The 53,426-nt window shown below is 44.7% G+C and carries 51 protein-coding genes, 4 tRNA genes, 1 other RNA gene and 1 pseudogene; 36 read left to right on the forward strand and 21 right to left on the reverse strand.

From position 1 onward, the window contains the following. Positions 1-126 precede the first annotated feature (126 nt). Positions 127-438, reverse strand: a pseudogene (locus BO225_RS03705) (transposase); the annotation flags it as partial. Between the two features lie 124 nt (positions 439-562). On the opposite strand from BO225_RS03705, the gene BO225_RS03710 reads away from it, so the two are divergent. Then, positions 563-1,468, forward strand: a complete 906-nt coding sequence (locus tag BO225_RS03710) for an ATP-binding cassette domain-containing protein (protein ID WP_083632070.1) — start codon at positions 563-565, stop codon at positions 1,466-1,468. A 279-nt stretch (positions 1,469-1,747) separates the two neighbouring features. On the opposite strand, the gene BO225_RS03715 is transcribed toward BO225_RS03710, so the two are convergent. Genes BO225_RS03715 through BO225_RS03735 form a run of 5 tightly spaced genes read right to left on the reverse strand, consistent with a single transcriptional unit; the run spans position 1,748 to position 9,364 of the window. Next, a complete protein-coding gene (locus BO225_RS03715; RefSeq protein WP_076340932.1) occupies positions 1,748-2,404 on the reverse strand; it encodes a response regulator transcription factor in 657 nt (218 codons plus the stop codon). Continuing rightward, positions 2,379-5,000, reverse strand: coding sequence for a sensor histidine kinase (locus tag BO225_RS03720; protein ID WP_076340933.1), 2,622 nt, complete (start codon positions 4,998-5,000; stop codon positions 2,379-2,381). The genes BO225_RS03715 and BO225_RS03720 overlap by 26 nt, the downstream gene beginning before the upstream one ends. Before the next feature lie 37 nt (positions 5,001-5,037). After that, complete coding sequence (locus BO225_RS03725) at positions 5,038-5,631, reverse strand: potassium-transporting ATPase subunit C (protein WP_076340934.1); 594 nt, start codon at positions 5,629-5,631, stop codon at positions 5,038-5,040. Between the two features lie 13 nt (positions 5,632-5,644). Then, entirely contained in the window at positions 5,645-7,678 is a 2,034-nt protein-coding gene (kdpB, locus tag BO225_RS03730) for a potassium-transporting ATPase subunit KdpB (protein ID WP_198936094.1), read from the reverse strand. A 9-nt stretch (positions 7,679-7,687) separates the two neighbouring features. After that, the gene (locus BO225_RS03735) at positions 7,688-9,364 is read right to left on the reverse strand and encodes a potassium-transporting ATPase subunit KdpA (RefSeq protein ID WP_076340936.1); all 1,677 of its coding nucleotides are present in this window, start codon (positions 9,362-9,364) and stop codon (positions 7,688-7,690) included. Between the two features lie 127 nt (positions 9,365-9,491). On the opposite strand from BO225_RS03735, the gene brnQ reads away from it, so the two are divergent. The 7 genes from brnQ (at position 9,492) to BO225_RS03770 (ending at position 16,592) form a co-directional block, all read left to right on the forward strand. Next, positions 9,492-10,556, forward strand: a complete 1,065-nt coding sequence (gene brnQ / locus BO225_RS03740; RefSeq protein ID WP_158023783.1) for a branched-chain amino acid transport system II carrier protein — start codon at positions 9,492-9,494, stop codon at positions 10,554-10,556. A gap of 35 nt (positions 10,557-10,591) precedes the next feature. Continuing rightward, on the forward strand, positions 10,592-11,245 hold the full coding sequence (locus BO225_RS03745; RefSeq protein ID WP_076340937.1) for a M15 family metallopeptidase: 654 nt from the start codon (positions 10,592-10,594) through the stop codon (positions 11,243-11,245). A gap of 96 nt (positions 11,246-11,341) precedes the next feature. Then, entirely contained in the window at positions 11,342-11,587 is a 246-nt protein-coding gene (locus tag BO225_RS03750; protein ID WP_143356760.1) for a hypothetical protein, read from the forward strand. Between the two features lie 11 nt (positions 11,588-11,598). Next, the gene (gene cysK / locus BO225_RS03755; RefSeq protein ID WP_083632072.1) at positions 11,599-12,528 is read left to right on the forward strand and encodes a cysteine synthase A; all 930 of its coding nucleotides are present in this window, start codon (positions 11,599-11,601) and stop codon (positions 12,526-12,528) included. A 134-nt stretch (positions 12,529-12,662) separates the two neighbouring features. Beyond that, positions 12,663-15,008: a glycyl radical protein gene (locus tag BO225_RS03760; protein ID WP_083632073.1), complete on the forward strand. Its 2,346-nt coding sequence runs from the start codon at positions 12,663-12,665 to the stop codon at positions 15,006-15,008. Continuing rightward, positions 14,971-15,897 (forward strand): glycyl-radical enzyme activating protein, encoded by a 927-nt coding sequence (locus tag BO225_RS03765; protein WP_076340940.1) that lies wholly within the window; start codon positions 14,971-14,973, stop codon positions 15,895-15,897. The genes BO225_RS03760 and BO225_RS03765 overlap by 38 nt, the downstream gene beginning before the upstream one ends. Positions 15,898-15,908: 11 nt before the next feature. Next, positions 15,909-16,592, forward strand: coding sequence for a fructose-6-phosphate aldolase (locus BO225_RS03770; protein ID WP_076340941.1), 684 nt, complete (start codon positions 15,909-15,911; stop codon positions 16,590-16,592). Between the two features lie 30 nt (positions 16,593-16,622). Here the strand turns inward: BO225_RS03770 and BO225_RS03775 are convergent, their stop codons facing one another. Together BO225_RS03775 and BO225_RS03780 are read right to left on the reverse strand one after the other, a co-directional pair. Continuing rightward, positions 16,623-17,060 (reverse strand): RrF2 family transcriptional regulator, encoded by a 438-nt coding sequence (locus BO225_RS03775; RefSeq protein ID WP_076340942.1) that lies wholly within the window; start codon positions 17,058-17,060, stop codon positions 16,623-16,625. 10 nt (positions 17,061-17,070) lie between these two features. Continuing rightward, positions 17,071-17,604, reverse strand: coding sequence for an HdeD family acid-resistance protein (locus BO225_RS03780; protein ID WP_076340943.1), 534 nt, complete (start codon positions 17,602-17,604; stop codon positions 17,071-17,073). A gap of 134 nt (positions 17,605-17,738) precedes the next feature. Between BO225_RS03780 and BO225_RS03785 the strand changes: the two genes are divergently transcribed. The 3 genes from BO225_RS03785 to BO225_RS03795 are packed head-to-tail and all read left to right on the forward strand — an operon-like array spanning position 17,739 to position 20,786. Continuing rightward, positions 17,739-18,287: a DJ-1/PfpI family protein gene (locus tag BO225_RS03785; protein WP_076340944.1), complete on the forward strand. Its 549-nt coding sequence runs from the start codon at positions 17,739-17,741 to the stop codon at positions 18,285-18,287. Then, a complete protein-coding gene (locus BO225_RS03790; RefSeq protein WP_076340945.1) occupies positions 18,271-19,479 on the forward strand; it encodes a glutamate-cysteine ligase family protein in 1,209 nt (402 codons plus the stop codon). The genes BO225_RS03785 and BO225_RS03790 overlap by 17 nt, the downstream gene beginning before the upstream one ends. Beyond that, on the forward strand, positions 19,476-20,786 hold the full coding sequence (locus tag BO225_RS03795) for an ATP-grasp domain-containing protein (RefSeq protein ID WP_076340946.1): 1,311 nt from the start codon (positions 19,476-19,478) through the stop codon (positions 20,784-20,786). The genes BO225_RS03790 and BO225_RS03795 overlap by 4 nt, the downstream gene beginning before the upstream one ends. Before the next feature lie 30 nt (positions 20,787-20,816). Here the strand turns inward: BO225_RS03795 and uraA are convergent, their stop codons facing one another. Then, a complete protein-coding gene (gene uraA / locus BO225_RS03800) occupies positions 20,817-22,091 on the reverse strand; it encodes a uracil permease (RefSeq protein ID WP_076340947.1) in 1,275 nt (424 codons plus the stop codon). Between the two features lie 106 nt (positions 22,092-22,197). Between uraA and BO225_RS03805 the strand changes: the two genes are divergently transcribed. Beyond that, positions 22,198-22,274, forward strand: a tRNA-Arg gene (locus BO225_RS03805). A gap of 41 nt (positions 22,275-22,315) precedes the next feature. Here the strand turns inward: BO225_RS03805 and BO225_RS03810 are convergent. Beyond that, positions 22,316-23,254: a DUF5688 family protein gene (locus tag BO225_RS03810; RefSeq protein ID WP_076340948.1), complete on the reverse strand. Its 939-nt coding sequence runs from the start codon at positions 23,252-23,254 to the stop codon at positions 22,316-22,318. A gap of 188 nt (positions 23,255-23,442) precedes the next feature. On the opposite strand from BO225_RS03810, the gene BO225_RS03815 reads away from it, so the two are divergent. The 9 genes from BO225_RS03815 to BO225_RS03855 all read left to right on the forward strand — a co-directional run bounded on the left by BO225_RS03815 (position 23,443) and on the right by BO225_RS03855 (position 31,125). After that, a complete protein-coding gene (locus BO225_RS03815) occupies positions 23,443-24,099 on the forward strand; it encodes an HAD family hydrolase (protein ID WP_076340949.1) in 657 nt (218 codons plus the stop codon). 27 nt (positions 24,100-24,126) lie between these two features. Next, positions 24,127-25,587: a C69 family dipeptidase gene (locus BO225_RS03820; RefSeq protein WP_076340950.1), complete on the forward strand. Its 1,461-nt coding sequence runs from the start codon at positions 24,127-24,129 to the stop codon at positions 25,585-25,587. 67 nt (positions 25,588-25,654) lie between these two features. Next, positions 25,655-25,731, forward strand: a tRNA-Arg gene (locus tag BO225_RS03825). Positions 25,732-25,856: 125 nt separating this feature from the next. Then, positions 25,857-26,297: a LytTR family DNA-binding domain-containing protein gene (locus BO225_RS03830; RefSeq protein ID WP_198936095.1), complete on the forward strand. Its 441-nt coding sequence runs from the start codon at positions 25,857-25,859 to the stop codon at positions 26,295-26,297. Continuing rightward, positions 26,294-26,983 (forward strand): LiaF transmembrane domain-containing protein, encoded by a 690-nt coding sequence (locus BO225_RS03835; RefSeq protein ID WP_076340952.1) that lies wholly within the window; start codon positions 26,294-26,296, stop codon positions 26,981-26,983. Before BO225_RS03830 ends, BO225_RS03835 begins: the two co-directional genes overlap by 4 nt. Then, the gene (locus BO225_RS03840; RefSeq protein ID WP_143356761.1) at positions 26,955-27,926 is read left to right on the forward strand and encodes a Gfo/Idh/MocA family protein; all 972 of its coding nucleotides are present in this window, start codon (positions 26,955-26,957) and stop codon (positions 27,924-27,926) included. Before BO225_RS03835 ends, BO225_RS03840 begins: the two co-directional genes overlap by 29 nt. A gap of 85 nt (positions 27,927-28,011) precedes the next feature. After that, positions 28,012-28,920, forward strand: coding sequence for an ROK family protein (locus BO225_RS03845; protein WP_076340954.1), 909 nt, complete (start codon positions 28,012-28,014; stop codon positions 28,918-28,920). Between the two features lie 186 nt (positions 28,921-29,106). Next, positions 29,107-29,427, forward strand: coding sequence for a PTS lactose/cellobiose transporter subunit IIA (locus BO225_RS03850; protein ID WP_076340955.1), 321 nt, complete (start codon positions 29,107-29,109; stop codon positions 29,425-29,427). Positions 29,428-29,649: 222 nt separating this feature from the next. Then, positions 29,650-31,125: a glycoside hydrolase family 1 protein gene (locus BO225_RS03855; RefSeq protein ID WP_076340956.1), complete on the forward strand. Its 1,476-nt coding sequence runs from the start codon at positions 29,650-29,652 to the stop codon at positions 31,123-31,125. A 26-nt stretch (positions 31,126-31,151) separates the two neighbouring features. Here BO225_RS03855 and BO225_RS03860 read toward each other — a convergent pair whose 3' ends face one another. Then, positions 31,152-31,820: a DsbA family oxidoreductase gene (locus BO225_RS03860; RefSeq protein ID WP_076340957.1), complete on the reverse strand. Its 669-nt coding sequence runs from the start codon at positions 31,818-31,820 to the stop codon at positions 31,152-31,154. Between the two features lie 103 nt (positions 31,821-31,923). Between BO225_RS03860 and BO225_RS03865 the strand changes: the two genes are divergently transcribed. Both BO225_RS03865 and BO225_RS03870 read left to right on the forward strand, forming a co-directional pair. Then, entirely contained in the window at positions 31,924-32,853 is a 930-nt protein-coding gene (locus BO225_RS03865) for an alpha/beta fold hydrolase (RefSeq protein ID WP_076340958.1), read from the forward strand. A gap of 66 nt (positions 32,854-32,919) precedes the next feature. Further along, on the forward strand, positions 32,920-33,402 hold the full coding sequence (locus BO225_RS03870) for a hypothetical protein (RefSeq protein ID WP_076340959.1): 483 nt from the start codon (positions 32,920-32,922) through the stop codon (positions 33,400-33,402). 22 nt (positions 33,403-33,424) lie between these two features. On the opposite strand, the gene BO225_RS03875 is transcribed toward BO225_RS03870, so the two are convergent. Then, positions 33,425-33,682: a hypothetical protein gene (locus BO225_RS03875; protein WP_076340960.1), complete on the reverse strand. Its 258-nt coding sequence runs from the start codon at positions 33,680-33,682 to the stop codon at positions 33,425-33,427. Positions 33,683-33,818: 136 nt separating this feature from the next. Here BO225_RS03875 and BO225_RS03880 point away from each other — a divergent pair, with 136 nt between their 5' ends. Beyond that, positions 33,819-35,186, forward strand: a complete 1,368-nt coding sequence (locus BO225_RS03880; protein ID WP_076340961.1) for an MATE family efflux transporter — start codon at positions 33,819-33,821, stop codon at positions 35,184-35,186. After that, positions 35,183-36,010, forward strand: coding sequence for an HAD family hydrolase (locus tag BO225_RS03885; RefSeq protein WP_076340962.1), 828 nt, complete (start codon positions 35,183-35,185; stop codon positions 36,008-36,010). The genes BO225_RS03880 and BO225_RS03885 overlap by 4 nt, the downstream gene beginning before the upstream one ends. A 22-nt stretch (positions 36,011-36,032) precedes the next feature. On the opposite strand, the gene BO225_RS03890 is transcribed toward BO225_RS03885, so the two are convergent. Both BO225_RS03890 and BO225_RS03895 read right to left on the reverse strand, forming a co-directional pair. After that, entirely contained in the window at positions 36,033-37,157 is a 1,125-nt protein-coding gene (locus tag BO225_RS03890) for an MGDG synthase family glycosyltransferase (RefSeq protein ID WP_076340963.1), read from the reverse strand. Then, on the reverse strand, positions 37,145-37,762 hold the full coding sequence (locus BO225_RS03895) for a glycerol-3-phosphate acyltransferase (protein WP_076340964.1): 618 nt from the start codon (positions 37,760-37,762) through the stop codon (positions 37,145-37,147). Before BO225_RS03895 ends, BO225_RS03890 begins: the two co-directional genes overlap by 13 nt. Before the next feature lie 159 nt (positions 37,763-37,921). On the opposite strand from BO225_RS03895, the gene BO225_RS12310 reads away from it, so the two are divergent. Together BO225_RS12310 and BO225_RS03905 are read left to right on the forward strand one after the other, a co-directional pair. Further along, on the forward strand, positions 37,922-38,104 hold the full coding sequence (locus tag BO225_RS12310; RefSeq protein ID WP_076340965.1) for a hypothetical protein: 183 nt from the start codon (positions 37,922-37,924) through the stop codon (positions 38,102-38,104). Between the two features lie 22 nt (positions 38,105-38,126). Beyond that, entirely contained in the window at positions 38,127-38,375 is a 249-nt protein-coding gene (locus BO225_RS03905) for a hypothetical protein (RefSeq protein WP_076340966.1), read from the forward strand. Between the two features lie 40 nt (positions 38,376-38,415). Here the strand turns inward: BO225_RS03905 and pcp are convergent, their stop codons facing one another. From pcp to BO225_RS03930, 5 genes are all read right to left on the reverse strand, one after another. Next, complete coding sequence (pcp, locus tag BO225_RS03910) at positions 38,416-39,060, reverse strand: pyroglutamyl-peptidase I (RefSeq protein WP_076340967.1); 645 nt, start codon at positions 39,058-39,060, stop codon at positions 38,416-38,418. A gap of 18 nt (positions 39,061-39,078) precedes the next feature. Continuing rightward, the gene (locus BO225_RS03915) at positions 39,079-40,032 is read right to left on the reverse strand and encodes a DUF979 domain-containing protein (protein WP_076340968.1); all 954 of its coding nucleotides are present in this window, start codon (positions 40,030-40,032) and stop codon (positions 39,079-39,081) included. Further along, positions 40,029-40,727 carry a DUF969 domain-containing protein gene (locus BO225_RS03920; RefSeq protein WP_076340969.1) on the reverse strand — a complete coding sequence of 233 codons (699 nt, stop codon included), beginning with the start codon at positions 40,725-40,727 and terminating at the stop codon, positions 40,029-40,031. Before BO225_RS03920 ends, BO225_RS03915 begins: the two co-directional genes overlap by 4 nt. A gap of 108 nt (positions 40,728-40,835) precedes the next feature. Then, positions 40,836-41,762: a calcium/sodium antiporter gene (locus BO225_RS03925; RefSeq protein WP_076340970.1), complete on the reverse strand. Its 927-nt coding sequence runs from the start codon at positions 41,760-41,762 to the stop codon at positions 40,836-40,838. An 11-nt stretch (positions 41,763-41,773) separates the two neighbouring features. After that, on the reverse strand, positions 41,774-42,658 hold the full coding sequence (locus BO225_RS03930; protein ID WP_076340971.1) for a Cof-type HAD-IIB family hydrolase: 885 nt from the start codon (positions 42,656-42,658) through the stop codon (positions 41,774-41,776). A gap of 115 nt (positions 42,659-42,773) precedes the next feature. Here BO225_RS03930 and BO225_RS03935 point away from each other — a divergent pair. The 5 genes from BO225_RS03935 (at position 42,774) to pflA (ending at position 47,392) form a co-directional block, all read left to right on the forward strand. Continuing rightward, positions 42,774-42,849: transfer RNA gene (locus tag BO225_RS03935), tRNA-Asn, on the forward strand. Positions 42,850-42,964: 115 nt separating this feature from the next. Further along, positions 42,965-43,040: transfer RNA gene (locus BO225_RS03940), tRNA-Asn, on the forward strand. Between the two features lie 136 nt (positions 43,041-43,176). Next, complete coding sequence (locus BO225_RS03945; protein ID WP_076340972.1) at positions 43,177-44,343, forward strand: MalY/PatB family protein; 1,167 nt, start codon at positions 43,177-43,179, stop codon at positions 44,341-44,343. Positions 44,344-44,408: 65 nt separating this feature from the next. Then, a complete protein-coding gene (gene pflB, locus BO225_RS03950) occupies positions 44,409-46,655 on the forward strand; it encodes a formate C-acetyltransferase (RefSeq protein ID WP_076340973.1) in 2,247 nt (748 codons plus the stop codon). Continuing rightward, positions 46,655-47,392 (forward strand): pyruvate formate-lyase-activating protein, encoded by a 738-nt coding sequence (gene pflA / locus BO225_RS03955; protein ID WP_076340974.1) that lies wholly within the window; start codon positions 46,655-46,657, stop codon positions 47,390-47,392. Before pflB ends, pflA begins: the two co-directional genes overlap by 1 nt. Positions 47,393-47,448: 56 nt before the next feature. Here the strand turns inward: pflA and BO225_RS03960 are convergent, their stop codons facing one another. Then, a complete protein-coding gene (locus BO225_RS03960) occupies positions 47,449-50,004 on the reverse strand; it encodes a transglycosylase domain-containing protein (protein WP_076340975.1) in 2,556 nt (851 codons plus the stop codon). Further along, entirely contained in the window at positions 50,004-50,591 is a 588-nt protein-coding gene (recU, locus tag BO225_RS03965) for a Holliday junction resolvase RecU (RefSeq protein ID WP_076340976.1), read from the reverse strand. Before recU ends, BO225_RS03960 begins: the two co-directional genes overlap by 1 nt. A 124-nt stretch (positions 50,592-50,715) precedes the next feature. Here recU and BO225_RS03970 point away from each other — a divergent pair, with 124 nt between their 5' ends. The 4 genes from BO225_RS03970 to BO225_RS03985 all read left to right on the forward strand — a co-directional run. Beyond that, positions 50,716-51,048, forward strand: coding sequence for a DivIVA domain-containing protein (locus BO225_RS03970; protein WP_076340977.1), 333 nt, complete (start codon positions 50,716-50,718; stop codon positions 51,046-51,048). 13 nt (positions 51,049-51,061) lie between these two features. Beyond that, an RNA gene (gene rnpB / locus BO225_RS03975) (RNase P RNA component class B) lies at positions 51,062-51,405 on the forward strand. A 168-nt stretch (positions 51,406-51,573) separates the two neighbouring features. After that, the gene (locus tag BO225_RS03980) at positions 51,574-52,542 is read left to right on the forward strand and encodes a magnesium transporter CorA family protein (protein WP_076340978.1); all 969 of its coding nucleotides are present in this window, start codon (positions 51,574-51,576) and stop codon (positions 52,540-52,542) included. Positions 52,543-52,590: 48 nt separating this feature from the next. Beyond that, the coding region (locus BO225_RS03985; protein ID WP_076340979.1) for a sugar phosphate isomerase/epimerase family protein at positions 52,591-53,426 on the forward strand (836 nt) is incomplete at its 3' end.

Below are 53,426 nucleotides of genomic sequence, written 5' to 3' on the forward strand. Positions count from 1 at the left end.
TAGCGCTCAACAACAGATAATTTAAAATCTATAGTGTATTTTGATTTTCTTCCCATATAAAAAGCCCCCTAATAGGACCTCCAAATTTAGTTGTTTGGCGTGTCTACTATTAGGGGAGCTTATCAATTCGTCCCTTCTTTTATATTTAGGTAGAAAAGAAGTATAGAATTCGCCCAGCCGGTCTCTTGGGATCTTTACAGTGATCGATCCGAATTTCGTATCGATCTTTCTGGAATAGCTTCCGTTTCGGCAGTTGGCATTATCCGAACGGGCATACTTTTCATAATCGAGAAAAGCCGTCAGTTCATAAGCCATAATGTCATTGACCGTATTTTCAAGAGAAGAGCGGAAGTATTCCAGCATGAACTGCTCTAAAGCAGGCAAATTATTTTCATTTACGAATAGAGTTTTGACGATATCTGTAGTAATATCAAACATGGGAAATGTCCTTTCTAGTATTTGTTTGGTCGAACTAATCTTACTAAGGATATTTCCTTTTTTCTATTCTATTTAGGAAACAAATCTACCTATTTACACAAAATATTTTACACTCTCAGGGATCATGATGATAATTAGTGTATTAACACAAGTTTTTATATTTTATATTGGAGGATTACTTATTTTAAATAAGAAATTATCTATAGGAATATTGATTATTATATTGAATTATTATTCATCCTTATTAGATAGTATTCAAATTTTAATAGAATTTGGAAAAGAATACCTAAGTGCAGAAGCAAGTTATGATAGATTGAAGAAAAGTGTAAAGGATAGTTTTTTAAGAAAAAAGATAACAAAAAAAAGTGTAAAAAAGATAGAATTTCAAAATGTTTCTTTTGAATATGAGAAAAACCATAAATTGTTTGACATATCAATGACATTAGAAAAAAATAGAATATACCAGCTAAGTGGAAATAATGGAAAAGGAAAATCAACATTTATATTTTTGATGTGTGGATTATTTAAAGATGAATACCATGGTGTAATATTATATGATTCGTTAGAACAAAAAGAATTGAATATAGAGAAGATGAATGAATATATGATCTCAATATGTGAACAAGATCCTTATTTGTTTGATGGAACGATTAATGAAAACTTGTGTTGTAAAACAAAAAAAGAAAAAAGAGCTGACTTGAGAAGATTATTAATAGATTTCGGGTTATTTGACAAAATAAATTCATTAGATAATAAATTTGAAACTCAAATTTCATCATTAAATACCATTCTTTCTGGTGGAGAAAAACAAAAAATAGCGATTATCAGAACATTAATATCTGATGGGGATGTATTGATTTTTGATGAACCATTATCTGCTTTAGATAAAAAAAGTAAAATTGTATTTCAAGAGGAAATAAGTAAAATAAAGGATAAAATAGTAATAATTATAAGTCATGAAGAATTAAAGAAAATTAAAAAGAATATAGTCTTGATTAAGTTGGCACCTAAAGAAGAAAATGAAATTTAAAAACATTAAATTATCTTAAAAAATGTATTTTCTTGGATTTTTGTTCTGGCAGTTTGGGACGCTCGCCCTTGGATTTTGTTCCTCTATGATTTCCAACGATGCTCGTTTGGTAATTCTCGAACTTGAAATGCAGAGCAGGTATCCTGTGCAATTGCTTGCTTTGTGCGAATGATTGCCAATCTGATCCTGAATCTCGTAATCGTTGCGGTACTGGTCATTGTGTTTTTTTTCATTCTCAAAAATCAATAAAATTGCGGTTGAAATCGCCTTGAACGGGCATCAACCGCAATTTTCCTCTCGAACCATTTTATAACCAACCCCAAAATTCGTCTCAATGAAACGATGATCCAGCTTCTTGCGAAGCATCGTCATATACACCCGAAGATTGCTCATATCCGATTCAAAGGTGCTATTCCAGATCTGTTTGGTGATGTAGTTGCGCGTGAGCACCTTGCCTGGATTTTTAGAAAACAAAACGATCAACCGATACTCCAAAGGCGTTAAATGCAGACGCTTATGATCTAAATACACTTCTTGTTCTTCATAGTGGATCTCCAGTCCCCCATTGACAAATATGGTTTGGGCCGGAATCACTCCGCTCTGCTCCATCCTTCGAGAAATGACCCGGATCCTAGCCAACAATTCCTCCACCGAAAACGGCTTGGTTAAATAATCGTCAGCGCCAAGATCAAGCGCTTCGATCTTATCTGTATCTTCGCTGCGCGCAGAAAGAACAAGAATCGGCGTCTGTGCGAACTCGCGAATCTTACGAATGATCTCTTTTCCATCAAGATCCGGCTTTTCACTCAAAAAAAGACGGAGCGCTTCCTTTCCATTTCTTGCTTGGATCATCGGATATTCCGAAATCTCAAAAAGCGTTTTTAAAAGACTCGCCATCTGCGCGTCATCTTCAATACTTAAAATCAGAGGTTTCATATTCTTCTCCTACAGCAGGCAATTCAATATGGAAGCAGGTGCCTGGATCCCTGTTGAGGCATGTGATCGTCCCATGATGCGCTTCCACGATACTTTTCACTAAAGAAAGACCAAGACCCATGCTTCGGCTTCCATCCGCGAATACACTCGATTTTTGAGCGAAAGGCTCGAACAAACACACCCTTTGCTTATCATCGATTCCAGGACCTTCATCGATCACATCCACGACAACCCTTTCTTCTTTCTTCATTCCTTGGATCTGGATCGGCGTGCCCTCAGGCGTATGCAAGATCGCGTTGTTGATCAAGTTCATCATCACCTGCACCATGAGCCGCCCATCCAAAAAACCAACACAATCCGGACCGATCTCGATTTGAAGCGGATGCTTCTTCACATTCAAATTGACATGCGCCAAAGCCTGATGGACGACCTCATCAAGATCGACCATCTCTTTGTCCAACCGAACCTCATCATGATCCAATCGGCTCAGCAACAACAAATTCTCCACCGTATCCTTCAGCCAGCTCGCCTCTTCAGAAATACTCTTCGCCAATCTGCTTTGTTGAACTTGAGAAAGTTCGCAACAAGAAAGAAGATCCGCGCTCGCCTTGATCGTTGTCAAAGGCGTTCGCAAATCATGACTGATCGAACGAAGCAAGCTCGCTTTGAGCTGCTGCTGATGCGCCAGCCAAGCCGCCTCTTCCTTTTCTTTGGCGATCTCGATGTTTTCAAACGCCAAAGCCGCCTGATTCAACAAAGAAAGGAGCACAATATTTTGATTTGGCGACAAAGGGCCATTTTTCATATCGATCCCGAGCACACCAAAGATCTTTTTCTCGCGCCGGATCGCCAAATAAAGACCCCGCGCCCCCGAAAGCGTATCCGTTCCCGCGCCCGCGCGCCGATTGTTTTTCAGAGTCCATAAAGCGACCGCTTGCTCCTTCGTATTCAAGAAAGGACCTGGGTCCTTCGAAAAGACAGGCTTGGCCAGCGAGTCCTGCGCATTCGGATACAAAACGACAGGCCGATCCATAAAATCGCCAATCTCTTGAACAAGATAATTTTCTATAGCGCTTCTCGTAACCAAACTCTGCAGCTTCTGGGACGCTTGATATAATAGCGCATTTTGCAAGGCCGCCTCTTCAGAAATGCTCGCCTGTGCCCGCAAACGGATCGAAAGCTTAGAAACAAGAAGCGAAAGAATGAGCATGACCCCAAAAACAACTAAATAGCCTCGATCGAACATGATCAAAGAAGAAACAGGATGCGCGAAACGATACCCAAAAATAAAGACACACAAACCCCACGAAAAAAGGGCCTGCAACCAATGACGAGCAAACAAAGCACAAAGAAAATCTGCCAAAATAAAGATTGCCAACAAATTGGCCTGCGAAAAACCAAAAGCCTCGAGAACGATCGCGATCGCTACCGCACAAACCAGCACCCCCAACAACAAGCCGATTCCATCCAAAAACGGATTCGTATGACCTTTGTTTGAACGAGTGAGCGAATACGATGGAGACACGTCGGGATCGGGCAAAATAAAGATCTGCGCCTGCGGAGCGCTCGCCGCCAACTTTTCCGCAAACGAGCGACGACCAAACGCGCTTTTTCTCCCTTGCCTTCCGATCACGATCTTGCTTACGCGCATCGAATTGGCAAACGAACCAATCTCTTTCGCAATATCTTCCCCATATACAGATTCAACGCTAGCACCCAGCCGATCCGCCAATCGAATGTTCTCCTGAAGTCTGGCCTTATCTTCGTCGCTCATCTCTAAATGCTCTGGACCTTGAATATACAAAGCTAAAAAATTCGCGTCAAAAGCGCGCGCCATCTCGCTAGCCGAGCGGATGATCCTCGCATTGGAAGGAGAAGGAGAAAGACAAACAAGCACTTGTTCTTGCACATCCGGCACGCTCTTTTTTAACGCCAGCCGGCTCGCGCATCTTCGCAATGCGATCTCGCGCAAAGCCATCAAATGATCAAACGTGAAGAAATTTTCGCTCGCCAAACGCGCCTGCTCTTTCGCGTAGATCTTTCCTTCATGGAGCCGTTCGAGAAGATCGCTGATCTCCAAATCGATCAACTCGATCTGATCGGCTAGATCGAAGACATCATCGGGAATCCTTTCTTGAACGAGGATTCCCGTAATCGAAGCCACCTTATCGTGCAGACTTTCCAAATGCTGCACATTCAAAGTCGTATACACATCAATACCATGCACCAACAATTCGCGAATGTCTTTATATCGCTTTGCGTGGCGGCTTCCTTTCGCATTGGTATGCGCCAACTCATCTACCAACACAAGCTGGGGCGCGCGATGTAAGATCGCGTCAAGATCCATCTCTTTTTGCTCGATCCCTTTATATTCGATCGTTCGCGTGCTAACGGTTTCTAGACCTTTCGCCTTGTTCATCGTCTCCGGCCGATCGTGCGGTTCAAGATAACCGATCACGACATCGACTCCTTTTTTTTGAGCGCTTTGTCCTGCATCAAGCATGGCCCACGTTTTCCCGGTCCCAGCCGCGTAGCCAAAAAAGATCTTCAATTTTCCGCGATGACTCAACGCATCGCCGCTTGTCGTTTGGTTCATTGACGTATCCTCTTCCTAACAGCATGGAAAGCCGCGCTTATTGGAGCGCAGCTTTTTGTTGGTCAAGAGCTAGATTCACTTCTATGACGTTCACTGTTTTTTCTTCCAAAAGGGAAGGATTGATGTTGTTTTCGATGATCTGCTTCACTTTTTCTTCGCTCAACCTAGAAGCTTTTGCGATCCGAGGCGCTTGCCATAAAGCGGCCGATAAAGAAAGATCCGGATCATAGCCTGAAGCGCTAAATGTGACAAGCTCTTGAGGGATCTCTTTCGACGCGTCCGGATTCGAAAGCTCTATATACTTTGTCCAAGCCTCTTTTTCTTTTAAATACTCTGGATCGGCAGGATCGTTGTTGGCAGGAACTCCGATAAGAGTCCAAGAGCCATCGGTTTGCTGGATCGCTTGTTTCTTTTGCCGTCTTCCCCATAAGTGGCTTGGATCCTTGTAGTTTTCTCCAGCCAATAGGCTCGTCTTGCCATTTTGTGTAGCTACAAAGGAGCCAGCCGCTTTATCTGGAAAGAAAAGCTGGCTGATCCCCCATAAAGAAAACGAATAAAGAAAGCCTAAGACAAGAGTCGAGGCAATGAGCACCTTCAAAGAAGGAATGAATGCTTTGATATATGTTTTCATAAATGAATATTCCTTATCCTATAAATAGAGTGATGATCATGTCAATTAACTTGATTCCAATAAATGGCGTGATGATCCCGCCAAGCCCATATACGAGCAAATTTTGCGCTAATAGCTTGTTGGCAGGCAGCTCTCGATATTTGACTCCTTTTAAAGCGAGCGGTATAAGAGCGACGATGATCAACGCGTTAAAGAGTACAGCCGATAAGATCGCCGACTCGGAAGAGTGTAGATGCATGATATTCAAGACCTCGAGTCCTGGATAGATCGTTGTAAAAAGCGCAGGAATGATCGCGAAATACTTAGCCGCATCATTGGCAATCGAAAAGGTCGTTAAAGCGCCTCGCGTCATGAGCAGCTGCTTGCCGATCTTGACGATCTGGATCAGCTTTGTTGGAGAAGAATCGAGATCGACCATATTTCCAGCCTCTTTGGCGGCTTGTGTTCCAGTATTCATCGCCACCGCGACATCGGCTTGCGCAAGGGCTGGCGCATCGTTTGTCCCATCGCCCGTCATCGCGACAAGATGGCCTTTCTTTTGATAGTCTTTGATCATCGCAAGCTTTCCTTCCGGTGTGGCTTGGGCTAGAAAATCATCGACACCCGCTTCAGCGGCGATCGCAGCCGCCGTCAAAGGATTGTCGCCTGTGATCATGATCGTTTTGATTCCCATCTTTCGCATGTCCTCGAATTTTTCTTGGACCCCTTCTTTGATAATATCTTTAAGATGGATCACGCCTAGCACTCGTTCGTTTTCGAGCACGACAAGAGGCGTTCCCCCCGAGCGCGCGATCTTCTCCACGAGTTTATCGGTTTCCTTTGGCCAGGCGATCTTATTTTTTTGAACAAACGCTTTGACAGAATCAGCCGCCCCTTTGCGAATTTGATAGGAACCGAATAAAACACCGCTCATCCGCGTCATCGCGCTGAATGGAATAAATTCCATCGCAGCATCTTTTTCACGCTCGATCTGATATCGTTCTTTGGCCAGCTGCAGCACGCTTCTTCCTTCTGGGGTATCATCGGCAAGCGAAGAAAGCGTGGCCGCTAAAGCGAGCTCTCTTTCCTCCACACCTTCCACTGGAAGAAAAGCGACCGCTTGCCGATTGCCAAGCGTGATCGTTCCCGTTTTATCTAAAAGCAAAACGTCGACATCGCCTGCCGCTTCGATCGCTCTTCCGCTCATCGCCAAGACATTTTCTTGATTGAGGCGGCTCATTCCCGCGATCCCGATAGCCGAAAGAAGCGCGCCGATCGTCGTGGGAGCCAAGCATACCAAAAGGGCGATCAAAGTCGTGATGCTCGTAGGATTCGGGATCCCTTGTTCTTGGGCCGCAAATTCCGAAAACCCATACATGGCTAAAACCACAAGAATAAAAATCAAAGTCAAAGCGAGCAGGAAGATCTGAAGAGCGATCTCGTTGGGCGTCTTTTTTCGAGAGGCGCCTTCGACCATCGCGATCATCTTATCTAGAAAGCCTTCCCCCGCTTCCTGGCTGATTTGAACGACGATCGAATCGGAAAGGACCCTCGTTCCTCCGCTTACAGCGCTTCGATCGCCGCCCGCTTCGCGAATGACAGGCGCCGATTCGCCTGTAATCGCGCTTTCATCGATGGAAGCCGCCCCTTCGATCACATCGCCATCGGCAGGAATGAGCATTCCAGCCTCAACAAGGACTAGATCGCCTTTATGCAGCTGAGTCGAATTGACTTTTGTGATGGTCTCTTTCGTTTCGATCGATTCGATCCGAAACGCTTCGATATCTTTTTTCGCTTTCCGTAAAGAATCGGCTTGCGCTTTTCCTCGCCCTTCCGCGATCGCTTCCGCAAAATTGGCAAACAAGCACGTGAACCACAACAAAAGGGCGATCGTCAACGTATACATCGAGTGGGTATTGGCAAAGCCTAACCAGCCAGCCAAGTAGATCAGTGTGACCGCGATCGCGGAAAGATAGACTAAAAACATCACTGGATTTTGGATCTGGGTCCTTGGATCCAGTTTTTTAAACGAGTCGAAGACCGCTCGTTTGATCATTGTCGAATTCATATGCATCACCTATCCTAAAAATTGAGCGATCGGACCGAGCGCCAGGGCCGGAAAGAAGCTCAAAGCTCCAATAAGAAGCACGACTACGATCAATAAGAACACAAAAAGAGAAGAATCTGTTTTTAAGACACCAGCGCTTAGAGCCACCTTTTTTTTCATCCCTAAACTTCCAGCCATCGCAAGCGTGGCAAAGATCGGCACATAACGGGCTAGAAGCATGATCACGCCGCCTACGCCATTAAAGAGCGCTTCACTCATTACGAATCCGCCCATCGCGCTTCCATTGTTGGCGCCTTGCGAAGTAAAGGCGTAAAGGATCTGTGAAAACCCGTGGGCGCCTTGTTCGATTCCGGCTGGCGGACAGAGAGAAAAGAGGGCGGAGCCAAGCAAAATACAAACTGGGGTGGCCAAACAAAGGATAAGCGCCCGCTTCATTTCATAGGGTTCGATTTTTTTCTGTAAAAACTCGGGCGTCCGTCCGACCATTAGTCCGGCAATGAACACGCTCAATACGATAAAGGCGATCATTCCATAGAGTCCAGAACCGACTCCGCCAAAAACCACTTCGCCCACTTGCATCAAGATCATGCAGATCATCGAACTCATAGGGGTCATTGAATTCAAGGCGCTATTGACAGAACCATTGGAGGCGGCTGTCGTGCTGATCGACCAGAAGGCGCTTTGCGCGATCCCCAAGCGCGCTTCTTTGCCTTCCATGTTCATGGCTTGCATTTCTGGGATCATGCCAAAAAGCAAGGCGAGCACAAATAAGATCAGCATGGCCGCAAAGATCGCCCATCCTTGCTTGTTGTTTTTGATCATAAAACCAAACGAGAAACAGAGCGCCATAGGCAAAAGCAGGATCAAGACGTTTTCGACAATGTTTGTCAATGGAGTCGGGTTTTCATACGGATTGGCGGCGTTTGCGGCGCTTATCCCCCCTCCATTCGTTCCGCTTTGTTTGATGGCGATTTGAGAAGCCGCCAAGCCGGAAGGAATGTTTTGTTGGGTAAGGATGGTGGCGTCCTTGACTTCTTGCCCATCAAGATAGACGATGTCCTCTTGGATCGTGGCGTCTTCTAAAAGCTGGCCGGAAGAATCGATCGCGACTGCCTCTAGCAGTGCGGAGGATGCCTGATTTTCTAGATTCATCGGCACGCCTTGCGCGCCAAGAATGAGCGCGGCCACCAAGTTGAGCGGCAATAAAATATAAACGAGACATCCGATCAAATCTTGCCAAAAGTTGCCTAAAGCGCTCGTTTCTTTGTTGATCAAGCCGCGGATCAAAACGAAGACGACGCAGATGCCGATGGCGGCGGAAATAAAGTTTTGAACGCTCATTCCGGCCGCTTGCGTGATCCAGTTCAAAGAAGTTTGGGGATCATACGATTGCCAGTTCGTGTTGGTGATAAACGAACACGTGGTATTGAAGGCCATCCAAGCTTCCATCCCATTGGCAAGAAGGATGAGGAACAAGACGATAAACGAGAGGAGCGAGAAAACCAAGATCGAAGCGAAGTATTGCTTCCAATTCATTTCTCTTGAAGAAATGTGCAGGAACTTTAAGATCTTATGTTCGCTTTTTTGAATGAAGGGGATCTCTTGGTTCATGACCTTCTTGCACCATTCGCCCATCGGAATGGCTAAAAGGATCGCTGAAAGTAAAATGACGATACAAGACAACATATCTTATTCTCCTTAACTACAGGAATAGTTATATAAAAAATGGTATAAAACGGGTGTTAAAGTTTTGGGGGGAAGTGTTAAAAAAGTGTTAAAAAAAGTGTATATTGAATCTATGCGAAATTTTAGAATGAAAACTTTATGGATCACCCTGACTTTATTTTCGATGTTTTTTGGCGCGGGCAACTTGATCTTCGCCCCCTTTTTAGGCAAAGAGGCGGGAAGTCAAAGCGCGCTTGCTTTGCTTGGCTTTTTGTGCACGGCTGTTCTCATGCCGATCATCACGATCTTAGTGCTTTCTAAGTTCAAGGATGGCTATTCTATGCTTGCGAGGATCTCGAAGCCGTTCGCGCTCTTTTTTATTGGCTTGATCTATTTGCTGATCGGGCCATGCATCGCCATCCCAAGGACCGCGACGACAAGCTACGAGATGCTTGGCTGGCTCCTTCCTGCCAATATCTGGAGCCAGCTCTTGTATTCGGCTATCTTTTTTATGGGAGCTTACTTTGTGGCCTTGCATCCGAGCCATTTGAAGGATGTGCTTGGAAAATGGCTCTCTCCGATCTTGCTTGTTCTTGTGGTCGTTTTATGCGCCTCAGCCTTGTTCTCTCCTTCTCAGATCGCTTCGCCTTCTTTAGAGTATTTGAATCATTCCTTTGCTAAAGGGATCAAAGAAGGGTATCAAACGATGGATATTTTGGCGGCGTATTGTTTTGGGAATGTGATCTTGCTCAATATTCAAAGCGAAGGAATCGTAAAAAAACAAGAAGTGCGAAAGACGCTGCTCTTTGCTTCCGTTGGAGCGGGCGTGCTGCTGGCTGGCTTGTATTCTTTGTTGGCGATGAGCGGAATGCTTCACTCCTACGATTTGCGCGCCTGTACGAATGGGGCGCAGATCTTGACTGAGCTAGCGGGGCGATCGTTTGGATTGTTTGGCAATGTGCTCGTGAGTTTGATTTTCTTGATCGCTTGCTTCAATGTGTGTTCTGGACTATTGAGCTGTGTTTCTAGCTATTTTGCCCAACGGATCCCATCTTGCTCTTACCGGGCATGGTTGATTCTTTTCACGTTGTTCAGCGCGGCGCTTTCGATCTTTGGTTTAGACTCGATCCTTGCGATTTCCGCTCCGATCTTAAATGTGCTATGTCCGATCGCGATCTTTTTTGTGCTTTATGGAATCGTTCAAAAACCTTGACCACGGATGTGGTCCTTTTTTGTATAATGAGAAGTATGAAGAAACCACTCATTTTAGCGTTGCTGTCCTTGCTTATAGCAAGATGCTCCTTCCAAAAAGAAACGAAAATCATCGTCGAGAAAAGAGAGCGAGAACCAAAAGCGGAAATAAAGGAAGAAATTATAGAAGAAGCAAAGGAAGAAATAAAAGAAGAAGATCTATCTTCGATCTTGCTCGTTAATAAAGAGCACGGTCTTGCCCCCTCCTATGCGCCAGGAGAAGATCCGATCGCCAAAGAGGCGCTGCTCGCTTTGCTTTCTCAAATGCAAAACGAAGGATTGAATGTGTCCGATCGATACAGCGGCTTTCGCTCCTACGAATATCAAAGCGAATTGTACGCGGATTATGTAATGCAATATGGCCAGGAGGAGGCGGATCGGTTTTCCGCTAGACCGGGTTTTTCGGAACATCAAACTGGGTTGGCTTTTGATTTGATGCATGAAGACGGCACGCTTTTGACAAATCCTTTGGAAGCTAGCTGGCTCGAAGAGCATGCGGCGGAATATGGCTTTATCGTGCGCTATCCAGAAGGGAAAGAAGAGATCACAGGCTATATGGCGGAGCCTTGGCATATTCGATACATTGGAGAGGAAGCGATCCAGATCCGAGATTCCGGGTTGACGTTGGAAGAATATATCAATCTACCATGATATATTTTTATCAATTCCTAGTAAACCTATAAAATTTATAGGAAAAAGTTGGGTATTGTTCTTTTCTTTCGATTTTCGATTCGCTATACTAAGGGCATGAATCAGAAAAGTGACAAAGAACGGCTGAAAACGCTGTACGATCAAGTGGATGATTATTTCATCAAAACGTATATGGATCTAGAAAATGAGGAAAAACTAGAACAAAAGATCCGCGTTTTAGAGCAGCTGATCGCAGGCAAAAAGCCCCCTGAAATTGAAGAGTACGACGATGTGCTCGATGCGTATCCAAAAGAAGAAAGTTTTGTATTGGAATCACTTGATGATGTTTTAAAAAATCTATAGGAGGAAGGATCATGAAAGTCTATCACAACATTCTAGAACTTGTAGGAAACACCCCTTTAGTCGAACTTTCCAAGCTAGACAAAGAAGAAGGCGCGAAAGCGACCGTATACGCGAAAATCGAAGCGTTCAACCCGGCAGGCAGCGCTAAAGATCGGATCGCTCTCAATATGATCGAGACTGCCGAAAAAGAAGGAAAGATCAAACCGGGCGCTACGATCATTGAACCAACAAGCGGAAATACAGGAATTGGACTCGCGCTCGTATGCGCGCAAAAAGGCTATCATTTGATCTTGACGATGCCAGAAACGATGAGCGTCGAGCGAAGAAATTTGATCAAAGCGTATGGCGCGAAAGTCGAATTGACAGAAGGCTCTAAAGGAATGAAGGGCGCGATCGCGAAAGCCGAAGAGCTTGCCAAAGAAATTCCAGGATCCTTTATTCCTAGCCAATTTAGCAATCCGGCCAATCCACAAAAGCATTATGAAACGACAGGACCAGAAATCTGGAACGACACGGATGGCAAAGTGGATATTTTTGTGGCTGGCGTAGGAACTGGCGGAACCTTGAGCGGAGTCGGAAAGTATTTGAAAGAGAAAAATCCAAATGTTGAAGTCGTTGCGGTAGAGCCTGAAGAATCGCCGCTGCTTTCCAAAGGCCATGCTGGTCCGCATAAGATCCAAGGAATCGCGGCTGGTTTTGTTCCAGAAACACTAGATACTTCTATTTATAATAAAGTCATGACGGTTTCAAGTCAGCAAGCTTTTGAAATGGGAAGAAAGCTTGCGCGAGAAGAAGGCCTTTTAGTCGGGATCTCTTCGGGAGCGGCAGCTTACGCCGCTCTAGAGCTTGCCAAAGAGCCACAGAACGCAGGAAAGATCATCGTTGTTTTGCTTCCAGACACAGGCGAGAGATATTTATCGACCCAAATGTTCAGTGAATAGATTTAGATCGGAAAAGGAGGAGATTTGCGAATCTCTTCCTTTTTTTTGGTAAAAAACAATAAAAAACAATATTAATACTGTTGAAATCAATAATAAATCATGTATAATGAAGGTGTAAAGAAAAGGAGAACAATATGTTGAACGATCGCGAAATCAGTATTCGTATTCAAACATTAAAAGATAAAATGCTCTCATCGCCACGATACGCATCGATCGAGCAAGCTCGGATCATCACACGCGTCTATCAAGAAAATGAAGAGCTATCTGTTCCTTTAAAGCGGGCATTGTCTTTAAAGGCGGCTTTAGAAGAAATTGAAATTGGCTTCGAACCAGAAGAGCTCATCGTCGGAAACCGCACGAAGGGTGTCCGGTATGGTGTCGTTTTTCCTGAATCGGGCTGTTCGTGGATCGATCGTGAATTCGAAACGCTCCCGACACGTCCGCAAGACCGCTTCCAAGTGCATCCTGAAGATATCCAAGAGTTTCGAGAAACGATCTATCCATACTGGAAAGGAAGAAGCATGGAAGATATCATCCGGGCCAAAGATGGAAAGCATATTGACGCGATCGCCAAAGTCGTCAAGATCAACCAAAAAGATCATGCGCAAGGCCACATTTGTCCCGACACGAAGCTCTGGCTAGAGCTAGGTCCACAAGGCTTGAAAGAAAAAGCCGAACAAATGCTGCAAAAAGAAGGTCTTTCCAACGATCAAAAAGAATTCTATCAAAGCGTGATCCTCGTCATGGAAGGCGCAAAGACATTCATGAATCGGTATGGAGAGATGATCATGGCAAGCGATCGAGATCCAAAATTAACGCAAGTCGCTGAAAACTGCTTCGCGTTGGCTAAACGCCCGGCGCAAAGCTTCCATGAAGCTGTCCAATCGGTTTGGTTCTTGTTCACGATTTTGCATATGGAATCCAACGCGTCTTCATTTTCGCCAGGAAGAATGGATCAATACTTATATCCGTACTATAAAAAGGATATAGAATCCGGTGCTCTTACCCAAGAAGAAGCGCTCGAGATCATTGAAGCGCTTTGGCTCAAGTTCAATCAAATCGTTTATTTAAGAAACGCGCATTCCGCTAAATACTTCGCCGGCTTCCCGATCGGATTCAATATCGCGATTGGCGGAGTCGATCCAGAGGGCAATGACACATTCAACGACTTGTCGTTCTTGTTTTTACAGGCACAATATGATCTAGGATTGCCACAGCCAAACTTAAGTGTCCGTCTCAATAAGCATTCCTCTTCCGCCTTGATGCAAGCCGCGATCGATGTGGTCGCTAAAGGGTCGGGAATGCCTCAATTCTTTAATGACGAAGCGATCATTGAACCGATGCATCACGATCTTGGGATTGATTTAAAAGATGCGCGCGATTATGCGATCGTTGGCTGCGTGGAACTGACGACTCATGGAAACAATTTAGGCTGGTCGGACGCGGCCATGTTCAACTTGAACAAAGCGCTCGAGCTGACCTTGAATCATGGCGTTTGTTTATTGACGGGCGAGAAGATCGGCTTGGATCTAGGTGGCTTGGACACGTACGCTTCCTATGAAGAATTAGAAGACGCCTTCCAAAAACAAATCGATTATTTTATTGACGAAATGATGAAAGCCGAAGTCGTTGTGGAGCAAGCGCATCAAGATTGTCTGCCGACCGCTTTCTTGTCGAGTGTAATCGATGATTGCCTAGTCGCAGGAAAAGATGTGACCAAAGGCGGAGCGAAATATAATTTGTCCGGTATCCAAATGATCCAAGTCGCCAATTTGGCTGACTCTTTGGCCGCTGTGAAACAACTTGTATATGAAGAGAAAAAAGTCGATCCTAACGATCTGCTTAGAGCGCTTCGCAACGATTTCGAAGGCGATCTTGTCTTGCAGACGATGCTTTTGAGAAAAGTGCCAAAATATGGCAACGATGTCGAGTGGGTGGATGAGATCGGCGCCAAGTGGGCAGGTTATTTCCGCGAAAAGATGAAGGAATATACAAATTATCGAGGAGGGCCGTTCCATACTGGCATGTATACCGTCTCGGCCCACGTTCCGATGGGAGAAAACGTAGGGGCCTCGTGCGATGGTCGAAAAGCAGGAACTCCGCTTGCCGATGGAGGCATGTCGCCTGTCTATGGACGCGACTTGAAAGGGCCGACAGCTGTCTTGAAATCAGTATCCCGGATGAAAGATTCGTATACGACCAATGGAGGTTTATTGAACATGAAGTTTCTTCCTTCGTTCTTTGAAACAGCGGAAGGAAAAAAGAAATTTGAAACGTTCCTGCGCGCTTTCGTGGATCTAGAGATCCCGCACATCCAGTTCAATGTAGTTAATCGGGATGAGCTTCTCGACGCCAAGATCCATCCAGAAAAGCATGCGTCTTTGACGATCCGGGTGGCTGGATATACTGCTTATTTTGTCGAGTTGGCTGGTGAATTACAGGATGAGATCATCGAGCGGACGAGCTATGCAGGCATCTAAAGGACTTGTTTTTGATATCAAGCGCTTCGCGATGCATGATGGAGCTGGCATTCGAACGACTCTCTTTTTGAAAGGCTGTCCGCTACGGTGCAGGTGGTGTCAAAATCCGGAAGGACTTGATCCCAAGCAAGAGCTGATCTATTTTAAAAGACATTGTATCCATTGTGGAGCGTGCGCGAAAGAGGATAGGGGAATCGTTTTTCAAGGAGGCTGTCCACATGTCCTCGATCGAAAATCAAATCATGATCGAGCTCTCGAAGCTTGTCCTGCCCAAGCGCTTCAATACGATGCTCGATATTATACGGTGGAAGAAGTTTTGAAAGAAGTCAAAAAAGATGAAGTGTTTTTTCAACAAGAGGGCGGTTTGACGATCTCTGGTGGAGAACCCTTCATGCAAGTCGATTTTTTAGAAGAATTGTTGAAGAGATGTCAACAAGAAGGGATCCATACGACGATCGAATCGAGCTTCTATACATCGAAAGACAACATGAAGCGAGTGCTCCCTTATTTAGATGCGATCTATTGTGATTTAAAGATCCTGGATCCAAAGCTGCATCAAGAAGCGACTGGGGTCGACAATCGCATCATTTTAGAAAATATTCAGCTTCTTTTAGAGAGCCAAAAGGCGGTTACGATTCGGACGCCTTTGATCCCGGGATGGAGCGGAACGGACGAGAATATCGCCAAGATCGCCCAGTTTTTAAGCGGAATTTCAAGCGATGTGAAGTATGAGCTTCTCAACTACAATCCGCTGGCGTCTTCTAAATATCATTTATATGAACGAAACTATGGGATCGATCCAAACGCGAAGGCGTATACAAAAGAAGAAATGGATCATTTTCGAACTATCGCTAAAGAAAATGGAATTAAAAATCTCGTGATCGAGTAGAGGAGGATATTATGGAATTCATTATTGATACGATCGATTTAGAGGAAATCAAGGACGCGATCGAACATATGCCCATCGTTGGCGTGACAAGCAATCCAAGCATCGTCAAAAACACGCATCCGCAAAAGTTTTATGATCACATGCGCGAAATCCGCAACATTATTGGCCAAGATCGTTCGCTCCATATTCAAGTCACTGCGAAAAAAGCGGAAGATATGGTCAAAGAAGCGCATAAGATCCACGAAGAGATCGATGATGCTGTCTATATCAAGGTGCCCGTTTCTTATGAAGGCTTAAAAGCGATCAAAATGCTGAAGAAGGAAGGGTGTCCGATCACAGCGACAGCGATCTATGATGAGATGCAAGCGATGATGGCTCTAGCTGCCGGAGCGGATTATTTGGCTCCTTATGTCAACCGTATCGGAAATCTAGGCAATGATCCGTATCAATTGATCGCCAACGTATCCACTCGGATCGATCATGATCAATATCCGACCAAGATCGTGGCGGCAAGCTTTAAAGGCGTGCAGCAGATCAGAGACGCACTTGACGCGGGCGCGCAAGCCGTTACGGCGCCTGTGGCGATCTTGAAGCAGATCTTCAAAAATCCAAGCATCGATAAAGCGGTGGATGATTTCAACGCAGATTGGTATTCGATGTATGGAGAAGGCAACAGCTTGCTCGAAGTCGAATAAATCAAAAAGCTCGGAGAGATCCGAGCTTTTTTAAATGATGTAGTTGTCGATATTAGATTCAAATTCACGATCGAGAAGATCTTGGATCGTGATCGATTTCAAATACTCCTGAACGACTTTGTTCAAGCCCTCCCAGACCCAGAGCGTCGAACATTCGCTTCTTCGAGGGCATGGATTCTCCTTTTGATTCAAACATGCCACAGGACTCATGCACTCTTCTGTCGCTTCTAGGATCTGCCAAACCGTAATCTCTTTGGCTGGCTTATTCAATTGATAGCCGCCTTGAAAACCGCGATTGGATTTTAAAAATTTGGCTTGGTTCAAAGCGATCACGATTTGCTCGAGATATTTTTTAGAGATCCCTTGTCGCTTGGCGATATCTTTTAAGGTAATGTAGCCTTGACTTTGATGTTCCGCTAGATCTAACAACATTCGTAACGCGTATCGACCTTTGGTCGAAATTTTCATGATATCACTCCTAGTCTAGGTATTTATTTATTTCGTGTTGGTTTACTAATATGATCACGCCCTCCACCATGAGGCAGATCCCAACGAGCTGCAAGATAAACTTCATCGTTTGGATCGGACGTAGCAATAGAATTATACCACCAATCAGTATTACGAGCGAAATAATAAATGCATAGATCCAGTTATCATAGCCATGCGAACGGAGCGTGAATGATTTTTGCATCTGCATGGCGGAGTTCAAGATCAAGATCACTCCACACAATACGGGAAGGATCGCGATCAAGGATTGCGGGGAGATCAAAAAGAATAAGCCAAACAGCGCGCTCAAGACCCCGAAAATAAGGGTCGAAGTGCTGGCGAACTGCTTTTTGGCAAAATACAAATACAATTGATAGGCTCCATACAATAAAAGAACGCCGCCAATGATCCGAGTCGCTGTAAATAAGATCGATTTATTAAAAAAGCAAAGAATGAATCCGAATACGATATAAACAAGAGCGAATATACGCGTTTGAGATTCTGTTTGTTTAAAAAATGAATTCATGATTTCTCTCCTATTCTGCTCTTATTATACTAGTCGGTTTTTTGTTTGGCTGTTTTGATGCAATGTAAGCACGAGTCTTCATTCTAAAAAAATATTTGGTATCATAGAAGCGACAAACATGAGGAGGTCAAAGTATGAAATGTGCAATCATTATGGATAATGGATTTGAAGAATTAGAAGCGATGGGACCAATCGCCCTATTGAGAAGAGGAGGCGTCGATGTAGATCTTGTCAGCGTTCACGACGATCATGTCACTGGCCGTTTTGGGGTGACCTACTCGAAAACGACGCCAATGAAGGACTATGATTTTGACGCGATCGATTGTCTGATCATTCCAGGAGGCGCCCACGCGAAAAAGCTGGAGGCCAATCCGGACGTTCTTGAACTGATCAAAAAAGTCGCCAATGATGATTCGAAAGTGCTCGCAGCGATCTGCGCCGCGCCAACGATCTTAGGAAAACTTGGCCTTTTGAAAGGGAAAGACTACACATGCTTTAAAAGCATGAATGAAGATTTTGGCGGCAACTATCATTATCAATATGTTGTCGAGGATGGAAATCTCATTACGGGAATCTCTGCTTCGGCGGCTGAAGAATTTGGATTCGCGATCTTAGAAAAACTGACGGGCAAAGAGCATACCGACGAAGTCAAAGCTTCCATTTATTATGACGCCGCTCACTAGTTATATTGCCTCGGGCCAAACAGAAGAAAAAGGACGGATCGGGCTTGAGATCGAACACTTTGTGCTCAATGATGAAACAGGAGCCCCTATGCCGTATCTAGAGCTGGTCAAGCTGCTCGAATTTTTGAAAGAGAGCTATGAAGAAGCGGTGTATGAAGAAGATCATTTGATCGCGCTAGAGTCGAATACGACATTGATCACTTTAGAGCCAGGCTGCCAGCTGGAGCTTTCTTTTCGTTGCAGCGCAAACCTAGAACACATCAAAACATGGTATGAGGAAGCGGTCGAGCCCATTCAAAACTATTTGCATAGGCAAGGTTATGCGCTCGTCTACTCGGGCGGCTTGCCTAATTATTCGATCGACAAAGTCCAACGGATCCCGAAAGAGCGCTATGCGCTCATGGAAAAATGGTTCGAAACCTCAGGGAAAAGAGGAAAAGAAATGATGAAGGGAACCGCGTCGATCCATCTTTCGATCGATTATGAAAATGAAGAAGATTTTATCTGCAAATATCGCGTGGCGAATTATCTTCATTATTTGTTCAACTTTATCACTTCGAATACTCCGATCTATCAAGGGGTTGAAAATGGAGATGTTCTTTTGCGCTCTTCGATTTGGGAAGGAACAGATCCTGAGCGGTGCGGGTTCATGCCAAACACCTTCGATCCAGATTTTGGCTATTTTCAATACGCCAACTGGCTCGAAAAAATGCCTTTGATCGTCCTCAACGACGGAACAGAGTGCAAAAGCGCTGGCCAAAGCAAGGTTTTCGAAGTCGCGAAAACGTATGGTTATTCTTCGAAGATGATCGCCCATTATTTGTCGATGGTTTTTCCATTTATCCGCGTCAAAAAATTCATCGAGATCCGTTCAGCGGATGCGATGCCCGAACCGTATATGATGGCGTATTGCGCGCTGATCAAAGGGTTGTTTTACGATCCGTCCGTGATCGAGCATTATTGGAAGCTTTCTCAAGGAACGAGTGTTTCCAAATTGGAAGCGTATGGAGAAAAGATCCGACAAGATGGATGGAGCGCGAAAGTCTATGGCTCTAGTTTGTCGAGTGTCCTTGAAGATCTTGTGAGGCGTGCCGAGCAAAGTCTTGATCAAGATGAGCTTGCGATGCTGGCGCCATTGAAAAAGTGTATCTATGAGAAAAAGCACATTTACGAAAGCGAGGGCCTCGAATGAATTACGATCCTATTTTTAAACGCTATATCGATGATCATTTTGTCGAAAGCAAAGAGAGCGCTCTAGAGATCACGATGGCGATCCAAAAGAGCGAATTGAACGCGGGAAATGGAAACTATACGCGAACCCTGCATGTGCCACGGTTCTTTTCGCCCTATGACAAGGAGCGGTTTTCAAAAATCACAGAAATGACGTACGGGATCTTTTCGAAGGTGATCGAAGCCTATAAAAAGGATACGCAGATTCGCGAGCTTTTTCCTTTTTCAAAAGAACTCGAGGAGCTGATCTTGCTCGATCCAGGCTATCCGGTCCCGATCCCAATTTGCAGGATCGATATTTTTTACGATGAAACGACCAAGAATTTTCATTTTTGCGAATTCAATACCGATGGGACGAGCGCGATGAACGAGAATTATCGTCTTACCGAGCTTTTAAAGCTGAACAACGCGTATGAAGCGATTCATCCCGATGTGGAAGTGATGGAGCTGATGGAAAGCTGGATCGACGCGTTTTTATTGACGTACGATTCCAGTCCAAACGCCAAAGAAGATCCGAAGATTGCGATCGTCGACTTTTTGGAAAACGCGTATTTGAGCGAGTTGTACCAATTCGAGGAGCGATTCAAAAAACGCGGTTTCCAATGCGAGGTGGTCGATATTCGAGATCTTCGCTTTGATGGCGAGCGTCTCTATAATCAAAAGAGCGGGATGCCGATCGATGTGATCTATCGAAGGGCGGTCACCAAAGATGTTATGGAACATTATGGGGAAGTGCAAGATTTTATCCAAGCACTCAAGCAAGGAGCGATCGTGCTGATCGGCGCCTTCCAAACGCAGCTCGTTCACCATAAATGTATCAATCAAGTGCTTTTCGAAGCGAAGATGCAAAGCTATTTTACGCAAGAAGAGATCCGATTCATTGAAGAGCATGTGCCTCAAACGCTCGATCTAGATCAAAAGACGGCGGAAATGATCGAAGGGCAAAAAGATCGCTGGATCATCAAGCCGAAAGATTCGTATGCTGCCAAAGGGGTCTGGGCTGGCGTGGATCTTGATGAAAAGCGATGGAGGAAGGTCATCTTTGATTTTGTGGATCAAAACTATATCGTGCAACAATACATTCCGCCTTATAAAACGGAAAATATCGATTTGGTCAACTATAACGAATGGGGCATGTATTCAAACTTGACGGGCCTGTATGTCTATAATGGCTTGTTTGCGGGCGTCTATTCGCGTATGTCGGATTCTGGTATCATTTCGACACAGTATAACGAAAAAACGGTAGCGACATTGTTTACGAAAGAATAGAAAAAGGACTGCAAATGGCAGTCCTTTTCTTTATAGCATATCTTTTGGTTCTTCGCTTGTTTCGTTGAGCCAGTGGAGCTTGGAAAATACAAAGAAGAGCAAGCTCAAAAGCATGGCGACGATGGCGGCCAAGACCATTCCGGTCAAGGCGATATTTCCGATCTGGATCGTGATTCCCGAAAGACCAGCCACAAAGACAACGGAAGTCAAAACCATGTTGACGCTGTTGGCGTAGTCTACATGTTCATCGACAAGGATCCTCAATCCGCTAACACCGATCATTCCATACAACAAGAAGGAGATCCCGCCGATCACAGGGCTAGGGATCGTTTCGATCAAGGCGGCAAGTGGTCCAATGAACGAGCAGATGATCGACATGATCGCAGCGCCCACAATGACTTGGACGCTATAGACGCCCGTAAGAGCCATGACACCGATGTTTTCTCCATAGGTCGTCGTTGGGACAGAGCCTAAGAATCCGGAGATCATTGTCGAGAAGTTGTCGCCAAACAAAGTGCGGTCGAGTCCAGGATCCTTGATCAGATCGCGTCCTACGATTTGGCTCGTCACGACTTGGTGTCCAATGTGTTCGGACATGATCACGAGGATGACTGGCAAGATCATCAAGATCGCGTTGATATTGAATTGGGGCATCGTGAAGTTTGGAAGCGCGAAAAGTGGAGCTTCGAGCACAGGAGTAAAATCGACCATACCTAAGAAGACGGCGCTGATATATCCAGCCACAACGGCGACCAAGATCGGGATGATGGCCCAAAATTTACGGAAGCACACGCTGCCGATCACAGCCACACTAAGAGTGATCAAGAAGACGATCGCGTTTTTCGGGTCGATCACCGGTTCAAGAAGTCCGGCCGTGCTTGCCGCCGAACCAGAAAGCTCGAGTCCGATCAGAGCGACAACAGGCCCCATGGCAGCGGGAGGAAGAACGACATCGATCCATTTGACACCAAATTTTTTGATGACAAAGGAGAGGACGCATCCAAGGAATCCGACGGCGATAAATCCACCTAAAGCGTAAGGATAGCCAAATTGGGCGATCACGATATTGGCAGGCGCCAAAAACGCGAAGCTCGATCCGAGATAGGCTGGCGCTTTTCCTTTTGTGATAAATATAAACAGCAATGTGCCGATCCCATTCATGAGCAATACGATCGCTGGATTGATCCCGAACAAGAATGGAACGAGTACAGTGGCTCCAAACATCGCGAATAGATGCTGGACACTGAGCGGCAATAGCATTTTTAATGGAACTTTTTCTTCGATTTGAATGATTCTTTTTGCCATACTGGCCTCTCTTTCTATTATCCTAACATTTATAACATTATCTTTTGTCGCATACAAGAAAACATTTTGAATTTTTAAGGAAACGTATTATAATATCAAAGGAAATGCGCTCGTAGCTCAGTTGGATAGAGTATCAGATTCCGATTCTGAGGGTCGTAGGTTCGAGCCCTATCGAGCGCGCCATTTTGACCTTGATGGACTTTTCGAAAGAGAGGTCCTTTTTTTTACGCTAAATAGTGATCTTCGTCGCTTTCTTTATGGACGCATTCAATTTGATTGGTGAGGGAATCGTAGTAAAAGATCTTATTGCTGAGAAAATCGCGCTCACTTGTGATTTCCTTATTGGCCGCTAAAAGCGTTTGGCGCATTCTTTTGATCCCCGGCTTGAAAGAGCGGGGAACGAGCATGATGTCGTTGATCGAACTAGGCAAGAGATAGAAGTTTTCGTTGAGCTTTTGAGCGATCGAAGCAAGAAGAGAAGGGACAAGGATCACGCTTGCGCCATTGTAGTAATTGATCGTGGATAAGGCGTAGATCGTGTTGGTCGGAAGAGAAGAGAAAGAGATTTTATTTGTGTATGTTGGATCGCGTGGGTCGAGGAGCAAGACGTGTTCTTGTTTTAAATTGATCATCGCTTGTTCATAGAGCTGTTCTTTATCGATGTTCCAAGTATCCAAGAGTCGCTGATCGATCGGGGTGGAGCAGAATTCTTTTTCGCTTTTCCAAAAACCAACACGCGCGTTCGCGTGCAGTCCTTGGCAGACTGGAAATTGGATCCAGCTCGGATCGGCTTCTTGATTGTAGTCGGGATCACGAAGACGAAGGAAGATCTTGTTTTTGATGGCGGAATAGGAAGTCAGTGAATTTGGAAAGTCGAGCACGGGATCCGGATCTTGGATCAGCTGGAAATAAGGTTCTAAGACTTTTTTTAAGAAGCGATCGATTTCTTGTTCGCTTTTTGGCTCGGAAAAGTAGATCTTGTCGATCGTGACGGCAAGACCGATTTCTTGGGTGGGATGTTGAAGATAGAGCTTTGTGGTCAAAATATCGTTTTCGCTGATTTCTTCATGAAAGCTAAGGACCGGCTTGATGGATGGATCGATCTTGAATTGATCGAGTCGCTGCTGGAATTGACTGGAAAGCTGTTCTAGATTGATTTTCATTCTATGGATTCTCCTTTAAAGTCTTCTTTCGGATGAACAGTACCTAAAAAAGGAGCAATGGAAAAGGATGGAATAAAAGGATACGTGTTAGGAAAGAAGAATATACTCAATCTATCAGATCGTTTTTGATTTGTAAACGGAAAGAGAAGAAAAAAGATGCTATACTGATTTTGTTTGGAGGAATGAAAATGGACGCGATATTGTTTGATGTGGATGGAACGATTTTAGATTCTTTGGGAGTGTGGAACGAAGTCGTGCAAGCGATCTATGATGCAAATCAAATTGATTCGAATGTCGAAGAGGATATGAAACGATATCATTCTTTGAAGGCTTCGGAAGCGTTTGCGTGGATCCACGCGCATTGGCACACGAAGATGGATGAAAAAGATATGGAAGAGTTGGCCGACACGATCTTAGAGCGAGCGTATACGAAGACGATCCAACCGATGCCTGGGGCGGTCGAATTCATCAAGCTCGCCAAGAAAAAAGGATATCGATTGGGTGTGGTGACTTCTTCGCCCTTGCGTTTGGTCAAGCCTTGCTTTCAGCGGTTAGGGATCTTTGAAGACTTTGATGGGATCGAGAGCGCGGAAGATCTTGGCTTGAGCAAAAGAAATCCAGAAATCTTTGAACGCGCTTTGAAGGCGCTTCATGTACGAGCGAAAGGCACGTACTATTTTGAAGATAGTCGTTACGCGTTGGATACCGCGGATAGTCTTGGTATCGTAGGGATCGGCGTCCGCTCGAAAGGAGAAAAGTATCCGGATCGTGTGGCGATCGATGACTTTTTCGAGCTGTTACCTCTTCTTCAAAGTAACAAAAGCCTGATTTCTTCGATAAAGTGATATGATACGCGTAGGAGGGTTTGTGTTATGCCTTGTACAACAATTTTAGTCGGAAAAGACGCTTCTTATGACGGATCTTGCATCATGGCGCGAAACGATGATGCCGGAGCGGGTCATTTTACACCTAAGAAATTTGTGGTGATCCAGCCATCCGAGCAGCCAATCGAATATGAGTCGGTGCTTTCTCACGTAAAGATCGAGCTTCCTAAGGATCCGATGCGCTATACAGCGGTCCCGAATATCGACAATGAAAAAGGGATTTGGGCTGCTTGCGGAATTAACGAAGCGGGCGTAGGAATGAGCGCGACCGAGACGATCACTTCCAACCCGCGGGTCTTGGGAGCGGATCCTCTTGTCGTCTACGATCCAGATACGAATACGCCTGGCGGGATCGGCGAAGAAGATCTTGTATATATCACTTTGCCTTATATTCATAGTGCTCGCGAGGGCGTGGAACGATTAGGAAAGCTTCTAGAACAATATGGAACGTATGAAATGAATGGCATTGGCTTTTCGGATACGAAAGAAGTCTGGTGGCTTGAATCGATTGGCGGACATCATTGGATGGCGCGTCGTGTGCCAGATGATGCCTATGTCGCTATGCCAAATCAGCTAGGAATCGACTATTTTGATTTCGAGGACGCGTATGGAAAAAAAGAAAATTTCATGTGTTCAGCGGATCTGAAGGATTTCACGCTTCGTTGGAATTTGGATCTTACATTAGAAGGGCCATTTGATCCTAGAGCGGCGTTTGGCTCGCATGATGATGCCGATCATGTCTACAACACGCCTCGGGCTTGGTATATCGAACGTTATTTGAATCCGAACACGTTTGTATGGGATGGAGAAGATCCTGACTTTTCGCCTCGAAGCGACGACATTCCTTGGTGTCTCGTTCCTGAAAAGAAGATCACGATCGAGGACGTAAAATATTTGTTGTCGAGCCACTATCAAGGAACGCCATATGATCCGTATATGAGTTATGGTGATCGTTCGATGGCAGGAGCGTATCGTTCGATCGGCGTGAACCGGACGAGCTTTTTAGGCATTATTCAAAACCGGCCGCACGCTAAGGCGTTAGAGTGGATCTCGTTTGGCGCGAATCCATTCAATATTTCGGTTCCATTCTATGTGGATGTGGATCAAACTCCAGAATATGTTTCGAACACGACAGCCTCTGTGGATACAAACAACTTCTATTGGGTCTCCCGCCTGATCGAGGCGATGGCCGATGCAAGTTATAAAGAATCGTTGAATATCATCGAGCGCTATCAAAATGCGGCTTTTGCCAAGGGGCACGAGATCATCAATCGTTACGATGCCTTGATCTCCAAAGAAACAGATCCAAAAGCAAAAGAAAGCTTGTGCGCGAAAGCGAACCAAGAATTGGCGGACATGGCGCAAAAACTTTCCACTAAGACGCTGGATCAAGTGCTTTATCAGCTCAGCTGCAATATGAAAAACGCCTACGCGAGAAGCGATGCGTAACAGAAATAAAGACTGTTGAATTTTTGACAGTCTTTTTTGATGTTTTGTGGTACAATTTGAGGGACTTGTCGCCATAGCTCAGCTGGATAGAGCAACCGCCTCCTAAGCGGTAGGTCGGAGGTTCAAATCCTCTTGGCGACGCCATAGATCATAACGCGATGAGGGATTCATCGCTTTTTTATTGCCTCTTAGCGCACATAATGGGCCACATACACAGGACTGGTTGTTTCTTTTTTGTTTTGTGCTATAACAAAAGCATGAAGATTCATGTGATAGTGGATGATTCGCTCGAAGAAACAGAAGTCTTCATTAAAACGCCAAAACTCGACCAAGAGATCTTGGCAATTGAAAGGGAACTTCGAAGGTCGCAGCGTACATTGCCTTTATATAAAGACAATACAGAATATTTTCTCCATGTGCACGAGATCTTGTTTTTCGAGACCGACGCAAGAGAAGTCATTGCTCATACCAAAGATGATATGTATTATACAGATCTTCGTCTTTATGAGCTTGAGGAAAGATTGCCATCTTCTTTCTTGCGGATCTCAAAGTCGGCGATCGTCAATGTGAAAAAAATATTCGCGCTGACGCGCAGCGTCTCATCGTGTTTAGTTCAATTCCAAGATACGTATAAACATGTATATGCGTCGCGCAGCTACTATAAAACGTTAAAAGCGAGAATGGATGAGGAAAAGGGGGATCTAGAATGAACGAAAATTCGAATCGCAATTGGATATGGGGTGTCTTTTTCATTGTATGCGCCGTTTTAGTGATCTTGAATGGCTTTGGGATCTTGAATTTAGCCAAGTTTTTATGGAAGATCCTTTTCACGCTCTTCTTTTTGATGGTCTATGCGGAATGCAAAAAGAAAAACGATGTGAGCGGAAAAGTGATTTGTTTAGCGATCTTGTTCGTGATGTGGCGAAACGTGATCGGCTTAGGCTTTATTTCGCTCGGGTCGATCATCATCTCTGTCATTCTTTTATTGATCGGACTTTCATTTTTGAATAAGCCCGAACATCCAAACATGGGAAAGGAAGAAGTGCTCATCGATGAAAATACGGACAATATCGTTCATTTAAAAGGAGCGTTCAATACCTCGAGCCATTATTTACGCGGACAATCGGTCGAATCGGTCTATCTCACGCCTTCGTTTTGCTCAATGAGCGTCTATTTCGATCAGCTCGGCCTGCAAAAAGAAGAGATCGACGTTATTCTTGATTGTGGATTTTGCGATCTAAAATTGTATATCCCTAAAAAATGGGGCGTTCGCAATGAAGCGAAAACACTTTTTGGTTCTATTCAAACCCAAGGAATGGCGCTTCCGCAAAATGAGCATGTTATCGTTCTGAAAGGAGAGGTCAATTTTGCCAGCGTCCACATCATCCGCATCTAAGAAAAGGATGCGTTGGGGAATTCTCGGTGCTGGAAATATCGCTCACCGATTCATGGAAAGCATCGCCCATCATCTAGATTGCCGCGTCTTGAAGGTGAGCGCCCGCAATGAGGCTAAAGCGATCGCCTTTACCAAACAATACAACATTCCGATGTACACGCTTATACAAGAAGAGCTCTTCAACGATCCAGCGATCGACGCGCTCTATGTCGCTTTGCCCCATAAATTCCATAAAGAAACGATCATCAAGGCCTTGAAAGCAGGCAAGGCCGTACTTTGCGAAAAACCGCTGTCATTAAACGAAGCGGATGTTCAAGAAATCATACAAGTCCAAAACGAAACGGGGCTCTTATGCATGGAGGCCATGAAAACCCGTTTTACACCTGCCTATAAAGCGATGAAAAAGGAAGCGTCCTCTCTCGGTTCGCTTCATCTCATAGAAACGATATGGGATCTGAACGAACAAATTTCTCCATCTTCGTATTTTTGGGATGTGGAACAAGGGGGCATCTTGCTCGATTGTGGTATTTATGGAGTCGGCTTGATCCAGGATATGATGAAAGAAGATGTCGAACAGATTCAGACCGATCAAATCATTGAAAATGGTGTCGACATCTATACGCGTTCGGTTTTAACGTATCCTTCTTGTCAAGCGAGCGTAGAATGCGCGATCGATCGAACGGAGCCGATCTTTGCCCGTCTCACCTTTGAACATGGCGTGATCACGATCCCGAATTTTCATCGGATGGAAAACTACATCGTTGAAAAAGAAGGAAAGGTGTTTGAAAGAAAGATTCCTTATGAAGTCGATGACTTTTATGGAGAAATCGACCACTTCGTTAAATTATGGCAAGAAAAAAGCACGATGAGTCTAGTCATGCCCCTCCAAGACTCTTTGGATTGCGCTTTCTTGATCGATCAAATCAAACGAGCCGCTTCGTGAAGTCAATTTTCGAATTGACTTCTTTTTTTTGTGATAGCGCTTTCATAGCGAATCTGCTATTTTAATGGTGAGAGGGAGGTTGAACATGAATAAACTAGTGATTGATGTTGGAGGTACTTTTATTAAATACGCCATCATGGATATGGAGGCGAATATTTTATCAAAAGGTTCCGTTCCAACACCAATGGATTCTCGCGAACACTTTTTGAATGTGTTGGCGGATCTGTTTGAAGAAGCGCTGCCCGATGTGGATGGGATCGCGATTTCGCTGCCAGGCAATATTGATTCCTCGACTGGCTATGTCTATACGCCAGGATCTCTTTGGTATAACGCCAACACGAATGTCGCTCAAGATCTTCGTGCTCTGATTTTCGATCGAACGGGAAAAGATGTTCCTGTTGCGATCGAAAACGATGGAAAATCAGCCGCTTTAGCCGAGCTTTGGAAAGGAAATCTTGCAGGGTGCGATTCGGGTGTCGTCATGATATTGGGAACTGGAATTGGTGGAGGAATCATTTTAGATGGTAAGATCGTCAAAGGGAAAAATTTTTTTGCGGGCGAGCTTTCTTTCTTGATGAAAGATGTTTCAAAAAAAGGGTTCGATGAATGTCTAGCTCATGCGTGCAGCACGAGCGCTTTGACGAAAAAATGTGCGGTCGCTAAGAAGATAGAAGAAAGCGAAGTCGATGGATTCAAAGTGTTTGAATGGCTCGAGCAAGAGGATCCAGCGATCCATGAAGTCTTTAACGAAGTCGTCGACGCGATCGCGGGCACGATCTACAATATGACCTGTATTTTAAATCCAGAACGCGTATTGATCGGGGGCGGGATCTCTAAACAGCCTCGCTTGATCGAAGCGATCAAAGAGAAGACAAACACGTATTATGACTCGGTTCCAGTGCCTATGCCTCGTACCGAAGTCAATGTGTGCAAGCATTTCAACGACTCAAATTTGATTGGCGCGCTCTATAATTATTCTCTGCTTTATGAATAGAAATAATGTCTTAGTTTTTTCGAGCATTTTGTTTCATTAGTTTTCATCTTTTCGTTTAAATGGAACTCGCTTACGAATCAATTTATAAGTAATTTTTTGGTGAAAACGCTTTACACCTAAAGTTGCCCTGAGTAAAATAAAGATACAAAAAGTTTACTGGAGTAAGAAGAAAAGAGGAACTATAGAATGGATACTAAACTTGATATGATGTCTTTCTCGATTCTGCGGAATGCTAGACGCGCTAAGAATTTAGCCTACAAAGCTTTAAAGCAAATGAAGGCCGGGAACCTTGATGAAGCTAGAGAGCTGATCGCTCAAAGCGATGAAGCGACGATCGAAGCGCAGAAAGCAGAAAGCGATCTTCTTGATTTCGTACAGGGAAACGAAAAAGAAGTCGAAACTTGGGTAGAGCATTCACAAGATCATTTGATGAGTTCTTTGATCGCTACAGAAACGGTTAAAGAAATGATCGAAATGTATGAAGGGAATTTAGCAGTCCAAGCCTAACTGGATCCATCGATTTCGAGCTTGCTCGAGGGGGAAAAGAGCAGAGCCGCAAACGATGGGATAAGCCTTTGGGATGGCTTATCATACTTGGAAAAGCGAACATCAAAACGATTGAAGAAGGTGTGGGACACCTTCTTTTTTTGCGAAAATGACTGGAAAACGTTTTCATTCTTTTCAAAATTGATTAAAATAAAATCGAATAGGAATGAAAGGGGGAGTTTTATGAGTCATTTTCCAAATGGCTTTTTATGGGGCGGCGCCACGGCTGCCAATCAATATGAAGGGGGATGGAATGAAGGAGGAAGAGGGCCTTCTTTGAGCGATGTAACGACAGGTGGGAGCGTCAATTCGCCAAGAATGATCACATGGATCGATAAATATGGAAGTCCGCACGCTTCGCCTTCGCATGGCTTCATCCTTCCAGAAGGCGCCTCGTACGCAGTCTTGGAGGACTATTATTATCCCAATCATAAAGCGACAGACTTCTATCATCATTGGAAAGAGGATATCGCGCTCTTTGCGGAAATGGGATTCAAAGTCTTCCGAATGTCGATTTCTTGGTCGAGGCTGTATCCAACGGGAATGGAAGACGAGCCCAACCAAGAAGGGGTCGAGTTTTATCGCCAAGTATTTCAAGAATTGAAGGCGCATGGCATCGAGCCGCTTGTCACGATCTGGCATTTTGACACGCCGCTTTATTTAGAAGAACAAAAAAATGGATGGAACAACCGCGAACTAGTCGATTTATACGTGAAATTCGCCAAAACATGCTTTGAAGAATATAAGGGACTCGTCAAATATTGGCTTACATTCAATGAGATCAACAATACGGTCATGTTCTTGGATATGTTTGGAAATGTGGCAAACGACGAAGCGTTCCAAAGAGCGTATTTGCAGCTGCATCATCAATTTCTAGCGAGCGCGAAGGCTGTAAAGCTCGCCCACGAGATCGATCCTGAATACAAGCTTGGCTGCATGATTTGCGGAATCGCCTTCTATCCAGCGACAAACGATCCAAATGACATTTTATTGAATCGGAATTTATGGGAAAAAAATATTTTCTATTGTTCCGATGTGCAATGCAAAGGGGAATATCCTCGCTTTGCCAAGCGGTTGTGGAAAGAACATGATGTAGATCTAGCCATTAGCGAAGAGGATCGCAAGATCTTAAAAGAGGGCACAGTCGATTTTTATACGTTCTCGTATTATATGTCCAACAGCATCACGACCCACCAAGCAGAAGACAAAGCGGGAGGAAATGGTGTCGAAGGAGTCAAGAACCCGTATTTAAAATATTCGGATTGGGGATGGGCTTTTGATCCAGTCGGTTTGCGTTATTTCTTGAAGGTGATCGATGATCGATATCATAAGCCGATCATGATCGTAGAAAATGGTCTAGGCGCCTATGATAAGGTCGAAGAGGATGGATCGATCCACGATCCATTCCGTATCGAATACTATCGGAAGCACATTCAAGAAATGGACAAAGCCATTGAAGAGGGTGTTGACTTGATTGGCTATACGACGTGGGGCTGTATCGATCTTGTATCTGCTGGAACAGGAGAAATGCGAAAACGCTACGGTTTCATCTATGTAGATATGGACGATGAAGGAAATGGATCGATGGCGCGTTCGAAAAAAGACTCTTTTTATTGGTATAAGAAAGTCATCGCCTCGAATGGAGAGGATCTCGCTTAAAAAAAGCCCATATGGGCTTTTTTTGGTTATCCGCAGCTTTTTGGCGAGCATGAAGCGCCCGTTTTGCCGCTTTCCGTATTGTTTTTTAAGATCTCTTTGAATTGCTTTTTATCGCGGTATCCAGGAACGATCTGTTCTCCGATCATAAAATAAGGAACGGATTCGATCTCCAAGATCTCGGCTTGGCTTTCGTCTTTGCGGACATCGTCCTTGTAGGCCTCGGAGTCGAGCATTTCTTCGACCTTGTGGTGGTTTAATCCGGCTTTGCGGGCTACTTCATAGAGGGTTTCGCGATTGGCGAGTTCTTTGTTTTCGATAAAGTACGCTTCAAAAAGAAGAGGGCGGATCTTATCTTCGACACCTTGTTCGCACGCATACTTATAGAGACGGTGCGCGTCGAAGTCGTTGGTGTAGCGCATTTTCGTGAAGTCAAAATGGAGATCGGCATCTTCGGCGTATCGATGGATCTGATGGAATCTTTGCTGTGCTTCTGCCGGGGACATGCCCTCTTCTTTTTCAAATTTTTCTTGAATCGAAAGCGTATAATGCTTGGAAGCTTTTGGATCGAGTTCATACGCTTTCATTTCGATCTCCACATCGTCTTCCATGCCAAGCTCATGGACCGCTTCATACAGATTTGTTTCCGAAATGAAGCAATATGGGCATTCAAAATCGGCCCAATATTTAATTTTCATAGGATTACCTTCTTTCGCTTTGATTATAGCAATCGAAAAAATGTCTTGTTAAGTCATTTGCTAGTATAGTATACTGAACAAAATCATCTTATGAGGGCAGTTTATGTATTTGAATCAAGAAAAACGAATGATGATCAATGGCGCGCTGCAATATATCCTGCTTTTAGCGGAGCATAAAGATCTGCCGCTGCTGATCTATGTGCACGGAGGACCGGGCGACGCGGCCTTGCCTTTGTTGCTGCATTATCAAAAGGAGCTCGCTTCCAAATATACGCTTGTCCTATGGGAACAAAGAGGCGCAGGAAAATCGTATTATGAATTTGGGCAATATGAGAATTTGTTGTTGGACGATTATGTACAAGATCTGCATGAGATCGTCCAATACGTATTGAAACGGTTTCATCAAGAAAAGGTCTATTTGTGCGCGCATGATTTTGGCACGATCATTGGCTTTCTCTTTTTGCAGCAATACCCACAATTGGTCCATACGTATATCGGGATCTCGCAAGTCGTCAATATGAAAAAGGCCATGCGTTTGCGTCTACGATACGCGATCGAGAATTCGAAGCCGATCGTGGCGAATAAGCTTTTGAAGATCGATGCCGCTTTTGGTGGCGCGAATTGGTATTCGGATCTTGACTATTTGGATAAGCAGATCTTTAAACTGAAGGGAACATTATATAAAAAGAAAAACGATAGCTTGCTTCGTTCCTTTTATTTAAAATCAAATAAGTTCACTTTGTTCGACTACCAACGATATTTAAAGGGGATCACTCAATCCAAAAAGAAGCTGTGGCCGCAAATCATGGCAGTGGATTTTGAATCGATCGTGAAATGGAAAGTTCCGATTGTCTTGATCGAAGGAAAAAACGACAAGCTTCTTTCTTCGGCGCTTGCCAAAGCGTATTTTGACAAGCTCGAAAGCGAGAAAACATGGTATTGGTTCGAGGAATCTTCGCATTTTCCGCATTGGTGCGAGTCAAAACGCTTTAATTCCATTTTACTTGAGTTAGTTTCTAAAAAAGCATCATGATATCTATTTTATAGAAATCATGGTTTTATAAGTGTAGAAAGAACCATGCGTCGGTGAGGTGGCATTATGAATCAAATATCTGAATCGATGAGAGAGTTTTTAAAGGATGAAGAATTGGAAATTTTCGACAATCGCCAACATCAGTTTTCTCAATTAGCGAACGACGAAGAGATCATCGTCGTGATCAATTTATATGGCGAAGAGAATTTGTATATCCAAACGGGCGCAGAAAGTGCTGTCTTGGCTTTTGGACAGTGGCGAGATGAATACGACAATTCGAGCGAAGATATCGCGCGCTTAAAAGCGGATATTTCGCATATCTTAAATAACGAATCCTATGTTTGGACGATCATCAACGCGCCAAGTTTTTTAGTCGGCTACGTCTATGATCATAAGGTCCAATATTTGCCGTGCACTAATTTGTTCGATTGGGACTATTCCGAATCGAAAGAATTTTTTACCCAGATCGCCGAAGAGGAAGGTCAGCAATCGTTTCTCTTTTGGGATCCGCACCACCAGCAATTAGAACCAAGCTTATTTCTCATGTAAAAAGATCCTCGCGGATCTTTTTTTACTTATGCTCGATGTCGTTTTTAAATTTTTCAAAGTCCTCTTTGAAATCGTCGGCGTCCTTATGGGCGTCTTCTTTGATATCTTGATCGAACGCTTCGACACGTTCTTTGACCTTAGCGGCTTCGCTATCCAATTCGGCTTTATCTTTCGCGGCCTCTTCTTTCAATTTCGTATCTTCCTTGTTTTCATATTTTTCAAATTCTTCCCATTTCTTTTTCGCTTCCGCTTTATCGCGTTCAAAAAAATCATCTTTCATGGTGGATACCTCCTCGTTAGTTTTATCGTAGAAAAAGCGAGAAAAAAAGGCAACTTCCTTGCCTGAGGGATTCGATTTCCGTAGCGAATTAAATTGTTTTTCGTTATACTGTATTCTGGTTAGAAAGGAATCTTTTATGCGATCTAAAAATCAATCCGTTGATTTGGGAACAGGATCGATCGGAAAGCTATTGTTTTCGTTGGCACTGCCTTCCATCATCGCGCAGCTGATCAATGTTCTCTACAACGTCGTCGATCGGATGTATATTGGACACATTCCTGAAACGGGGGCTTTGGCTTTGACAGGGGTTGGTGTCACGATGCCGATCATATTGATGATTTCCGCTTTTTCTTCGCTCGTCTGCATGGGAGGCTCTCCAAGGGCCGCGATCGAACTTGGCAAAGGCAACAAGCAAAAAGCCGAAGAAATCATGGGGAATTGTTTTATATTATTAGTTCTTTTTGGGATCTTATTAACGTTCATCGCTGAAGTCTTTGGAGAATGGATGCTCCTTCTCTTTGGAGCGAGCCAATCCACGCTTCCCTACGCGCTCGACTATTTGCGCATCTATGCGCTAGGGACCTTATTCGTGCAAAGCGCGCTTGGCATGAATATGTTCATCAACACCCAAGGCTATGCCAAATATGGAATGGCGACAGTCGTGATCGGGGCTGTGATCAACATTTTGCTCGATCCGATCTTTATTTTTGTTTTTGGCATGGGTGTAAAGGGGGCAGCCTGCGCGACGATCTTATCGCAGGCGGTTTCCGCTCTCTTTGTCCTTTGGTTCTTGCGCTCTTCCAAGAGCAGCCTGCATTTGCAGAAGCGATATTTTAAACTCACTCCAGCGATCATAGGGCCATGCTTGATGCTTGGCTTATCGCCATTCGTGATGAATATTACGGAAAGCTTGCTGAGTGTCTGCTTCAACTCTTCTTTGCTTCGATATGGAGGGGATGTGGCGGTAGGGGCGATGGCCATCCTCGCTTCCGTGATGCAGTTTTCCATGCTTCCGCTACAAGGCTTGACCCAAGGCTCCCAGCCTCTAATATCGTATAATTATGGGGCGGGAAAATATGATCGGATCCGAAAGACGTTCAAGATCTTGCTCGTGAGCGCGCTTCTCTATTCGAGTGCGATGTGGGCGCTGGCTCAATTCATGCCGCAGCTTTTAGCGCACATGTTTACCAACAATGCCGAACTGGTCGAGTACACGTGCTGGGCGATCCGGATCTATATGGCGATGTCCTTTTGTTTTGGGGCGCAGATCGCGTGCCAGCAAACCTTCATTGCGTTAGGAAACGCGAAAACGTCTTTATTTTTGGCGCTTCTGAGAAAAGTGTTCTTGCTGATCCCTTTGATCTATATTTTGCCGAGCTTGTTTGAGAACAAAGTGTTTGCCGTTTTTTTAGCGGAGCCTGTTGCCGACACGTTGGCGGTCGCGACAACATGCATCCTATTTGCTCGATACTATAAAAAAGTCTTGTTAAAGGAGCCAAAATGATTCGATTGTTTGCGAGTGATCTCGATGGGACTTTATTGAATGAAAAGCATCAATTTGATGATGTGATCGTGGAAGGAATCCAGAAAATCGTAAATTCTGGCCATGTTTTCTCGATCGCGACTGGGCGAGGGAAAAGCCAGTGCTCCGATCCTCGAATCGATTCGCTTGTGTATAAGGTGTGTATGAATGGCGCTTTGATCTTGGATCCAAAGAATAGAGCGGTCGCCAAAGAAAAGATCGATCGTTCGATCTTGGCGCAGATCTTGGACGAATTTGAGGAGTACCCTTTTGATTTTGTGAATGAAGATCATATTTTGACACGCTATCCAAAGAAAGAGTTTTTAGAGCGCCGGGTTTTTGCGACGAGCGATGAAGAATGGAAAGAGAGATATATGCGTGATTTTCTTCCTAGGATCCAATTTGGCAAGTCAAAAGAAGAGATCTTGAACGCTTCCATCTGCAAGATCAATTTGCGGATCAATGATGTGGACGATTATAGTCGGCTGGATGCGTTTTTAAAGGCGCATGCAGATTGGCTTGTTAATGCTCCAAGCGGCAAAGGGTTATATGAAATCACGGCGGCAGGTGTAAACAAGGGGAGCGCTTTGATGAAACTAGCTTCTTTTTTAAACATCGAACCAAATGAAGTCGCTGTATATGGGGATGGTGGCAACGATATCGCGATGCTTTCGCTCTTTGACAACGCCTATGTGCCGGAAAATGGCATGCCACAAGCTAAAAAAGAAGCGAAAGAGATCCTTGCCGACAGCAAAGATCATTCCGTGATCGATCACATGCTTCAAACGATCAAGGAACAAAAATGAAAGTAGATCGATCCAAGTCGGTCTACTTTTTTTCGATATAATCAACAAGGTCACGAGCTGCATACGGATTGATCGTCTTCTGCTGGTGAAAAAGCATGCATTCTTGATTTTCTCGATCGAGCGCTTTGACGACACAAGGTAAAAGCTCGTTTTTGATGTCTTTGGCCCAATACGCCATTTTATGACTTGTGAAAAACTGGGCGTTTTTGTCTTCGCAGCCAGGAATCGGATTGACGATCACGAATGGAATATTCGAAACGGCGGCCTCGGTGGAGGAGAGCCCGCCAGGCTTCGAGATAAAGAGTTCGCTTGCTTTCATATAATCAGGCATTTGATCGGTCATCTTGATGAGGTGCTTTTTTTTAAATCCTTCATATTTGAGCTGCAGGTGCTCATACAAATGCAAGTTGTTTCCTACAAGAATAATCAGCTCATGATCTCGATGTGAAAGCAAGAATGTTTGGAGGGTATCGATCGTTTCATTGATATCGCCCACTCCAATGCTTCCTCCAGCGATCAAGATGTATTTTTTATTCTCATCGAGGCCAAGCTTTCGTTTCGCTTCGTTCTTTGCGATCGGCTCGTGAAAGCCTTTCTTGGTCGGGATCCCAAAAGGAAGGATCTCTTTCGCTTTGACTTTAGCTTTTTTAAATTCGGCTTCGAGATCTTTAGAAGGGATCACGAAAGAGTCGACTTCGATCTCTTCTTCGAATGGAATGCAGGTGTAATCGGTCGCGATAAAATAGATCGGGGGCAGCTGGTAGTTTTGTCGTTTGAGCTGACTTAAGATCTCGCCACAAAATAAGTGGGTGGTGATGATCGCGTCGAAATGATGCTCATCTAAGTACGCTTTCAGGCGCTGAGCGCTTTTTTTCTGGACAAGATAGACGGGTGAGTCGATCGGGAGGATATGCTGCATATTGGAATATGCTTTTCCGATCTTATAGATCAGTCCAAAAAGACGGGGAGCCATTTGGACAGTTTTGATATAGGTTTCGCCAACTTGATGCGCGAGATGCTTGCTTTTGAGCGAATAAGGATCAAAGAACACCACATGATGATGATGTTCTTTTAATTGTTCAACGATCGCTTTTGCCGCGGCGTTGTGGCCGCCTCCTGTCGAGCAGGAGAGGACTAGCGCTTCCATATTGGCTCCATTTTGAACTCTTCTTTTTGTTCTTTACTGGTAAGGAGTTTCCCGATGACGCTTAGAGCGATCAGCATCGCGCCGGTTCCGACCGCGATATTGATATGAAGGGTCAAGATGCATGGTAAAAAGATCGCGTACGTAACGAGTGTTTTATAATAGTTTGGCTTGATGACCAAAACGCATGAAAAAAATAGAAAGAGAATGGCCAAGAAAGCGACAGGCTGCCAGATCGGGAATACGGCGGCCAAGCTTCCAAAGCTCGATGTGATTCCTTTTCCTCCTTTGAAGCCATAAAAGAGTGGAAATACGTGTCCGATGACGGGTGCGACCATCACAACAGCGGCTCCAATTGAGTATAAGGAATGGGATGTCAAATGGATATATAAATAGACGGGTATGAAAGCTTTAAAGAAATCACCGACAAGGGCGAAGCTTCCACACGCGAATCCTCCGTTTTTGAACGCATTGGCCACGCCGGGATTGTGGTCACGCGAATTGATGCGGATGTCAGAAGTTCGAAAGAGTTTAACATACAACAAGGAATATAAGATGCTGCCGGACAAATAGCCGATCAGGGAATAAATTACAACATCTGTCAACATAGGGAGAGCTCCTTTCTTCTTAAGTAAAATATATCTAACTGCTAAGAATTGAACCAGCCAAATGCTTGTTGTTGTCAAATTAGGATTGAAAAGCGAGTATCTTAACGCTACCATTAAAATAATATGGGTCAATTTGTGAAATCGTGTAAAGGAGAGTTTATGGATATCGTGATTGTGGGAGATGGGAAGGTCGGATTTACGCTTGCTTCTCAATTGGATCATGAAGGGCACAATGGGGCGGTCATCGATAATAAGACCGCTGTGCTAGAGAAAACATTGAACAGTCTAGATGTGGTGGGGGCATGGCAATGGGGCCACGCCAGAAACCTTGTTAAGGGCTAAGGCGAATTTGGCGGAGGCGATCATGATCGAGCATAAGGTGGTGGAGCGCGAGTCTGTGGACCAAATCTTGGTGTTTTTTGGAGCGTGGATGGTCATTATCACGCTTGGAGCGATGATCGTTTCGCTCGATGATTTCGATTTTGGGACAACGCTTTCTTTCTGCATGCTTTTAGGGCGCTTGGAGATCTATCCGATCTTGATCTTCTTGTTGCCGATCATAACACTCACACAAAAGAAAAAAGTAAAGATTGGAAAGGTCGACTACAATTAGAATAAGATCACTAAAAAAGAGAACGATCACGTTCTCTTTTTTAGTGGGTTTCTCCCATATGAAGCTGAATATCTTCGTCGTTTTTTACGATTGCCTCGATTGCTTTTTCAAGACCTTTAGCAATCGTTTCTAGATCCATAGAAGGGGTTCCGTTTGGCTTGTTGACCACTTGTTCCGTCATAAAAGGAACATGGATAAATCCGCCCTTGATCTGTGGATATTGATGATCGATCAAATACAAGAGCTCGTACATCAAATAATTACATACATATGTTCCTGCCGTATACGACAAGAAAGAAGGAATGCCGTCTTCCCGGATCGCCTCGACCATCGCCTTGACTGGCAAGGAACTAAAGTAGGCGGTTGGCCCATCTTCTTGGACTGGCGTATCGAATGGCTGATAGCCCGCATTGTCCGGGATCCGGCCATCCATCAAGTTGATAGCCACCTTCTCTGGGGTGATCGCGCTCCGTCCGCCCGCTTGCCCTATACAAACCACGACATTGGGTTGGTTGATTTCAATGCCTTCTTGCAAGACTTTTCCGGCCTTCTTGAATTCCGTAGGAATTTCTAGCTTGACGATTTGAGCCGCCTCGATCGTTTCTGGCAAAAGTTTGACGGCTTCAAAGGCTGGATTGATCGATTCTTCTCCAAATGGATTGAATCCAGTAATCAAAATTTTCATGATCTATTTCTCCTTGTTCTATTGCATCGCGATCATCATGATGATTTGGACGACGATCATGATTCCCGCGATCAAGACTTGGTTTTTAATGACGCCAAACTGCTTTTTCATATTCAGCAGCGCCACAGGCACGGTGTTAAAATTGGCGGCCATGGGCGTGCATAAGGTTCCGCAATATCCGCATGTCAAGGCGAGCATCCCGATCACGGTTGGATTGGCTCCATAAGCGAGCACGAATGGATAGCCGATTCCGACGGTCATAACGGTAATGGCCGCAAACGCGTTGCCCATGATCATCGTAAAGAGCATCATTCCGATCGCGTAGACGATGATGCCGATCGTCACATTTCCTTCTGGAATGATCGTTCCTACGACTTGTGCGATCACATCCCCGACACCTGCTTGTGTAAAGACAGCGCCAAGACATGCCAAAAGCATCGGCAGCATCGATAGAGGACCAACGACAGAAAGCATTCGCTCTGAATCGTTCATGAATACTTTGAATGTGTTGTTTTTGTTTTGGAGCATCAAGATCATCATCGCCAAGACAACCCCGATCGCAACGCCATTCAAAGCGGAAAGTCCAACGCCAAGACCCGTGATCGCGCATAGGATCGCGAACAAGCCAATACACAAAGTGGGAATAAAGATCTTCATTCCGATCTTTTCAAAATTCGCCTGTGTCTCTTCCATTGTCGGTACGGCGACTTGTCCTTTAGACACTTTTTTGAAGATCGCTGGCAAACACATCAAAACGACAAGAATGCCCGAAACAAGAGGAGGAAGCCATTGGCCGAGCGCCAAAATGATCCCAAGCAAGAACCAAAAAATAAATGTGCCAATTTGTGAAGGATTTTCCTTGTCTTTAAAATTTTTGAATGCGGTATAGATGCACATCGCACCCATGAAAATATAAATGATCTCCATGACTTTCGCGCTGAACGCGACTTCAGGGTTCGTAAAAAAGCTCATTGCAGACCATCCTTTCCAAGCTCGTCTTTATAATATTTTTTAAGCATCTGGCGATCCTTGATGTAGTAGTATAGGATCGCTAAGATCGTCGCGATAACACATACAGGAATTTCCACGAGCGCAAGATCGATCAATTCCACATGGATCCCTAGGCCTTCTAAAGTTCCTTGCACGAGCAAAGCGCCCGATCCGCCCACAAAGAGCACTTGTCCAAAAAACCAAGTAATATTTTCCATGCCGGAAGCCATTCCTTTAAGTTCTTCCATATGGTCTTCGTTCGGTTCGTGGCCGCGCGCTTTGATAGCTCCTTCTGCCATAGGCATGATGACAGGACGAACAAAGCCGGCTACGCCACCAAAGCCAACATTGAAGGCCGCGAAGATTGCCCGCATGACTCCATAGATCCCGATCACGACGCCACTTGTCGCTCCTTTGAATTTTCCGATCAATCCGGCTGCCGCTTCCCGCAAGCCATTGCGTTCTAATGTTCCTGTCACAAGCATGACGATAATAAAGATCGCCATATTGCGATTGGCAACAAACGTGGTCCCGATCGTTTCTAATAATGCGACTGGCGAAATACCGCTTACCAAGCCTGTTACGCTAGCAGCGAGCAATATCACAAGGATCGAGTTCCATTTGAGCGCGAAGCCAAGAATGACGATCACGATCCCGATTAAACTAAGCCAATTCATAATTCCACCTCTTTCTTGATCTTTTTTTACTATACAGAATACTAGAAATAATTGCTACTGAATTTTGTGCGCTCAAAAAAAGGAAAAGACTGAAAATTGCCTTTTCCTTTATCGGACGACGATGTAGATCATATACAAAATATATAAAGCCAAAAAGAGGATCCCTCGCGAACGGGACATTTTCTCGCTGATCTTTGCCATTGCGAACAATAAGATAGCGATCAGACATAAGATGCATATATCGATCAAATTGAACATCGTGACCTTTATTGGTGTAAAAAGGGAAGCAAGGCCGAGAATGAATGTGATATTCATGATGTTGCTTCCTAGGGCGTTTCCTAAAGAAAGTCCGCTTTCTCCTTTTTTGGCCGCCACTACGCTCGTAACGAGTTCAGGAAGCGAGGTTCCTACCGAAACGATCGTCAAGCCGACAAAGGTATCGGACATTCCAAGCATTCGCGCGATGATCGTGGCATGGTCGACGACTAAGTTTCCCCCTAAAATAATTCCAGCCACGCCAATCGCGATCAGGATCAGACTTTTTGGAAGCGGGAGGATCTTTTTTTCTTCGCCTTGGCTTTCTTCTTCGCCTTCTTGTTTCGCGCTTTTGATCAACATCGTAATATAGGCGGCCAAGATGATCAAAAAGACGATGCCATTGAGTTTTGAAAGATTACCATTCAAAATGGCCAAAAGGAGAACGAATGATATGGCGATATTGCATAATAGGTCGCGGGAGACGATTTTGCGATTGATCAAGAAAGGTCGCATGATCGCCGAACATCCGACGACCACAAGTGTATTGAAAATATTGGAACCGACCACATTGGAGAGGGCGAGCTCGTTGTTTCCGGCAATCGAAGCCGTTACGCTTACGCTCAGCTCTGGAAGCGAGGTTCCTAAGGCGACGATCGTCAAGCCGACGATGATCGTCGGGATCTTGAATTGGTAGGCGATCGAAGCGCTTCCGTCCACGAAGAAATCAGCGCCCTTGATCATCAAGGCCATTCCTAAAATTAAAAGTAGATACGACATAAATTCCTTTCTTAACGCGCTTGGCGCATATATTGTTCGAGTGCTTTCGCGATTCCGTTTTCATTGTTGGTCGCTGGCGTAATGTTGGCGGCTTGTTCTTGGATGAACTTTCTGGCGTTTTTCATCGCGAACGAATTTGTGACGACTTCAAACATGGATACGTCATTTTCACCATCGCCAAAAGCGAGGACCTCATCTTTGTTCCAGCCATTGAGCTTCATTAAATATTGAAGTGTTTTTCCTTTGTTGTAGCCTTTTGGAAGCACTTCGAGCTGACGCGGGCAAGTTCTAAAGATCTCAAAACAGTTTCCATATTCGTGCTTGAGCTCGGCATAGATCTTTTTGAGCGCTTCTTCTTCTTGCATGATCTGCAGTTTGTTGATGTTTTTTTTGATTTGCATCGCATCGTCGATGTATGTGATGTTTGGATAGCCATCTCTCAGGTCGGCTAGCCATCCCCAAGGGCCGGCTGTCCAAGGAAAATCGGCGGGAAGCTTTTGTTCTTTGCGGAGCTTCTTTTTGAGCTCCATCAGCGATGCAGGGATATAGTCATAGAGACCGTCATCAAAGCAGGCCATCGATTCGCAATCTAGATTCATGAGATGTTGCATGATCGAGCGGATTTCTTCGGGTGTCATTCTTCTTAGAACATGGCGTTCGTTGTTTTGCAAATCATACCAGGCGATTCCGTCTACTTCGATGAGCATGCCGCCATATTGATCCATTTGTAGTTCTTTGGCATAAGGGAGCAGGCGAGTGTAAGAGCGTCCGCTCGCTAAGATCAAACGGACTCCTTGTTTTTGCAAGTCGAGTAATTTCTGTTTTGTTTCTGGCAGGATCGTATTGTTGGCGTCCAACAGCGTCCCATCCATATCCATAATGATGGCTTTGACCATAGTATCACCTCGGTTGTGATTTTAGCATACTTTTGAAGAGATGCCTCGTAATATTCTTAACAAAGTCGTTGACGGCTTCGTTTTCGGATGCTAATATTATTAGGCAAACAGGAATGCCTGAATAGCTCAGTCGGTAGAGCATCCGGCTGTTAACCGGCAGGTCACAAGTTCGAGTCTTGTTTCAGGCGCCATTTGTAAAAGACAAGTCGACTTTGGTCGGCTTTTTTTTGGTGAATTGGATAAAAAAAGAATTTGCTAGTTGCATTGATCTTGGATGCGTGGTATTATTACTAGGCAAACAGGAATGCCTGAATAGCTCAGTCGGTAGAGCATCCGGCTGTTAACCGGCAGGTCACAAGTTCGAGTCTTGTTTCAGGCGCCATTTGTAAAAGACAAGTCGACTTCGGTCGGCTTTTTTTTGCGTGTCGTTCTTTTGAAACGGTGTTTCTTTTGCTCAAACTCCCTTTTTTATGAAAAATTCGTTTCGTATAATAAAAAAAAGAAGGAGAATTTGGAAGATGTATGACTTTGATAAAGTAGTGGAGCGAAAAGGAACGGGGTGCGCGAAATACGATGCGGCTCATCAGGAAGACGACGCGCTCATCTCTCTGTGGGTGGCGGATATGGATTTTGAAGTGCTTCCTGAAATTCGGGAGGCGATCATCGAGCGCGCTAACCATCCAATCTATGGATATCCGATTTTGACGGATCCTTATTTAAAGGCGGTTCAGTCTTGGATGAAAAAGCGGCATGACTTTTTGATCGAGAAAGAGTGGATCGTATGCACAGGAGGGGTGGTCCCGGCTTTAAAGCTGGCTGTTCAGGCGTATTCTAAGCCAAACGATGCGGTGTTGATCATGAAACCGGTTTATTATCCTTTTGATTTGGCGATCACATCTAATGGAAGAAAGGTCGTCGAGATCCCTCTGGATTTTGACGGGACGGCCTATTCGCTCGATATGGAGGCTTTTGAGAAAAAGATCGTTGAAAACGAGGTGAAGCTTTTTATTTTATGCAATCCTCATAATCCGCTCGGTGTTGTCTGGTCTAAATCGGATTTGCTGGAAATGGGAAAGATTTGCCAAAAACATGGGGTGAAGGTCGTTTCTGATGAGATCCATATGGATTTTGTCTATCCTGGCTACGTCCATATTCCGTTTTATGAAGTGGATCCATCGTTCAAAGAGTTTTCGATCGTCTGCACCGCGCCTTCGAAAACATTCAATCTAGCTGGATTGTGGACCTCGAATATTATCATCGCCAATGAAAAGATGCGAGAAAAATTCAAAGAAGTCAAAGCGAGAAATGGTGTGACAGATCCTAATATTTTTGGGATGGCTGCTTGTCAAGCCGCCTATACGTATGGAGGAAAATGGGTCGATGCGCTCCTTGAATATTTACAAGGAAACATCGAATTTATGAAGCGCTTTTTTGAAGAGAACATGCCGATGGTCAAGGTGATCGAGCCACAAGGATTGTATTTAGTGTGGGTCGATTTTCGAGCGTTGAAGATGAGCGCAAAAGAACTGGAAGACTTCATGCTTCATCAAGCGCATGTCTGGCTGGACGAAGGGTATATTTTTGGCGCCAGGGGCGAAGGTTTTGAGCGATTCAATGTAGCTTGTCCGCGTTCGATCTTGAAAAAAGGCCTAGAACAAATCAAAGAAGCGTATGATCGACTCTGAGTATTTACAAGAGAGTTAGTTCTCGTTTATATTAGAAAGGTAACTATAAATGAGGGAGGAAATACATGAGAGAACAATGGCGCTCTTTTCAAGGAACGAAATGGCAAGAGGAAGTCGATGTTAGAGATTTTATTCAAAAGAACTACACGCCTTATGATGACGATGAGACGTTTTTGAGCGACCCTACAGAAGCGACGAATGCGCTTTGGTCAAAGCTGCAGGAACTCCAAAAGGAAGAACGGGCCAAAGGCGGCGTTCTGGATATGGAAACTGAAATCGTTTCAAGTTTGACTGCCTATGGCCCTGGATATATCAATGAAGAGCTCAAAGAGCTTGAGCAGATCGTCGGTCTGCAAACCGATCGCCCATTAAAACGCGCTTTTATGCCGTATGGTGGAATCCGCATGAGCGAGGAAGCTTGTACGACATATGACTATACACCAAGCGAAAAGCTGCACGAGATCTTTACAAAATATCACAAGACGCATAACGATGCGGTGTTTAGTGCCTATACGCCAGAGATGCGTTTAGCGCGGAAAAATAAGATCGTCACTGGTTTGCCAGATACGTATGGAAGAGGGCGTATCGTGGGTGATTATCGTCGTGTCGCGTTATATGGGATCGATTTCTTGATCAAGGAAAAGGAAGAAGATCTAGCCTATTGTGGGGATGGCGTCATGAGCGACGATGTCATTCGTCAGCGCGAAGAGATCGCAGAACAAATCAAAGCTCTCAAAGGGATGAAGGAAATGGCGGCAATGTATGGCTACGACATTTCAAAGCCGGCCAACAACGCTAGGGAAGCGGCTCAATGGCTTTATTTTGGGTATTTGGCGGCGATCAAGACACAAAATGGAGCGGCCATGTCCGTTGGTCGGATCTCGACATTCCTCGATATTTATTTTGAACGCGATCTGAAAGAAGGAACACTCACAGAACAAGAGGCGCAGGAGATCATCGATCATATGACGATGAAATTCAGGATGGTAAAATTCGCTCGTATTCCTAGCTACAATCAGCTCTTTTCGGGCGATCCAGTTTGGGCGACCCTCGATGTGGCAGGACTAGGAACGGATGGCCGTTCTATGGTCACGAAAACATGCTTCCGTTTCTTGCATACGCTCGAAAATATGGGGCCAAGTCCAGAACCAAATCTTACGGTGCTCTATTCATCGAGGCTGCCAGAGCCTTTCAAGCTGTACGCGGCCAAGGTTTCGATCGATACAAGCTCGGTTCAATATGAAAACGATGAAGTGATGCGTGTCGAATGGGGCGATGATTACGCGGTTTGCTGTTGCGTGTCCGCGACCCAAACAGGAAAGGAAATGCAGTTTTTTGGCGCTCGCGCCAATTTGGCGAAATGTCTTTTGTACGCGATCAATGGTGGCGTGGACGAGAAGACGAAGATGCAAGTAGGTCCTGAATACAAGCCGATCACGAGCGAGTATCTAGACTATAAAGAGGTCATGCATAAATATGATCAAATGATGGAATGGCTGGCAGGGCTTTATGTCAACATTTTGAATTTGATCCAGTATTTCCACGATAAATATTATTATGAAGCTTCGCAGATGGCTTTGATCGATACCGATGTTCGTCGTACGTTCGCGACAGGGATCGCCGGATTCTCGCATGTGGTCGATTCGCTTTCAGCGATTAAATATGCGAAAGTCAAAACGATCCGCGACGAGGATGGATTGGTCATCGATTACGAGATCGAAGGCGATTTCCCGCGTTATGGAAACGATGACGATCGGGCGGATGAGATCGCGATCTGGCTGCTGAAAGAGTTCATGAAGAAGATCCGCAAGCATCATACATATCGGAATTCGGAGCCTACAACTTCGATCTTGACGATTACTTCGAATGTCGTGTACGGCAAGGCGACAGGCGCCCTTCCGGATGGAAGAAAAGCGGGCGAGCCTTTATCGCCTGGAGCGAATCCTGCCTATGGGGCGGAGCAAAATGGTTTGCTTGCTTCTTTGAATAGTGTAGCGAAGCTTCCTTATGAATATGCTTTGGATGGTATTTCCAATACACAGACAATGAATCCATCGGCTCTTGGACATGATCCGCTTGAAAGGATCGAGAATTTGGTCCATGTTTTGGATGGGTATTTTGACCAGGGAGCGCATCACTTGAATGTGAATGTCTTTGGGGTCGAGAAATTGATCGATGCGATGGAGCATCCAGAAAAAGAAGAGTACGCCAACTTTACGATCCGCGTTTCAGGGTATGCGGTTAAGTTTATCGATTTGACACGAGAACAGCAATTGGATGTGATTTCTAGAACGTGTCATAGTTCTCTATAATGGTGAATTTAGGCGCTATCCATTCGATCGAAACGTTTGGCTCGGTGGATGGTCCGGGTGTTCGTTTTGTCATCTTCTTGCAAGGGTGTTCGATGCGGTGTAAATTTTGTCACAATGTCGATACTTGGAAGACGCAAACACCAACAACAAGCGCCCACGAGCTTTTGAAAAAGGCGCTCCGTTATCGGAGTTATTGGGGAAAAAGTGGCGGAATCACAGTGAGTGGGGGCGAACCCCTTCTGCAGATCGATTTTTTGATCGAGCTGTTCACTTTAGCGAAAGAATCGGGGATCCATACCACACTAGATACTTCAGGGCAGCCGTTCACTTACGATGAGCCTTATTTTTCAAAGATCGAAGCGTTGATGAAGGTGACGGACTTAGTGCTTTTAGATATCAAATCGATCGATTCGAAGGCGCATCAAGATTTAACGGGGCATGGGAATGAAAATATCCTTTCGTTTGCGTGGTATTTGGATTCTATTCATAAACCGGTTTGGATCCGTCACGTACTCGTGCCAGGCTATTCTGAAGTCGAAGGTCGTCTCGTTCGATTGGCGGACTTTGTAGATTCTTTAGCCAATGTTGAACGGGTAGAAGTTCTTCCTTATCATACCCTTGGGGTCTATAAGTGGAAGGAGCTAGGAATGCCTTATCCATTCGAGGGCGTCAAAGAGCCTTCCCAAGAGATGATCGAGGAAGCGAATCAAATATTAAGAACGAGCGAGAACCGATGAGGTCCTCGCTTTTTTTGCGCAAAAAAAAGCAAGAGAATCGAATCTCTTGCTTTTGGCTATTCAAAGAATCGCTTGAAAAATGGATAGATGAATCCGCTTGGCGGGGTCGTTTGATCTGGGGCTGGGGTGTTTGTGTCGCCACCCAATTGTCCAGAATTATCGCTTCCATCTCCTCCTGTGTTTCCACCTTGATCTGGTGGAGTCGTTTGGTCATAGCTGCATACTCCATTCCAATACGTTCCGCCATTGCTGATGCACTCTTGGATCGGATCGGTTTCTTCTGGCTCTTCTGGTTCTTCTGGTTTTTCTTCTTCAACAGCTTGGCAAGCGTTGCCATTCAATACATAGCCTTCTGGACAAGAACATGCCCCGCCATCCCAGCTTCCTCCGCTGCCCGTGCAGGCGGTCTCGTTGGTGTTTTCTTCTTTATAGGTGATGCATATGCCATCTTCGCTATCCCATGTGCCGCCTTGCGCTTGGCAAGCCGTTTTTTCATCATACGTGGATTCGTGGCTTGAATTGGCATCGCCACGCTCTAAATATTCGCTCTTGATATAACCTCCGCGATAATCCGACACTAGATCTGGTTTTGGGATCGCTTGGTAATTGCCATATTGCTGGCAATAATCAAGCATATATTTAGAAATGTGGAAGGCGGTCGCCATATTGAGCTGAGCAATATCAATGTAGTAACCTTGCTGCTGGTATGGTCGAGTATAGCCGGACCAGACTGCGATCGTATATTGGCTTGTATAGCCTACAGACCATTCATCCTTGATCACGCCTAATGGGATACCGTATTGAAGACCATCGGTCGACCAGTCGGAAGTTCCTGATTTCGCGTAGACTGGATAATCTGATTTCAGATATTGGTTGTAGTTGTTGTAGTTGCCGGTAACGACTTTTTCTAAGATCGTCGACATCATAAAGGCGGCTTGTTCGGAGATCAATTCATTGGCTTGCGTATTTGCGCCGATTTCTACGCTGTCTGCGCGGCGTACGACTTTACGGATCCTGTGTGAATTGATGCGCTGCCCTTTGTTGGCGAAGATCGAATAGGCGCTTGCTTGCTGGATCGGCGAAGCCTGCATGTCGGCGCCACCAATACAATATTGTTCGACGAATTGAGAATACACGTCTTCATCATAGCCAAGTTTTTGGCAATACTCTTTCCAATAATCATAGCCGGTCGCTTTTACAAGGTCGATCATCGCGGCGGCCGCTGTCGTGTTTTTCGATACACCGACGGCGTCTGTCAGTGACATTCTTCCTTGATAGGTTCGATCGGAGTTTTGTAGATTGCTTCCTGTCGTGAAGTAATCTTTTGGCGTATCGTTGACGGTATGGCTTGTCGCCCAGCCTAAAATATCGAAAGTCGGGGCGTAAGCGAGAAGGGGTTTCATCGTCGATCCTGGAGAATACCGGTCGGTCGAGTTGTCGATCTTGGTTTCGTCGCTATGATAGCGTCTTCCTGGCGCGACGGCGATGATCTCGCCATTGGTGTTGTCGACGATACCAAATCCGATGTCGAACGCTTCATTTGGGAAGGAAACGATGTTTCCATTGCATATTTCGTCGGCTTGTTTTTGAACGTCCGCGTTGAGGGCGGTGTAGATATCCATTGGGATAATGGATGGATCTTGGCCGGTGAGCGTTTTACATTCTTTGATTGTTTGGGTGATATACGCTTCGTTTGGATCTTCGGAAACGATTTCCGATGATTTGAGCGCGAATTCCAGTCGTGTGTTTTTGGCTAGCTCATATTCTTCTTCGGTGATGTAGCCATGCTGAAGCATGAGCTTCAGCGTTAGATTTCTTCGTTCTGTGGCTTGTTTGAGGAAATCGATTTCGGCTGGACCATTCACGTTGTTGATCGGATTGTTGTTGTAAGGGGCGTTGATGGCGCCAGCCAAGAAGGCGGCTTCCCCTAAGTTGAGCTGGGAAACGTCTTTGCCAAAATAGTATTGGGAGGCTTTTTGGATGCCTCGTGTATTGTTTCCGGAGCCAAACCAGATCCGGTTGACGTAAAATTCAAAGATATCTTCTTTATTGATGCTTTGCTCGGCGATCAAGGATAGGTAGATTTCTTGGATCTTTAACTTGATCTGAGCGAATTTATTCAATTTGCCTTCGTTTTCGAGCTTGGCTTCTTGGTTTTTCGTAAAGGCGTTATCGATCATCTGCATCGTGAGGGTCGAACCGCCTTGCGAGAAATTCCCGCTTCTTAGATTGGCGATCGCCGCGGCCATAAAGCGCGGCAAGTCAAATCCGTTATGGTCGAAATAGCGCGAGTCTTCGATCGACAAAAAGGCGTCCACAACAGATTGCGGGATCTTTTCATAGGTGATGTCTTCGCGGATCTCGTCGCCAAATTCGTAGACGAGATTTCCGCTCGCGTCAAAGATCCGCGAGTTGGATAGGGTCGACAATCCGTCTTGGGAAAAACGCATGCCTTCGGGATCATTAATAATATTGACGAGTATAAAAAATACGGAAATGCAGCCAACCAAGAACAGCGTCAAGACGCAGACGGCGATCTTATTCCAGATGTCTAGCTTTCGGCGTTTCTTTTTAGGTTGCTGCGAAGGGGTTGTGTGTGCTGGTTCCGGCATCAAGAATCCTCCTTAAAATAGATAGCATCTACAACTTTCAAATATTGTAATCGCGGATAGAGCCCTTCTTGGATGAGGTTTCCGTGTTCTAAAAACCACTCGTAGGGAATCGCATATTTGTTGGTTGATTTGATTTTTTGGATGAGTGTGGGTGCGTCCACAAGAAAAGTTTGGCCATGATAGGAAAAGCGAATGATAAAAAAACCGATCCCGCCATGTTGTTCGACTTTTTCAAGGTGTTTGATCTGGTGGTCGTGCACCATTTGCAGCGGAAAGTTTGTCTTGTTCTTTGTGTCTTTTACTTCAAAGTCGATGTATTTGCCTCGATAGATCCCATTGTAGTCGGTCGTTGATGGCGTTCGATAATACGCTTCTGTGATCTTGGCTTTGTTCCTGCTTTCATAATCGACGCGCACAACTTGCACAGGCGTCGGTTTTTTATAGATCAAAGCGATATCGAGATCACGATAATAGGTGTTGGAAAGGTTGATTTCCTTTTCCAGGTCAGCACCGCGTTTTGAATGGTTATCTAAGTTTTTCTCTTTTGGATACGGCTTCATCCCGTTTGGGTAATTGATCGTACTCATCTCTGATATTATATCGAAAAGTAGTAGGTCTTTCAAATTACTGTTCTTGGAAAACGGCTTTTTATTGTTGATTTTTTATGTGAGTTTATGCATAATATAGAAGTTAGAATCGGGGAGGTTCACAATGGCTAAAGATATGAATTTAACGGCACAAGTAATTTATGAAAAGGAATTCCACGTGGACTTGAAAGGATATGCTCCAGGTGAAGTGGATGAGTTTTTAGATCAAGTCATCGAGGATTATCAAAATTACGATGAAAAGATCGAAGAGCTTGGGAGCGCTTTGACTCGTTATGAAGCGAAGATCAAGGAACTCCAACAGCAAGTTTTCGCTTTGCAGACAGAGAATCAAAATCTCCAAGAACAAAAGAACTCGGATTTTATCAATGCGAATTCCGATCAAGTGGATATTTTGAAACGAATTGCCCGATTAGAAAAAGCGGTATTCAACCAATAGAAATCATGAAATTCTAATTCGACAGTTGCTGGCTATTTATATATAGTTAGAGGAAAGTCCATGCTCGCACGATCTGAGATGATCGTAGTGTTTGTGCTGGATGAAGTCATAAATCCAGGCATGATCTTCATGACGGCGAAGCAAGATACCTAAGGGAAACTATGGTTGCGCTTCTTAAAGTGCCACAGAGACGAGCTTTTATGGAAACATAAGAGGTGGAACGGGTAAACCCCGCAAGCGAGAAACCCAAATTTGGTAGGGGAACCGATGGAGACGAATCAGGAAGTCGAAGTTGGATGCGAAAGCATAGATAAATAACTGTCGCCGGCTTGCCGGAACAGAACATGGCTTATGAATTAGAGTTTAAAAAGCGGAATACAGTATTTCGCTTTTTTTTTGGTTTGATGATACAATACAAAACAGAAAGAAGGTGGCTGAATGTCTCCAGACCCTTTTGAACATAGGCATAGATCGATAGGTTGAGCGGAGGCACGCCTTTGAATCCTCCGTAGTTAGGAGGAGAATGTGTTAGAGTTTTATAAGACAAATGAAACTGGGAAGACAGAAAAGATCGACGCGCCCATGCCTGGTTGCTGGATCAGCGCTGTCGCTCCAACGAGTGAGGAAAGAGATTTCTTGATCCATGAGATCGGTGTTCTTCCTGAGTTCGTTAAATCGAGTTTGGATGAGGAAGAAAGCGCCCACATCGATTATGATGATGACGCGGACCAAACGCTGGTGATCTTTGACTATCCAAATGTGAATGATGAGACAAGACGGTTTTCGATCGATCGCAATGGAGAGCAAATGAGCGTTCAATACTCAACGATGCCAATCGGGATCGTCGTGCTGAAAGGCTATATCGTGACGATCTCTTTGCATGAAAATCAAAATATCAGCGATATGGCTTCTGGCCATATCAAAGGGGTCGATACGAGATTGAAAACTAGATTTTTATTGACGCTTCTATTGCGGATCTCTCAAAAGTATTTGATCTATTTGCGTCAGATCGACCGGATTTCTTCGAGAATGGAGAAAAAGTTGTACAAGTCCGCGCAAAATAAAGAGTTGATCGAGATGCTTGGTTTGGAAAAGTCGCTCGTGTATTTTTCGACTTCGTTGAAATCGGACGAATCGACGCTGTCTAAGATCATGCGGGGGCGTCAAATCAAATTGTACGAGGATGATGAAGATCTGCTAGAGGATGTCATGATCGAGATCAAGCAGGCGATCGAGATGTGTAGCATTTATTCGGGCATCTTATCGAGTACGATGGCAACGTTTGCGAATGTCATTTCGAATAATATGAATATTGTCATGAAAATATTGGCTGTCATCACTTTAGTGGTCGAGCTTCCAAATATCATCTTTGGCTTTTATGGCATGAATGTGGAAGGCTTGATCGAACCGTATGCTTGGTTCCCGTTGACGTTAGCGATCGTCGCGTGTGTGATCGCTATTATTATTTTTAAGAAAAAGGATATGTTCGACTAGTTTTGTTCGTGATAATGATATACCATTTAGCTGTAAGCGAGGTGCAGCATGGAACGTTCAATCATTACGGATCAAGTTCATCCGGATCTAGAAACGGCTTTGCGGGAGATCCAAAAGATGGGTTATCGTTCAGTCGAGCTTCATAATGTTTTTGGTAAGAGCATTGAAGCGTGTACGGATGAAGAGGTTTCTCAAATCAAGTTGCTTTTAGATCGTTATGGGATGAGGGTGTCGAATATCGCTTCGACGATTTGTTTTTTGTGTCCTTTATATGAGGGAGATGAAGTTTCGCTCTTCAATCCGTCGTTTTTCGCGACCGAGGGCGATTTGGATACGCATTTCAGGATGGCTCGAAGGGCAGCGAAGATCGCGAAACAATTAGGCGCTCCTAATATTCGGATCTTTCCGTTTCGGTATCCAGACAATCGGAAAGGTCCGTATGGTTCAGAGAAAGATTTTGAAACGATCATTGCTGCGATGAAGCGTATCGCATCGATCGGCAAAGAGGAAGGTGTCGTATTCGTTTTAGAAAATTGTCCGTATTCGCATTGTCCAAAGGGCGAGATGACGCTTCGCATCATCAAGGCTGTCAATCAAGAATCTTTGCGTTTGTTGTGGGATCCGGCCAATTCGTTCAGAGCAGAAAAGGATCTCGTTCCGGACTCTTATAAATCTTGGTCGCTTTTAGAAGAATTAGAAGCTCTATATCCTTATATTGATCATATTCATGTGAAGGACTATCGATTTAGGCCAGAACTATATATATTGCCTTTAATAAGCCAAACAAAGTCGATCAATGACTTGGTACGGGCGCTGATTGACCCATTTTTCGAATTCTTTGACCCTCGCACTGATTTCCTGCTTTGTATGAATGAATACATTGT

This window comes from Dubosiella newyorkensis, from assembly GCF_001945605.1.
In the GTDB taxonomy this organism is placed as follows: domain Bacteria; phylum Bacillota_I; class Bacilli_A; order Erysipelotrichales; family Erysipelotrichaceae; genus Dubosiella; species Dubosiella newyorkensis.

What these genes read in the sequence shown, in the direction of transcription:
- BO225_RS03710 (WP_083632070.1), top strand. Translation starts at nt 563, where the DNA reads ATGATGATAATTAGTGTATTAACACAAGTTTTTATATTTTATATTGGA.
- BO225_RS03715 (WP_076340932.1), bottom strand. Translation starts at nt 2,404, where the DNA reads ATGAAACCTCTGATTTTAAGTATTGAAGATGACGCGCAGATGGCGAGT.
- BO225_RS03720 (WP_076340933.1), bottom strand. Translation starts at nt 5,000, where the DNA reads ATGAACCAAACGACAAGCGGCGATGCGTTGAGTCATCGCGGAAAATTG.
- BO225_RS03725 (WP_076340934.1), bottom strand. Translation starts at nt 5,631, where the DNA reads ATGAAAACATATATCAAAGCATTCATTCCTTCTTTGAAGGTGCTCATT.
- kdpB (WP_198936094.1), bottom strand. Translation starts at nt 7,678, where the DNA reads ATGAATTCGACAATGATCAAACGAGCGGTCTTCGACTCGTTTAAAAAA.
- BO225_RS03735 (WP_076340936.1), bottom strand. Translation starts at nt 9,364, where the DNA reads ATGTTGTCTTGTATCGTCATTTTACTTTCAGCGATCCTTTTAGCCATT.
- brnQ (WP_158023783.1), top strand. Translation starts at nt 9,492, where the DNA reads ATGAAAACTTTATGGATCACCCTGACTTTATTTTCGATGTTTTTTGGC.
- BO225_RS03745 (WP_076340937.1), top strand. Translation starts at nt 10,592, where the DNA reads ATGAAGAAACCACTCATTTTAGCGTTGCTGTCCTTGCTTATAGCAAGA.
- BO225_RS03750 (WP_143356760.1), top strand. Translation starts at nt 11,342, where the DNA reads ATGAATCAGAAAAGTGACAAAGAACGGCTGAAAACGCTGTACGATCAA.
- cysK (WP_083632072.1), top strand. Translation starts at nt 11,599, where the DNA reads ATGAAAGTCTATCACAACATTCTAGAACTTGTAGGAAACACCCCTTTA.
- BO225_RS03760 (WP_083632073.1), top strand. Translation starts at nt 12,663, where the DNA reads ATGTTGAACGATCGCGAAATCAGTATTCGTATTCAAACATTAAAAGAT.
- BO225_RS03765 (WP_076340940.1), top strand. Translation starts at nt 14,971, where the DNA reads ATGAGATCATCGAGCGGACGAGCTATGCAGGCATCTAAAGGACTTGTT.
- BO225_RS03770 (WP_076340941.1), top strand. Translation starts at nt 15,909, where the DNA reads ATGGAATTCATTATTGATACGATCGATTTAGAGGAAATCAAGGACGCG.
- BO225_RS03775 (WP_076340942.1), bottom strand. Translation starts at nt 17,060, where the DNA reads ATGAAAATTTCGACCAAAGGTCGATACGCGTTACGAATGTTGTTAGAT.
- BO225_RS03780 (WP_076340943.1), bottom strand. Translation starts at nt 17,604, where the DNA reads ATGAATTCATTTTTTAAACAAACAGAATCTCAAACGCGTATATTCGCT.
- BO225_RS03785 (WP_076340944.1), top strand. Translation starts at nt 17,739, where the DNA reads ATGAAATGTGCAATCATTATGGATAATGGATTTGAAGAATTAGAAGCG.
- BO225_RS03790 (WP_076340945.1), top strand. Translation starts at nt 18,271, where the DNA reads ATGACGCCGCTCACTAGTTATATTGCCTCGGGCCAAACAGAAGAAAAA.
- BO225_RS03795 (WP_076340946.1), top strand. Translation starts at nt 19,476, where the DNA reads ATGAATTACGATCCTATTTTTAAACGCTATATCGATGATCATTTTGTC.
- uraA (WP_076340947.1), bottom strand. Translation starts at nt 22,091, where the DNA reads ATGGCAAAAAGAATCATTCAAATCGAAGAAAAAGTTCCATTAAAAATG.
- BO225_RS03810 (WP_076340948.1), bottom strand. Translation starts at nt 23,254, where the DNA reads ATGAAAATCAATCTAGAACAGCTTTCCAGTCAATTCCAGCAGCGACTC.
- BO225_RS03815 (WP_076340949.1), top strand. Translation starts at nt 23,443, where the DNA reads ATGGACGCGATATTGTTTGATGTGGATGGAACGATTTTAGATTCTTTG.
- BO225_RS03820 (WP_076340950.1), top strand. Translation starts at nt 24,127, where the DNA reads ATGCCTTGTACAACAATTTTAGTCGGAAAAGACGCTTCTTATGACGGA.
- BO225_RS03835 (WP_076340952.1), top strand. Translation starts at nt 26,294, where the DNA reads ATGAACGAAAATTCGAATCGCAATTGGATATGGGGTGTCTTTTTCATT.
- BO225_RS03845 (WP_076340954.1), top strand. Translation starts at nt 28,012, where the DNA reads ATGAATAAACTAGTGATTGATGTTGGAGGTACTTTTATTAAATACGCC.
- BO225_RS03850 (WP_076340955.1), top strand. Translation starts at nt 29,107, where the DNA reads ATGGATACTAAACTTGATATGATGTCTTTCTCGATTCTGCGGAATGCT.
- BO225_RS03855 (WP_076340956.1), top strand. Translation starts at nt 29,650, where the DNA reads ATGAGTCATTTTCCAAATGGCTTTTTATGGGGCGGCGCCACGGCTGCC.
- BO225_RS03860 (WP_076340957.1), bottom strand. Translation starts at nt 31,820, where the DNA reads ATGAAAATTAAATATTGGGCCGATTTTGAATGCCCATATTGCTTCATT.
- BO225_RS03865 (WP_076340958.1), top strand. Translation starts at nt 31,924, where the DNA reads ATGTATTTGAATCAAGAAAAACGAATGATGATCAATGGCGCGCTGCAA.
- BO225_RS03870 (WP_076340959.1), top strand. Translation starts at nt 32,920, where the DNA reads ATGAATCAAATATCTGAATCGATGAGAGAGTTTTTAAAGGATGAAGAA.
- BO225_RS03875 (WP_076340960.1), bottom strand. Translation starts at nt 33,682, where the DNA reads ATGAAAGATGATTTTTTTGAACGCGATAAAGCGGAAGCGAAAAAGAAA.
- BO225_RS03880 (WP_076340961.1), top strand. Translation starts at nt 33,819, where the DNA reads ATGCGATCTAAAAATCAATCCGTTGATTTGGGAACAGGATCGATCGGA.
- BO225_RS03885 (WP_076340962.1), top strand. Translation starts at nt 35,183, where the DNA reads ATGATTCGATTGTTTGCGAGTGATCTCGATGGGACTTTATTGAATGAA.
- BO225_RS03890 (WP_076340963.1), bottom strand. Translation starts at nt 37,157, where the DNA reads ATGGAAGCGCTAGTCCTCTCCTGCTCGACAGGAGGCGGCCACAACGCC.
- BO225_RS03895 (WP_076340964.1), bottom strand. Translation starts at nt 37,762, where the DNA reads ATGTTGACAGATGTTGTAATTTATTCCCTGATCGGCTATTTGTCCGGC.
- BO225_RS12310 (WP_076340965.1), top strand. Translation starts at nt 37,922, where the DNA reads ATGGATATCGTGATTGTGGGAGATGGGAAGGTCGGATTTACGCTTGCT.
- BO225_RS03905 (WP_076340966.1), top strand. Translation starts at nt 38,127, where the DNA reads ATGATCGAGCATAAGGTGGTGGAGCGCGAGTCTGTGGACCAAATCTTG.
- pcp (WP_076340967.1), bottom strand. Translation starts at nt 39,060, where the DNA reads ATGAAAATTTTGATTACTGGATTCAATCCATTTGGAGAAGAATCGATC.
- BO225_RS03915 (WP_076340968.1), bottom strand. Translation starts at nt 40,032, where the DNA reads ATGAGCTTTTTTACGAACCCTGAAGTCGCGTTCAGCGCGAAAGTCATG.
- BO225_RS03920 (WP_076340969.1), bottom strand. Translation starts at nt 40,727, where the DNA reads ATGAATTGGCTTAGTTTAATCGGGATCGTGATCGTCATTCTTGGCTTC.
- BO225_RS03925 (WP_076340970.1), bottom strand. Translation starts at nt 41,762, where the DNA reads ATGTCGTATCTACTTTTAATTTTAGGAATGGCCTTGATGATCAAGGGC.
- BO225_RS03930 (WP_076340971.1), bottom strand. Translation starts at nt 42,658, where the DNA reads ATGGTCAAAGCCATCATTATGGATATGGATGGGACGCTGTTGGACGCC.
- BO225_RS03945 (WP_076340972.1), top strand. Translation starts at nt 43,177, where the DNA reads ATGTATGACTTTGATAAAGTAGTGGAGCGAAAAGGAACGGGGTGCGCG.
- pflB (WP_076340973.1), top strand. Translation starts at nt 44,409, where the DNA reads ATGAGAGAACAATGGCGCTCTTTTCAAGGAACGAAATGGCAAGAGGAA.
- pflA (WP_076340974.1), top strand. Translation starts at nt 46,655, where the DNA reads ATGGTGAATTTAGGCGCTATCCATTCGATCGAAACGTTTGGCTCGGTG.
- BO225_RS03960 (WP_076340975.1), bottom strand. Translation starts at nt 50,004, where the DNA reads ATGCCGGAACCAGCACACACAACCCCTTCGCAGCAACCTAAAAAGAAA.
- recU (WP_076340976.1), bottom strand. Translation starts at nt 50,591, where the DNA reads ATGAGTACGATCAATTACCCAAACGGGATGAAGCCGTATCCAAAAGAG.
- BO225_RS03970 (WP_076340977.1), top strand. Translation starts at nt 50,716, where the DNA reads ATGGCTAAAGATATGAATTTAACGGCACAAGTAATTTATGAAAAGGAA.